47 protein-coding genes and 1 pseudogene (1 of these 48 running past the window's edge) are annotated in these 57671 nt (G+C 38.1%); 33 read left to right on the top strand and 15 right to left on the bottom strand.

Features of this window, described 5'->3' with window-relative positions; all coding sequences use genetic code 11:
- Together pfkB and LPAF129_RS03700 are read left to right on the top strand one after the other, a co-directional pair.
- Positions 1-662 carry the 3' portion of a 1-phosphofructokinase gene (gene pfkB / locus LPAF129_RS03705; RefSeq protein ID WP_244054817.1) on the top strand. 256 nt of this gene lie to the left of the window's left edge, so 662 of the gene's 918 nt are visible here — the last part of the coding sequence; its start codon lies beyond the left edge, outside the window; the stop codon is at positions 660-662.
- A 16-nt stretch (positions 663-678) separates the two neighbouring features.
- Positions 679-2646 carry a PTS fructose transporter subunit IIABC gene (locus tag LPAF129_RS03700; protein WP_244054816.1) on the top strand — a complete coding sequence of 656 codons (1968 nt, stop codon included), beginning with the start codon at positions 679-681 and terminating at the stop codon, positions 2644-2646.
- Between the two features lie 464 nt (positions 2647-3110).
- On the opposite strand, the gene LPAF129_RS03695 is transcribed toward LPAF129_RS03700, so the two are convergent.
- Complete coding sequence (locus LPAF129_RS03695) at positions 3111-3884, bottom strand: sulfite exporter TauE/SafE family protein (protein WP_244054815.1); 774 nt, start codon at positions 3882-3884, stop codon at positions 3111-3113.
- Between the two features lie 170 nt (positions 3885-4054).
- Between LPAF129_RS03695 and LPAF129_RS03690 the strand changes: the two genes are divergently transcribed.
- A complete protein-coding gene (locus LPAF129_RS03690; RefSeq protein WP_244054814.1) occupies positions 4055-4660 on the top strand; it encodes a TetR/AcrR family transcriptional regulator in 606 nt (201 codons plus the stop codon).
- Between the two features lie 51 nt (positions 4661-4711).
- Positions 4712-5851: a glycerate kinase family protein gene (locus tag LPAF129_RS03685; RefSeq protein WP_244054813.1), complete on the top strand. Its 1140-nt coding sequence runs from the start codon at positions 4712-4714 to the stop codon at positions 5849-5851.
- 98 nt (positions 5852-5949) lie between these two features.
- On the opposite strand, the gene LPAF129_RS03680 is transcribed toward LPAF129_RS03685, so the two are convergent.
- Together LPAF129_RS03680 and LPAF129_RS03675 are read right to left on the bottom strand one after the other, a co-directional pair.
- Positions 5950-7146: a hypothetical protein gene (locus LPAF129_RS03680; protein ID WP_244054812.1), complete on the bottom strand. Its 1197-nt coding sequence runs from the start codon at positions 7144-7146 to the stop codon at positions 5950-5952.
- 796 nt (positions 7147-7942) lie between these two features.
- The gene (locus LPAF129_RS03675; protein ID WP_244054811.1) at positions 7943-9412 is read right to left on the bottom strand and encodes a hypothetical protein; all 1470 of its coding nucleotides are present in this window, start codon (positions 9410-9412) and stop codon (positions 7943-7945) included.
- 586 nt (positions 9413-9998) lie between these two features.
- On the opposite strand from LPAF129_RS03675, the gene LPAF129_RS03670 reads away from it, so the two are divergent.
- The 5 genes from LPAF129_RS03670 to LPAF129_RS03650 all read left to right on the top strand — a co-directional run bounded on the left by LPAF129_RS03670 (position 9999) and on the right by LPAF129_RS03650 (position 16843).
- Positions 9999-12626 (top strand): SpaA isopeptide-forming pilin-related protein, encoded by a 2628-nt coding sequence (locus LPAF129_RS03670; protein WP_244054810.1) that lies wholly within the window; start codon positions 9999-10001, stop codon positions 12624-12626.
- A 2-nt stretch (positions 12627-12628) separates the two neighbouring features.
- Positions 12629-13444 carry a pilin N-terminal domain-containing protein gene (locus LPAF129_RS03665; RefSeq protein WP_244054809.1) on the top strand — a complete coding sequence of 272 codons (816 nt, stop codon included), beginning with the start codon at positions 12629-12631 and terminating at the stop codon, positions 13442-13444.
- Positions 13431-14963: a SpaH/EbpB family LPXTG-anchored major pilin gene (locus LPAF129_RS03660; RefSeq protein WP_244054808.1), complete on the top strand. Its 1533-nt coding sequence runs from the start codon at positions 13431-13433 to the stop codon at positions 14961-14963. The genes LPAF129_RS03665 and LPAF129_RS03660 overlap by 14 nt, the downstream gene beginning before the upstream one ends.
- A 110-nt stretch (positions 14964-15073) precedes the next feature.
- Positions 15074-16213 carry a class C sortase gene (locus tag LPAF129_RS03655; protein ID WP_244054807.1) on the top strand — a complete coding sequence of 380 codons (1140 nt, stop codon included), beginning with the start codon at positions 15074-15076 and terminating at the stop codon, positions 16211-16213.
- 75 nt (positions 16214-16288) lie between these two features.
- Positions 16289-16843 carry an SAV1803-related protein gene (locus tag LPAF129_RS03650; RefSeq protein ID WP_244054806.1) on the top strand — a complete coding sequence of 185 codons (555 nt, stop codon included), beginning with the start codon at positions 16289-16291 and terminating at the stop codon, positions 16841-16843.
- 260 nt (positions 16844-17103) lie between these two features.
- Here the strand turns inward: LPAF129_RS03650 and LPAF129_RS03645 are convergent, their stop codons facing one another.
- On the bottom strand, positions 17104-17904 hold the full coding sequence (locus LPAF129_RS03645) for a 2-keto-4-pentenoate hydratase (RefSeq protein ID WP_373875031.1): 801 nt from the start codon (positions 17902-17904) through the stop codon (positions 17104-17106).
- A gap of 1047 nt (positions 17905-18951) precedes the next feature.
- Between LPAF129_RS03645 and LPAF129_RS03640 the strand changes: the two genes are divergently transcribed.
- The 6 genes and pseudogenes from LPAF129_RS03640 to LPAF129_RS03615 all read left to right on the top strand — a co-directional run bounded on the left by LPAF129_RS03640 (position 18952) and on the right by LPAF129_RS03615 (position 24846).
- Entirely contained in the window at positions 18952-20031 is a 1080-nt protein-coding gene (locus tag LPAF129_RS03640; protein ID WP_244054884.1) for a PTS sugar transporter subunit IIC, read from the top strand.
- Positions 20032-20504: 473 nt separating this feature from the next.
- Positions 20505-21347, top strand: coding sequence for a class A sortase (locus LPAF129_RS03635; protein WP_244054804.1), 843 nt, complete (start codon positions 20505-20507; stop codon positions 21345-21347).
- Between the two features lie 37 nt (positions 21348-21384).
- The gene (locus tag LPAF129_RS03630) at positions 21385-22017 is read left to right on the top strand and encodes a L,D-transpeptidase (RefSeq protein ID WP_244054803.1); all 633 of its coding nucleotides are present in this window, start codon (positions 21385-21387) and stop codon (positions 22015-22017) included.
- A gap of 292 nt (positions 22018-22309) precedes the next feature.
- Positions 22310-22765 (top strand): helix-turn-helix domain-containing protein, encoded by a 456-nt coding sequence (locus tag LPAF129_RS03625; RefSeq protein ID WP_244054802.1) that lies wholly within the window; start codon positions 22310-22312, stop codon positions 22763-22765.
- 148 nt (positions 22766-22913) lie between these two features.
- On the top strand, positions 22914-24137 hold the full coding sequence (locus tag LPAF129_RS03620) for a glycosyltransferase (protein WP_244054801.1): 1224 nt from the start codon (positions 22914-22916) through the stop codon (positions 24135-24137).
- A 16-nt stretch (positions 24138-24153) separates the two neighbouring features.
- Positions 24154-24846, top strand: a pseudogene (locus LPAF129_RS03615) (filamentation induced by cAMP protein fic).
- Between the two features lie 57 nt (positions 24847-24903).
- On the opposite strand, the gene LPAF129_RS03610 reads toward LPAF129_RS03615, so the two are convergent.
- From LPAF129_RS03610 to LPAF129_RS03600, 3 genes are all read right to left on the bottom strand, one after another.
- Positions 24904-25023 carry a putative holin-like toxin gene (locus tag LPAF129_RS03610; RefSeq protein WP_244054800.1) on the bottom strand — a complete coding sequence of 40 codons (120 nt, stop codon included), beginning with the start codon at positions 25021-25023 and terminating at the stop codon, positions 24904-24906.
- 223 nt (positions 25024-25246) lie between these two features.
- Complete coding sequence (locus LPAF129_RS03605) at positions 25247-25852, bottom strand: PepSY domain-containing protein (RefSeq protein ID WP_244054799.1); 606 nt, start codon at positions 25850-25852, stop codon at positions 25247-25249.
- 40 nt (positions 25853-25892) lie between these two features.
- Entirely contained in the window at positions 25893-26261 is a 369-nt protein-coding gene (locus LPAF129_RS03600; RefSeq protein ID WP_244054798.1) for a hypothetical protein, read from the bottom strand.
- Positions 26262-26534: 273 nt separating this feature from the next.
- On the opposite strand from LPAF129_RS03600, the gene LPAF129_RS03595 reads away from it, so the two are divergent.
- Positions 26535-27656 carry a glycosyltransferase family 4 protein gene (locus LPAF129_RS03595; protein ID WP_244054797.1) on the top strand — a complete coding sequence of 374 codons (1122 nt, stop codon included), beginning with the start codon at positions 26535-26537 and terminating at the stop codon, positions 27654-27656.
- 46 nt (positions 27657-27702) lie between these two features.
- Here the strand turns inward: LPAF129_RS03595 and LPAF129_RS03590 are convergent, their stop codons facing one another.
- Positions 27703-28113: a GtrA family protein gene (locus tag LPAF129_RS03590; protein WP_244054796.1), complete on the bottom strand. Its 411-nt coding sequence runs from the start codon at positions 28111-28113 to the stop codon at positions 27703-27705.
- A gap of 377 nt (positions 28114-28490) precedes the next feature.
- Between LPAF129_RS03590 and LPAF129_RS03585 the strand changes: the two genes are divergently transcribed.
- The 14 genes from LPAF129_RS03585 (at position 28491) to LPAF129_RS03520 (ending at position 45224) form a co-directional block, all read left to right on the top strand.
- Entirely contained in the window at positions 28491-30173 is a 1683-nt protein-coding gene (locus tag LPAF129_RS03585; protein ID WP_244054795.1) for a putative glycosyltransferase family protein, read from the top strand.
- Positions 30161-31093, top strand: a complete 933-nt coding sequence (locus LPAF129_RS03580; RefSeq protein WP_244054794.1) for a glycosyltransferase family 2 protein — start codon at positions 30161-30163, stop codon at positions 31091-31093. The genes LPAF129_RS03585 and LPAF129_RS03580 overlap by 13 nt, the downstream gene beginning before the upstream one ends.
- A gap of 474 nt (positions 31094-31567) precedes the next feature.
- Positions 31568-32755 carry a glycosyltransferase gene (locus tag LPAF129_RS03575; protein WP_244054793.1) on the top strand — a complete coding sequence of 396 codons (1188 nt, stop codon included), beginning with the start codon at positions 31568-31570 and terminating at the stop codon, positions 32753-32755.
- Positions 32756-32870: 115 nt separating this feature from the next.
- Positions 32871-33518, top strand: coding sequence for a sugar transferase (locus LPAF129_RS03570; protein ID WP_244054792.1), 648 nt, complete (start codon positions 32871-32873; stop codon positions 33516-33518).
- Between the two features lie 20 nt (positions 33519-33538).
- On the top strand, positions 33539-34321 hold the full coding sequence (locus LPAF129_RS03565) for a DUF4422 domain-containing protein (RefSeq protein ID WP_244054791.1): 783 nt from the start codon (positions 33539-33541) through the stop codon (positions 34319-34321).
- A complete protein-coding gene (locus LPAF129_RS03560) occupies positions 34311-35141 on the top strand; it encodes a LicD family protein (protein WP_244054790.1) in 831 nt (276 codons plus the stop codon). Before LPAF129_RS03565 ends, LPAF129_RS03560 begins: the two co-directional genes overlap by 11 nt.
- A gap of 77 nt (positions 35142-35218) precedes the next feature.
- Positions 35219-36259, top strand: coding sequence for a glycosyltransferase (locus LPAF129_RS03555; protein ID WP_244054789.1), 1041 nt, complete (start codon positions 35219-35221; stop codon positions 36257-36259).
- A 238-nt stretch (positions 36260-36497) separates the two neighbouring features.
- A complete protein-coding gene (gene glf, locus LPAF129_RS03550) occupies positions 36498-37613 on the top strand; it encodes a UDP-galactopyranose mutase (protein WP_244054788.1) in 1116 nt (371 codons plus the stop codon).
- A gap of 4 nt (positions 37614-37617) precedes the next feature.
- Complete coding sequence (locus LPAF129_RS03545) at positions 37618-39033, top strand: flippase (RefSeq protein ID WP_244054787.1); 1416 nt, start codon at positions 37618-37620, stop codon at positions 39031-39033.
- 24 nt (positions 39034-39057) lie between these two features.
- Positions 39058-40278, top strand: a complete 1221-nt coding sequence (locus LPAF129_RS03540) for a hypothetical protein (RefSeq protein ID WP_244054786.1) — start codon at positions 39058-39060, stop codon at positions 40276-40278.
- A gap of 23 nt (positions 40279-40301) precedes the next feature.
- Positions 40302-41309 carry a glycosyltransferase family 2 protein gene (locus tag LPAF129_RS03535; RefSeq protein ID WP_244054785.1) on the top strand — a complete coding sequence of 336 codons (1008 nt, stop codon included), beginning with the start codon at positions 40302-40304 and terminating at the stop codon, positions 41307-41309.
- 24 nt (positions 41310-41333) lie between these two features.
- The gene (tagD, locus tag LPAF129_RS03530; protein WP_244054784.1) at positions 41334-41729 is read left to right on the top strand and encodes a glycerol-3-phosphate cytidylyltransferase; all 396 of its coding nucleotides are present in this window, start codon (positions 41334-41336) and stop codon (positions 41727-41729) included.
- 85 nt (positions 41730-41814) lie between these two features.
- Positions 41815-43020: a hypothetical protein gene (locus tag LPAF129_RS03525; protein ID WP_244054783.1), complete on the top strand. Its 1206-nt coding sequence runs from the start codon at positions 41815-41817 to the stop codon at positions 43018-43020.
- Between the two features lie 260 nt (positions 43021-43280).
- On the top strand, positions 43281-45224 hold the full coding sequence (locus LPAF129_RS03520) for an LTA synthase family protein (protein WP_244054782.1): 1944 nt from the start codon (positions 43281-43283) through the stop codon (positions 45222-45224).
- Between the two features lie 232 nt (positions 45225-45456).
- Here LPAF129_RS03520 and LPAF129_RS03515 read toward each other — a convergent pair whose 3' ends face one another.
- Positions 45457-47310 (bottom strand): heavy metal translocating P-type ATPase, encoded by a 1854-nt coding sequence (locus tag LPAF129_RS03515; protein WP_244054781.1) that lies wholly within the window; start codon positions 47308-47310, stop codon positions 45457-45459.
- Positions 47311-47556: 246 nt separating this feature from the next.
- Positions 47557-48423, bottom strand: coding sequence for a DegV family protein (fakB, locus tag LPAF129_RS03510; RefSeq protein ID WP_244054780.1), 867 nt, complete (start codon positions 48421-48423; stop codon positions 47557-47559).
- Positions 48424-48637: 214 nt separating this feature from the next.
- Here fakB and rfbB point away from each other — a divergent pair, with 214 nt between their 5' ends.
- From rfbB to LPAF129_RS03495, 3 genes are all read left to right on the top strand, one after another.
- Positions 48638-49615 carry a dTDP-glucose 4,6-dehydratase gene (gene rfbB / locus LPAF129_RS03505; RefSeq protein ID WP_244054779.1) on the top strand — a complete coding sequence of 326 codons (978 nt, stop codon included), beginning with the start codon at positions 48638-48640 and terminating at the stop codon, positions 49613-49615.
- Between the two features lie 131 nt (positions 49616-49746).
- Positions 49747-50934: an SAP domain-containing protein gene (locus LPAF129_RS03500; protein ID WP_244054778.1), complete on the top strand. Its 1188-nt coding sequence runs from the start codon at positions 49747-49749 to the stop codon at positions 50932-50934.
- 242 nt (positions 50935-51176) lie between these two features.
- Entirely contained in the window at positions 51177-51452 is a 276-nt protein-coding gene (locus LPAF129_RS03495; protein WP_244054777.1) for a hypothetical protein, read from the top strand.
- 413 nt (positions 51453-51865) lie between these two features.
- On the opposite strand, the gene LPAF129_RS03490 is transcribed toward LPAF129_RS03495, so the two are convergent.
- From LPAF129_RS03490 to LPAF129_RS03470, 5 genes are all read right to left on the bottom strand, one after another.
- The gene (locus LPAF129_RS03490) at positions 51866-51973 is read right to left on the bottom strand and encodes a putative holin-like toxin (protein WP_244054776.1); all 108 of its coding nucleotides are present in this window, start codon (positions 51971-51973) and stop codon (positions 51866-51868) included.
- Between the two features lie 319 nt (positions 51974-52292).
- Complete coding sequence (locus tag LPAF129_RS03485; protein ID WP_244054775.1) at positions 52293-53192, bottom strand: ROK family protein; 900 nt, start codon at positions 53190-53192, stop codon at positions 52293-52295.
- 105 nt (positions 53193-53297) lie between these two features.
- A complete protein-coding gene (locus LPAF129_RS03480) occupies positions 53298-54734 on the bottom strand; it encodes a 6-phospho-beta-glucosidase (RefSeq protein WP_244054774.1) in 1437 nt (478 codons plus the stop codon).
- A gap of 574 nt (positions 54735-55308) precedes the next feature.
- Entirely contained in the window at positions 55309-56631 is a 1323-nt protein-coding gene (locus LPAF129_RS03475) for a PTS sugar transporter subunit IIC (RefSeq protein ID WP_244054773.1), read from the bottom strand.
- 172 nt (positions 56632-56803) lie between these two features.
- The gene (locus LPAF129_RS03470; protein WP_244054772.1) at positions 56804-57553 is read right to left on the bottom strand and encodes a MurR/RpiR family transcriptional regulator; all 750 of its coding nucleotides are present in this window, start codon (positions 57551-57553) and stop codon (positions 56804-56806) included.
- Positions 57554-57671 lie beyond the last annotated feature (118 nt).

Raw genomic sequence — 57671 nt, 5'->3', positions numbered from 1 at the left:
AAACCCGGATCAACGTCAAAATTAAGGCGCAGACCGAAACTGAGATCAATGGTCAGGGACCAAAAATTACGGCCGCAGAAGTGGCAGAATTTTCCCAACAATTTGAGCAACTGACACCGGCTGATACGGTCATTTTTGCCGGCAGCCTCGTACCTAGTTTAAGCAATGATTTTTATTTAGATTTGATTAAGATTATTCGTGCCCATGGTGCCCAGTTTGTCATTGATACGACCGGGGAAAGTCTACTAAAGACTTTGCCAGAACAACCGTTAGTTGTTAAGCCTAATAACCATGAGTTAGCTGAATTATTTGGAGTAGAACTCAACAGCATCGCAGATATTGTCAAATACGCACGTAAATTATTAGAGCTTGGTGCTCAGCACGTCTTAGTCTCGATGGCAGCCGATGGTGGTTTGATGGTCACAAAAGACCACGTTTATCGCTCTAAAGCGCCAAAAGGGACAGTCATCAACTCAGTTGGTGCCGGTGATTCAATGATTGCTGGTTTTACTGGAACTTTCGCTGATACTAATGATCCACAGGAAGCCTTTAAATACGGTTTAGCGTGTGGTTCAGCCACGACCTTCTCAGAAGACCTAGCAACACGTACGAAAATCGATGAATTATTACCACAAATTGAAATCACTGAATGGAAAGAATAAAAGGAGGTTTAAATCAATGGATATTCGTGAGTTATTATTAACTGATATTATGATCATGGACCTGAAAGCCGACACTAAAGCCGGTGTTTTAGATGAAATGGTGCATAATTATTTCGTAAAAGGAATCATTGATGACGAAGAACTCTATAAGAAAGATATTTTGGCCCGGGAAGCAGAGAACTCCACTGGGATGGGTGATGGGATCGCTATTCCTCACGCTCATGACGCCGCTGTTAAGAAACCAGCCGTCATGTTTGCTCGCAGTGTCAAAGGGGTCGATTATGACTCGCTCGATGGTCAGCCGGCGCATTTGTTCTTTATGATCGCCGCTCCAGAAGGCGGAGACAACACCCATTTGCAAGCTCTCGCTGCTTTGTCGCAAGTTTTGCTTGATCCAGCCGTAGTCTCAGCTTTGAATGACGCTGATACTCCCGACAAAGTTCAAGCAATTTTTGCCGATGCAGTTGGTAAAAAGCAAGCCGAAAATGAGGCGCAAGAAAAGGCAGAAGCCCAGCAGGACCAAGCTGCCGTTGAGAGTGACAAACCGTATATCGTTGCGGTCACTGCCTGTCCAAACGGAATTGCCCACACTTATATGGCTGAAGATAATTTGAAAAAAGCTGCTGCCAAATTAGGCGTCAACATTAAAGTTGAAACTAACGGTTCTGAAGGGACCAAGCACAAATTAAGTGCCGCTGAAATTGACCGCGCTGCCGGGGTTGTCATTGCCGCCGACAAGAAGGTTTCAATGGGGCGTTTTGATGGCAAAAAGCTGACTAGCAAAGCTGTTACTGCCGCAATCAAGGATCCAGAAGCATTGATCAACTCCATTTTAAACGACGAAGTTGGGACTTACCATGCTTCAAACAGCGATGGTGAAGAAGCTTCCGTTGACACCGGCGATACTGGCTGGAGTGGAATTTACCGCCAGTTGATGAACGGTGTGTCTCACATGTTGCCATTCGTTATCGGTGGTGGGATCTTGATGGCAATTTCCTTTATCGTAGAAAACTACGCTGGTGGGGATAAATCATTAGCCTTTATTTTCTTGAACAATGCCGGAAACATGGCATTTGCCTTTATGGTTCCTGTTTTGGCTGCTTATATTGCCGAAGCTATTGCTGATCAACCAGCGCTGATGCCTGGGTTTGCCGGGGGCTTTATGGCAACTGTTTATACTGGTGCCTATGGTGGTGCTTACACCGCGAACGTCATGACTGATGCTAAATCAGCTGGTGGTTTCTTGGGTGGTTTGGCCGCTGGGTTCATTGCTGGTTACTTCATGAAGTGGCTGGAGAAGAGCTGTGAGAAGTTGCCACAGTCAGTTGCTGGGATGAAGTCAATGTTGATTTACCCAATTGTTGGTTTATTAGTGGTTGCCTTGATCATGTTCTTCGTGGTTAACCCAATCTTCTCAACCATCAATGTTTGGATCACAAAATTCTTGAACAACTTGGGAACTGGTAACTCAGTGATCTTGTGCTTGTTGCTCGCTGGGATGATGTCAATTGATATGGGTGGTCCTTTCAATAAGGCTGCTTATGTCTTTGCCGCTGGTGCATTTGCGAACGACCCTAACTCACATGAAGCCGCAATGTTGATGGCCTCCGTGATGGTTGGTGGGATGGTTCCACCATTTGCCACAGCGATTGCAACACTCGGCTGGAAGAACAAGTTTACGAAGGCTGAACGTCAAGCTGGTGTAACTAACTGGGTCCTTGGATTCTCCTTCATTACCGAAGGGGCAATTCCATTTGCTACATCTGATCCAGGTCATGTGATTCCATCAAGTGTGATTGGTTCCGCAGTTGCCGGAGCAATCGTTGGTGCTCTGAAGGTCGGCGTACCTGCACCGCACGGTGGTTTCTGGGTAGCACCATTAGCAACAAACATCTGGGGTTACTTCTTGGCTGTGATCGTTGGTGCGGTCGTTGCCGGTGTGATCTTGGGTCTCTGGAAAAAGAATCTTGAATCTGCTGAATAACTGAAAAATACCCCCTAACTGTTAAGTTAAATAGTTAGGGGGTATTTTTTAGGTTATTTTTTTAAATGAGGTCAGTGTGTGGATAGCCGGTCCCATTTTGGAAAAGTAGGACCATGAATCAAGATAGCTGGTCCTGTTTTGGGAAAGTAAGACCATGAATCGAGATAGCTGGTCCTGTTTTGGAAAAGTAGGACCATGAATCGAGCTAGCCGGTCTTGTTTTGGGAAAGTAAGGCCATGAATCGAGATAGCTGGTCCTGTTTTGGAAAAATGAGACCATGAATGGCAGATGCTAACGTTGTTTCGCCTAAACAACGTCCGCAACTGGGGATTCAAACGTTCTTTTACCAAAACAACGTTCGCAAACAAAAAATGCTCCCATTGTTTTAGAAAAACAACGGAAGCAAATTAGACACTTATGACTGGAAAAACTGTTTCAAGCAAATTAGGAACTGCTTTTACTAATTACTTGAAGAGTAAGGCGATTCCCATCGCTAAATTACCCAGGATAATCACTGCATCGATCAAGCTGTTATTTCCAGCAGCTGGTTGGCGGGCAACGGATTTTTTGAGTAATAAAGTTCCGATGATTGCACCAACAATCGCACTGCCAGCAAGGACTCCAGCTAACGGCCAGTCAACAGTTCCGACACCTGCTCGCATCAAGAAACCGACTAAAGAAATCCCGGCCAATACGAAAACAGAAGTTCCGACTGTTTGCATCGTTGTACAGCCTAATAAGGTGAGACCCGCGATGATGGCGGTGGTCCCACTCGTCCCGACTAACCCTGAGAGCAGTCCACTGATAATACCAAAGAAACTGGCCTGTAGAAACTTTTTGCTTTTACTTGCGTCTGCTTGGCTGTTTGGATCAGCTGGCTTTCTTTTTTTAATGATCATTAAGACAGTCAGGACAATGATAACTAGGCCAATCAACGTGTTATAATGAGCATCTGGAATGTCTTTAGAAAAATATGAACCGACCAAAGCACCAATCGTTCCCCAACCTAACATGGTCCAACCAATTTTAAAGTTAACGTTGGAAAGACGAGCGTGCAAGTAGGTACTGACCGAGGCAGTTGGAAACATCGTTGCTAGTGAAGTGGCGGTGGCAACTGCGGGTGAAATATTGAAGAAAATCGTTAAGACACTGACGTAGATAGCACCGGCCCCCCCGCCAGTAATGACGGTTGCAATTCCCATGACTAATCCAACCACGGCTAAAATAATAAATTGCATATTTATTGACTCCTTTGTTGAAATATTAGTATAGTTGCTGTCAAAAGTTTGCAGCTCAAGACCGCAAACTGTTCTGGTGATTAAAAATTATACTGATTTTGACGGGAACGACAACCAACAATTCAAGTGCTTTTGTCGGGTAATGATACTAGAGAGGAACTGATGTAAAATTGCCGCAATTCAGAAACAATACTAAAACTAAACAGAAAATGTTGCGTGCTTTTTGGCAGCTGTACCAAGAAAAAGCGTTTAATCAAATTACTGTACGCGAAATCATTGGACTTGCTGATTGTAATCGGAGTACTTTTTATGCTTATTTCGCTGATATGTATGATTTGTTAGACCAATTTGAGGAGTTGTTGTTACCGGACTTAACTCAACCCGCAATCCAAAAAATCATTGCCGAGGAAGATATTTCTTTGTCAGTCCAACACTGTATGGCCTTATATCAAGAATATCAGGATTACTACCGGGTGCTGTTGGGCAAGAACGGTGATCCAGCGTTTAAGGATAAATTAACAAAAATTTTGGATCAAATGATTAAAGCACATCTCGGTCAAAACGAGGGCCAAAGTAGCTTTGAAGTGGATTTCTTGGTGGAAACCACGGCTGCAATCTTGTTGACGACCTTAATTTTTTACTTTAAGCGAACTGATCGTCCGCAGGCCGCAGAGATTATTATTTTACTGACCAAAGTATTGAATCAAGGAGTTGCGCAACAGTTGGGTTGGCATCTTTCATGTAAAGGTGAAACGTGGAATGAATTAACTAATTAAATAGAGAAGAAAAATCAGGATTTTCTCAGTAATTTTGAAAGGAGAAGTTTGATGAAGTTTGTGATCGCTCCAGATTCATTTAAAGGAAGTTTAACCGCTAAGGAAGTTAGTCTTGCTATCAAAAAGGGAATCATGAAAATTTATCCGGCAGCAAAAATGGAGTTAGTACCGATGGCTGATGGCGGAGAAGGAACTGTTCAAGCATTGACTGAGGCAACTAAGGGTAAGTTTGTGCAAGAACAGGTCACTGATCCACTTGGGAAACAAGTCACGGCAAGCTATGGCCTGTTGGGAAATAGTCAGACTGCCGTGATTGAAATGTCCGCTGCGAGTGGGCTGCAATTTGTTGATGAAAACACCCATGACCCGTTGAAAACTACAACTTACGGGATGGGCCAACTAATTTTAAGTGCTCTGAACTATGGCGTTAACAAAATAATTCTTGGACTTGGTGGGTCCGCGACTAACGATGGTGGGGCTGGAATGGCGCAGGCTCTCGGGGCTAAATTATTGGATGTCCAGGGTGCTGAGTTGCCTTTTGGTGGGGGTGCTTTAGACCAATTGGATAAAATCGATGTTCGAGAACTTGATCCGCGCATTAAGGACGTGGAGATTCTAATTGCATCTGATGTTACAAATCCTTTAACTGGGGAAAACGGTGCTAGTGCGATTTTCGGTCCGCAAAAGGGGGCGACCCCAGCAATGATCACGCAGTTAGATCGTAATTTGACCCACTACGCCGAGATTATTGCTAGAGATTTGGGTATCACGATCAAGGATGTGCCTGGTGGTGGTGCGGCTGGTGGTTTGGGTGCTGGTTTATTGGCCTTCACCAACGCTAAAATGGAGCGCGGAATCGATCTCGTGGTCGAATATAGCGAGTTAAAAAAACGAGCTCAGGATGCTGATTTTGTGTTTACAGGTGAAGGTAGTATTGATCATCAAACTAAGTTTGGCAAAACACCATATGGAGTTGCCCTAGCGACTAAGTCCGTTGCTCCAACAGCGCCCGTAATTGTTTTAGCTGGGAATGTTGGCGATCAGATTGAGTCTTTGTATCACGTTGATTCAATCGACGCAGTTTTTTCAACGCCTAGTGGTGCTAAACCTCTCAAACGGGCTATTGCAGATAGTGCACACGATATTGAACAAGTGGCGGAAAATATTGCGCGTTTGATCAAGGTAATTTAAATAATAGTGAGTGGAGATGAAGAGAAAGCTTCATCTCTATTTTTTTGTCGGTAATTAAAAATGGTGCTGATAGCAATCACCGCTATCAGCACCATAATTTAATTTTTTTCGTCAGCACCTTTGTACTTAGCATTTTTGACCTTGACAATTAGTTCACGCAAATCAACCATTTCTTTCGTTAACGGTGGGTGGTCCCAGACGATTTGGTAGTTTTTGAAAGTGGGGTCGAAATTGTTGGTCAAATAAATATCGGTCCGAGGGTTAACAAATTTGTCAATTTGGATATTTAGCAGAGCCATTTCCAACAGCTTTTTCTTGATGTAGTCGGTATACTTGATTCCCTGAGAGAAATCAACGGCGATGCGAACTTGATCGGAAAAGGCTGTGGTGGGAATCTCAGAGAAAATGGTGAATAGGTAAGAATAATAGAGCTGAGTAGCTTCGTTTTCTCCCATTGGTCGGACAGACTTAAAGTTAGCGCGACATTGTAAGAGTTGCTTGGCTAATCGGGCAATCGACAAGTAGGAATCTTCATAAAAATCCCAATTCTTCATGTCGTTATAAGAAGTATCCAGGTAAAACGGGACTAACATTTTTGCGTTAACCTTTAATAATTTATCGGTCAAAGAAAGTAAATTGAGTTGGGCGAAATTTTCACCTAATACTTGTTCAATCAGCGCAATTTGTCGCTGGGTCAGTTCATTGACTAAGTCATAATCTTGTAGGCTTTGCAGCATATTAACGTTTAGTTCTTCAATTGATATCAAAAAAGTTAGGACAGAATTTGAGATCCTAACGGCACCAATTTCAGAATTTGCCCAGAATTTATTTAAGTGATTCAAGCATTTTCTAATAGGTGGTGTCTTTTTAAAAGTAATAAAAAATTTTTCGTCGTTGGCTGACATTTTATGGCCATTTTTGCTACGCCAGTAATTAACGACCACGAAATAAAGGTGTTGTTTCCGTTGTAAATTTGTCGGGCTGAGTTTGAGAGTCATGATGATGTAATTGATACTTGCAGTTAGTTCTTTTTTTTCAAAACTATCACCAACAAAGTCGAGATAAGAAAAATAGTAGATAACATTGTAGATGTAATAGCGAGTGTATGCTTCGCTACGAGTGATATTATCTTTGATTTCCGCACTAATTTCATTTAGTAATAAGCTTTTAATGCGAAAGTAAGTTGCACGGCTGATACCATGCTGTTGTTGAAATTCAGCATCTGAATATTCTTTCGGGTGTAAGGCGATATGAATAAAAATCTTGAAGCGTAAGGAATGATGTGCTTCGTACAAAATAATTTTTTTAAGTTTAAGGGAGTCTAGTCCAGTTAGGGTCAGCTCTTTAGCGGACGTTTGTTCCAGATTGAGGCCGGTAACTTGCTGACAGATATTTTGTGCAGTTGAAATTACCTGTTGGAGTTTATAAGAACTGACTGCCAGTTTATTTTGTAGTTCAGAAAAGGAAACAGTATTTTCTTTCGTGCCTTGATGGAAAAAATCTCAAACACACGTACAGTGAGGTATCGTTCTTTGTCTAAAAAAGGAATAAATGATTTTAACATTCTGCTTACCCCCAAGATATAGTTGCAGTAAACTTGCACGGGTTCATTCTACTAAACTCTGGGTCAATTAAGCAATTCAAAATTCTAGAAGTATCATTTATTTTGTAAGTAATTAAAAAAATAAGACTTCTTTACGGGATTTTTTGGGACTGTAAAAAATCAGTGAATAAAAAATTAAATCTGCGCTAATGCTTGATATCTCAACAGTGAGCACCCTTTAACGGGCTTACTGTTTTTGTTTGAAAATAAATTGTCTCATTTTTTTACATAAAAATAAAAAAATGATATCGTCTCAACTTTGTCTCAGAAAACTTGTGCAAAGTCGAGGTGATATTCATCTTGCGTTCGGAGTTTGAAACAAAGGTCATGAATTTAGCTTCGAGAATAATTGACCTAGTTCACGAAGTAAGCTGCTCCAAACAAAATAAGAAAAGTGCGATCTATACCGCGTATAAAACTTGAAGGTGTAGATGTTGCTTAATGAAGAACTTTCATATTTTACTAAACCTAAAATTAAGCAGCATTAATTAATAGTCGCTTTCTTTTTTCTTAAGTTTATTGTTTTTAACGCGAACAATAAGTTTTCGTAAATGCATTAGTTCGGCAGTTTGTGGCGGGCGTTCCCAGATGACCTGTTCGTTTTTGAAAGTTTGGTCGAAGTTATTTGTAATATAGATATCTGTTTGCGGATTGACAAAATTGTCAATTTGAATGTTTAAAAAAGAAAATTCAATTAGCTTCTTTTTAACATAGTCCGTATATGTTACTCCCGGAGAAAAGTCTACTGCGATATGGATTCTATCTGAAAAAGAAGAGATGGGAATCTCAGCCATTATAGTAAATAAATAAGAATAGTAAAGTTGTGTATATTCGTCAGAGCCTAGTGGACGACTTTTTTTGTAAGCATTACGAACATTCAACAACTTTTTGGTTAGTTGATCAGCATCTAAGTAAGAATTCTCATAGAAAAAACAAGTCTTAGGGTTAGTATATGATGTATTTAAAAAAACAGGGATTAGTATTTTAACATTAGTTTTAAGTAGTTTGTTAGTTAATGAATTAATATTTAGTGTTGAATTGCCAGCAAAATGTTTACGAATAATGGTTAATTGTTGTTGAGTTAAGTCATTTACTAGGTCGTAGCCATGAAGAAATGGAAGTTTCTCGGCACTAATTTCTTCATAAGTTAATAGAAAGGTTGTAAAGAAACGCACACACCGTAATGCGCGAGTTTTCTTCATATTCCATGAATTGATGAAATATTGAGTAAAATTGATTATTTCAGGAGTGTTTTTAACCGCTACAAAAAATCTATTGTCAGCTTTTGTAAGTCTGTGACCGTTCTTACTTCGCCAGTAACTAACGGCACCAAAATAAAGATGTTGTTTACGTTGAGTATTGGTAGGACTTAGCTTAAGCAAAAGAGTTATTTGGTTGATGCTGTCAATTAACTGCTTTTTTGAATCAGTATCATCGAAAAAATCAAGATAAGAAAAGTAGAGTATAACACTGTAGATATAGTAACGGATGCAGCTTTCGTTGGTATGTGACGATTGGATTAACTTGTTGTCAAGGTCACTGATCAGATTACTTTTAAATCTGAAATAAGTTGCTCGACTAATACCATTTTTTTTTTGAAATTTAGAGTCGGAGTAACTTTTGGGCTTTAAGGAAATATGAATGAAAATTTTGAAGCGCAACGAGGCGTGTGCTTCTTGAAGGATTATTTTTTTAAGTTGTAGTGTGCCTAATCCTGTTAGACGGATTCGTTTATCTTTTACTGGAGAGAGATGGAGTTCAGGAATTTTGGCACAGATATCCTGCGCAGTTGTGATTATTTCTCGTAAACGATAAGAACTAACCGCTAATTCGTTTTGAATTTCGATCAAAGAAATAGTGTGATCATCGGAGTTCTTATTTAGGAAAAATTCGAAAAAACGAACTAGAAGATATCGTTCTTTATCTAAAAAAGGAACAAAAGCTTTTAAAATTTTCATCATCCCCTTGAAAAAGCAAAAGAAAGTCTTGCAATAATTATACTAAAACCTCAAATAAAAAAGTGAATTATTATTTCAAAAAATGTATCAATTTTTTATAGAAATGATGAAAAATTAAGACTTTGAAAAACATGCTGATTTGCGTTAAGTACAGAAGTTGCCCTTTTGTATTGTCTTTATATTAAAAAAATGATTTAAAAGCCTTCGCGACTAGGATTTTCTCTCTAATAAAGTTAAGCATTGAGATGACATCAGCATTAATTAAAGGATGAAAAAATGATTGTTAGACGTTGTAATTATTGATTCTTTGAAGAGAAATTCTGTGGGATATTCAAAAAATTGAACTAGGTTGGTTGATTTTGCGGTATCATTTTTTAAAAATGATAATAAAAACATGATACTAATATTTAAATTTTACAAAAAAAAACGAGTTACTAATTGTTATACTTCTTAAGTAAACATTACATCTCTTGGCTAATTTATAAAAGAATTAACTTAATTTGAAAATTTGTTTTATTTCGAAATAAGCATAATTTTAAATGTAAGCCTACAAACAGTTAAAAGTTAAGTAAAGGAGGAAGAAAAATTGATTTCTAGTTTTAATGTCAAACGAATTTTAACTTTATGTACTTTGGTACTGCTCGTTTTTTTAGGCGGAGTTAGTGCTCATGCTGATAATACAAAGAGTGGTCTAACACCTAGCTATACTGATGAAAATGGTACATATCCTAAAAATTATTGGCAACCAAGCAATCAAAAGAATGTCAGGAATCATCAAGGCGGAACGAGTACAGGAGTTGATAACAATAATAACTGGGATGGAGATCCAAGTAATACAAAAGACTCATATTTAAAGTTTGGAACTGATAGTAGTGATCCTGAATATGCAATTAGAAAATATGCTAAGGAAACCAACACGCCTGGTTTGTATGATGTTTATCTAAATGTTAAAGGTAACTCTCAAAAGGATATTAAACCAGTTGACATTGTTTTAGTGGTAGATATGTCTGGTTCAATGGACCCAAATAATAATCCACTTCACGCTGATCGAGCGCAGGCTGTTCGTGATGGTGTGAAGCAGTTCTTACAGTTAATTGAAGATGCAGGAATTGGTGATTATGTTAATGTCGGTTTGGTTGGTTATTCTAGTCCTGGTAGAGGCTATAGAAAGGAACTTGTTGGTTTAGGAAGTGTATCAAATGGACAACACCGAAAAGAAATTAACGACGCTTTAAATGGGGAATTCAATGGAGGAACCTTCACCCAATTAGGAATCCGACAAGGAACTGAGATGTTGACTAATGATTCATCTGATAATAAGAAAATGATGATTCTATTAACTGACGGAGTACCAACCTCCTCATATAAAGTTGTAAATTCCACCAAAGATAGTGATGGAACGATTTATGGTACTAAATTCAACAGTAGGATAGATAATCCTGGCAACACATCAAGGCTTAAGGGACTTTTAGGTCTGCCAGAAGAATATACTGATAGTTCAGGTAATCTTATTAAAGATACATGGGCGGCGACATTAGGTGAAGCAAAAATTTCACAGGAGCGTGTCACAGAACTTCATGCTTTAGGTATTCAGTTAAGTAATGATGCAAACTATTTGGATGAACAACAAGTTCGTGAACGGATGGAAAAAATCGCTTCTCCGGGAATGTATCAAGATGCTGATTCTGCCGCGGCAGTGACTGATTATTTAAATCAGCAGGCCAAGGATGTTGTTTCCGGCTTTAACACCATAGTTAACGGTTCAATCAGTGATCCGCTGGGAGCGCAGTTTAACTATGCTTCAGAAATAAGCCCAACAGTTAAGAGTGTGGGTGCTCAGCAGGTCACTAAGTTGCCAGATGTTCAGTTAAGTAGCAATCAGTTAAACGTTGCTAATTTGAACTTAGGTAAAGATCAGGAAATTCAAGTTCATTATCAGGTTCACATGAATACTGAGGACAAAGGTTTTCAACCTGAGCACTGGTATCAAATGAACGGTACAACGACCTTAACGCCGCGTGCAGATCAGTCTAATACCAAAGTTGAGTTTGGTGTTCCGTCGGCTAAGGCACCTGGAGTCACACTCAATATTAATAAAATTTGGCATAACTTGCCAGGTGTTAAAGAGCCAAATAGTGTTAACTTCACAGTTTCACGGCAGAATGTTGGTGACCCAAATTCCTGGCAAAATGCCAGTGGAAGTTTAACGGCTAATGATGGTTGGAAAAAAGAGTTTAAACAACTGAAGGTAGACTCACAGCAAGTGTACTTGCCAAAATTTAACAATAATGGGCAAGACTTTAAGTATGAACTGACTAAAGAGGATGCCGTTGACGGCTACATTCCGTCATTTAGTAATGATTCTGATAAGTTGACCATCACGAATACTGCTTTAGGCTTCCAAGTACAGAAATATGCAGCTGACAGCAGTCAAAAATTAACGGGTGCAACTTATAAGTTAATTAAGTACACTGATCAGTGGCAAATGCCGGATACAAATACTAAAGAGCAGGAGTTCAAAGCTAACGAAGACTTGTCAGCTATTAAGCCGGGATACTACTCAATTGAAGAAGTTAGTGCACCGCAAGGATATCAGTTAAATAGTACGCAGGTTAAATTTCGCATAACAGATGATGGTAAATTTCTTGACCAAAGTGGTCAGCAGATCAGTCAGAATAGTCTGCCAAGTACAAATGGTTTCTATCTTGATAGTAGTAAGGAAGCTGCAGTGTTGACTTATGCCCAGTATGATAAGTTAAAAGACTTCGAGTTGGTTGTAACTAAAGTTGACCAAGACAATCAGAATAAAAAGTTAGCAAATGCCAGTTTTAATTTAACTGGTAATGGTGTCAATCAAGAACTGGCTACTGATTCAAACGGACTTGTTAAATTTGTGGGGTTAAAACCAGGCAGTTATTCTTTGAAAGAAACTAAAGCGCCCAAGGGCTATTCGCTGTTACAGCAGGAAATTAAATTCACCATCAACAAGGATGGAGCAGTTAAATTACCTGAAGATGTTAGTGGTTCCTCTAATCTGACGATGGGGACAGCTAATAACACAATTAGAGTCACGATTAAAGATCATGCCCAAGGCGTTTTACCGAAGACTGGTGGTCATGGAATAAGTGGGTATCTCTTAGTAGGACTAACGATTATTGTAGTCTCTCTAGGTGGAATAGTTGTCTTTCTTCGGACTAAAAGTCAGGAGGTGTAGAGATGAGTAAAAAAGGTTTTTGGCGCTTGAGTTTACTCACCTTAGTCGCCGTGCTAGGGATTTTCCTGCAGTTTACATCGACTAGTACTAGTCATGCGCAGTCTGTACGAGTACCAACCAAGCTGATTTTACATCATGGAAAGTTAACTCCGACGGGTGAAACCACTGGTATAAATTCGTATTTTTCAGTTTATGACTTAAGTCGACCTTTTGAAGAAGTGGGGCATTCTGCTATGCAGCAGGAGAAACTGCTTGAAAAGTTAGCTGCTAAAGATCCACAAGCAATCCAACAATATATCAGAGATAACAAGTTAACGAAACTCACTGATTTAAAAACAGACAGAAGCGGAAAAACTGGACCCTTTACAGTTAATGCAGAAATTCAAGCTGTATTAATTGTACAAGTTGGTAAGTCGTTCAACACGTCCGGGCAAGAGCTTACCGCACAGCCACTGATCTTGAGTTTCCCAATTACTGATTCAAACGGGAACCTTAAAAATGAAGTAGATGTTTATACTAAGTCGGCTTTGGGTTCGACTCCGGGGTCACCTAAACCTGAGAATCCCGAAAATCCAGGTCAGCCAGTTTCTCCGACTACACCTGGTGAACCAACGCAACCGACACCAAGTCGACCAAATAATGCCAATCCGTCGCGGCCGACACCAAGTCGACCAAATGAGATCAAGCCGACCTTACCTACAACAGGTGTCATCAAGAAACAAGCTTTTTGGCTTGGTCTAACTTTAGTCATAATCAGTCTGGTAACAATTGCTATTTTAAAAAGAAGAAAAGGGGAAGATTTAGATGAAGAAAAGTAGTAGATTTTACCACTTAATTGCTAGCATTTTGCTAGTTGTTCCGTTGTTGTTTCAAGGATTGACTGGAGTTCAAATAGTTAAAGCTGACACGGTTGCAAGCACCGTAAATGTGACTTTACACAAACGTGCTTTTGATAAAATACCGGCTAGTAAGCAAAATACAGAGGACGTTATGAGTGATTTTGGCGGTGAAGGTTTGAACGGAGTTACTTTTGCTGCTTATGATGTTACTGATCATTTTCTGAGTTTACGGAACAACGGTCAATCTGCTGAAGATGCTGTAGCAGCAATTCAAAAGGACGCAGCCGACCAAGCTCCTTCATATGCAACTAAAACTAATGAAGAAAAGACTGCTACTAAAGATGGCGAAGACGGAATTGCAGCCTTTGCTAACTTACCTTTAAAAGATTCAAAGGGTAATTACAAAACATATCTTTTTGTTGAAACTAACTCACCAACAAGTGTTACCCAAAAAGCAGCTCCAATTGTATTGAACATGCCAATTTTTAAGACGGGTTCAACGACAGATATCAATACCAACGTTCAGGTATACCCAAAGAACGAAAAAGTTGATGATAATCAGGTTATCACTAAGGATCTTGATGATGCTTCTAAGAAAAAATTAACGGTTACTGACGGACAGAACACATATAATAACGCACAATATGGTGATAAGTTCGGATACGACATCACTGTTACAGTACCATGGAACATTAAAGATAAAGATACATTTAATGTCGTTGATACACCAACTAATGGTTTGAAGGTCGATGTGGACTCACTCAAAGTTACCGGTTTAACTAAAGGTACTGATTATATGGTCACAGCCGCTGGTAATGGGTACAAGTTAGAATTCAAGCAGACTGCCGCAGTTCAATCATTTGCTGGTAAAGAAATTAAGGTTCATTACGAAGCAACACTGACTAAAGATGCTGTTCCTGATAAAGTGTCAGACAACGAGGCTGAACTTACTATCGGAAATGGCCCGGATACTACAACAACACCTGCTGAGAAGACTCCTAAGATTTACACTGGTGGTGCTAAGTTCGTGAAGGAGGATCAAGACAAAGCAAGTGACAAATTGGCTAACGCAGAATTTAATTTAGTTAAGTTAGATAAAGACGGCAATACTGTTGCTTATGCTCAAATGGATGCCAATGGCAAGCTGTTAGGCTGGTCAGACAAAGCTGCTGATGCAACAACAGTTAAATCTGATGCCACTGGTTTGTTCCAAGTTCAAGGTTTGGAATATTCCGCTAAGTTAAATGCTGGTGAAAGCTATGCGATGGTCGAAACTAAAGCTCCAGAAGGTTATGCTAAGTTAATTTCCCCAGTTAAATTTAGCGTTTCTAATGGTTCATATGCAGATGCACAAAAAGTTACGGTTAAGAATATCCATAAAGGTATTTTGCCATCAACTGGTGGTCACGGAATTTACCTTTACTTGTTAGCTGGGGTTCTGATCGTGAGTGTGGCAGCTGCTGGCTTCTACTTCTCAAGACGTCGTGAAGAAGTTTAATAGAAATAGCGTTAATAAATAAACTGATTAGGAAAGGCTGTCGATCATCATTCGGCGGCCTTTTGTAGCAACACAAATGAATGATTTGAAGGTAACGAAAGGCTAGAAGAATGCAGAAGAAGAAATCAACTGGACGGGCAAATCAGGTGTGGCAGATCTTAATGCTGCTCTTATTTTTAATTGGCTGTGGCATCGCACTGTACCCATTTTATGTCGGCGCAGCTAATAACTTTATTGACCAGTTCCGGATCCAACATTTGGGGCGAATCAATAATCAGACTGCTCAGAAAATGAAAAACGAAAATGAAAATCTATCTAAAGCGGGAATCCATATTGCTTCCGACCCGTTTAAAGGTAGCTCAAAACAGGAACGTATCACTTTACAAAAACATATGATTGGGACTGTTTCGGTACCGAAAATCAAAGTGCACGTGCCTTTGTTTGATAAAACTTCTGATACCCTACTGGAATACGGGGTTACAGTCGTACAAGGAACTTCTTATCCGATTGGTGGGAAAGGCACTCACACTGTGATCGCAGGTCACCGGGGCTTGGCTAGGCGGAAGTTATTTACTGATTTGAACCATGTGAAGAAGGGAAATGTGTTTGTCATTAAGGTTGGTCATAAAAACCGAGCCTATAAAGTTAATAAAATAAAGGTCGTGAAACCTAATAACACTGAAGTTTTGAAAATTGAACCGCATAAAGATCTGGCGACTCTATTGACTTGCACGCCTTACATGATTAATTCACATCGGCTGTTGCTGACTGGTTACCGCGTCCCTTACACTAAGAAAATCGCTCAAGAGGCTAAGAGAGCTACCAATGAGAACAACATGCAGCAGTTGTTAATTTTAATTGGTAGCGTGACTTTATTTATAATATTGATCGTAGGAATCATGCGCTTGATGCACAATTTTATGTTGAGAAAACATGTCTTTGACTTCTGTTTTACGTTGGTTAATGAGAACGGTACAGCAGTTAGCGGTGTTAAGGTTCAGTTATTAGCAAAGAATGGGAAAAAGAAAATTTTTCGTGCAGGGCAGGGGTACTCTGCTATTTCCGATGAAAATGGTCGGGTATCTTTTACAGAGCTACCAGGAGATTTATACGCAATTAAAGTCGGTGAACCGTCGGCTAAGAAACTAGTCTTTGGTTTGAAAAAATTAAAGCAGAAAGAAGCAACGTTCTTTCCTAAACGTCATGAAGAACGAGTTTTCAAAGATGATGGCTGGAAAGTGAGCGTATAAATTTCTTAAATAGATCGGAAGAAAAGGATTCTTAAAATCGATATTTAAAGATCAAGTAAAAAGGAAGTATGGGCTATGGATGCATATGATGAGCGAATTAAATTTTATTATCAACTATTAAATGGGACTTATACAGAAGCGGTTGAATCTCTGAGAAAAAAATATGGAGAGGCAAAAGATGATTTTTTTAGAGAAAACTCTTATAATAAATTTCTAAATCACGAAATTAAAAAGATAACTAAGGGAAAATACTCTAGAACGTCTGATGGTTTATATTGTCATCACGTTGGCGAAATTAATAATTTAAATCTTAACAATGAAGACTACATTTTTACTAATAGATATCATTTTAAGCTACAAACAAAGAAAGAGTTGATTTATTGTGATTTAATCGAACATTTAATTTTGCATACTTTAATTTCAAAAGAAACAAACCGAAAGTTTGGGTACCCTGGATATAGAGTGTTCTTGTACCCTCAGGTTGTTAGCTGGTATGTAGACAAACAAATACCTAAGCCTAAATGGATGCAAAATTGCTATGAAACAAGCTTTTTAGAGAAAAAAGATGCTCAAAAAATTTTGGATAAAACAGAAGAAGTCATTTTTCAGGCTTCTAAAAAAGAGAAATAAATTTATATCCCCTTCGAAAAACAAGATGATTTATGCATGAAAACATAGAACTATGTTTAACATAATTTATTTTAAAGGTAACGATAATGTTACTCTATACTAATTAGTCGTCCCACTATAACTGGTTACAGTGATAGTAGGACGACTTTTTATTTATTCTGGCCACTGTTATTAGAAATAACTAACATTGCTTTTTCAAGATAGCACAAGTAAGTTACTTTGTCCTTTTAGCTATTCTTGAAAATTCCTCAACCTCACAGTTAATCAGTCACGTTCAAACTAACTTCACCCAAGCTACTGTTAAATTCCGCACGCCATTCACCGGCAGTTAGTGGTTCAGGCAACAAAAATGTCCCACTGGAAACACGCTGTCCGACTGCTAAGGATTTTCCTTGACTCGCTAGTTTTTCCACCAGCCAATGGAGTGAAGTGAGCGGGTTACCAAGAACCTCGGTCGCCTGACCGTCTTTCAAATGGGTACCATCATGGAATAATTGACAAGTGACCTGAGCGACTTCGTCTGGCGAAGAGAAGACAACATTCGCCGGTTGTTCGCGGCCATACACGATATAACCGCCCACCGCAGCGTCTGCGAGTACGAGCCGTTTTGCTAGAGCTGGAAACCATGCACTAAAACGGGAGTCGGGGACTTCGATGGCCGGTGCAACTAGTGTTTTCGCTAACAACTCAGCAGGAGAATCGTCTACGCTTAGTTCTTCTTGGACTGTGAATAATAGCTCAACTTCCGCCAACGGTTCCAGCAAGTCGCGCGCTGCAAAAGCGTGTGGCGCAGCTAAAACGTGACTCGCTACTTGGGCACCATACAAAGGACTATCTGCCTGAAATAGTGCCTGCGTTTCAGGACTAGTCAAAGAAATTTTGTAGCCGCCGACAGCTTCTTGTTTGAGAGCTGTCAAAGCGTCTTGAACCCGATAAGCACTCTCATCGTCGGGCAAGAGCTGTGCTTGCTCAAAATCGGCTGCTTGTAAGGGTTCATGGTTAGCAGCTGCTGCAAAAAGAGTTTGAGCTAGTTGTTGTTCATGCGCTGTTTGTTCTGTCATTGTATCCAACCTCCAAAATGTTTTCCGTTTGTAATTTGCTAAAAATTGTCAAAAAAAGCGCCCTAAAACGACTAGTCATTACTAGTCGTTAAGGGCGCTTGTGCGCGGTACCACCTTAGTTTATCTTGATTTGAACGAGACACAAATCAAAGATCTCCAGACACACCAAATTAAGTGGTGTGTTGTCACAATAATGGGTGACTTGCCAGCACAGACTATTGAGTGGTTAATGAAGCAACAACCGTTCATTTGTGCAGCTAGGAGATGATCATTTGCCTTGTAATGGATCGCCTTGCACCAGCCGGCGACTCTCTGACCACGCCCAAAGATAAAATTCTCCTGACAGCCTTTAACTTAAATTTAATGTACTCACAATCTAACACCCGCTCTCTTAACTGTCAACTGTTAATTTTTTCTTGGTGCTAGAATAGGGATAACCGAACATTTATCCAAAATGTATCTACGAATTTTTTTCTCAAAAGAATTAAAAAAGGTATTGACAAGCTCCATTCAATCGGTTAAATTAGTAATCAATTAAATTATGATGAAAACGCAAAGACGAGGATCGTTCGTCCGCAGTTGTCTTCAGAGAGACCCTGGTGGTGCAAAGGGCTGACAAGCGGAATGAACCTCTCACCTCAGACGCGGCCGGAGTGAACCCAAGTAGCCCTGGCTGGTTTGCCACCGTTATTAGGCAACTGTAAAACACAGGGTGGAACAACCCGCTTAGAAGACGAGCATTAACAAATTTTCAGGTATAATGCGTTTTTGGCATTGTGGCTGGAAATAGGTTAAGCGCAATCTTCTGGGTTGAGTAACCCGACTAAAGTGTGTTTTGCAGTTAAGCGCAAGTGCGATTTGGATCCAATCGTAGTTGTGGACCAATAGGTGGTACCGCGGAAACGCCCTATTCAAGCTAACATTAGGCTTGAGTAGGGCGTTTTTTTGTAGTCGAGTTAATTTAATATCAAATCAATCAAAAACAAAAGGAGTTGTGTGAGTATGAAAGAAGCAGTTATGGCCAAACAAGATTCACAGCAGGCAGCAATGCCGAATGCAACCGAAGAACAGATGACAGTCAAAGACTATGTCTATGCAGTTTCAGCCGGGGTGTCTAACGCCGTTTTAGTCATGTTAGGGGTTGGCTTGCTGATTCAGTCGCTCGCAAACTTTATTCACTGGGACGCGCTGTTCCAAGTGGGCGCGATTGCCCAGTGGATGTTGGCGCCGGCCTTTGGAGCCGTGATCGCCACTCAATTAAAAACAAATTCGCTCGTCATGTTTTCAGCAATGATTTCCGCCACCGTGGGGGCTAATGCCGTCTACTTTACCCAAGCAGGGGTCAATGGCGTCACCGCGACTGGTAACACAATGGCTCAAGCAGCCTCAGCCGGAATCTTCACTTCCGGTCAGCCAATTAGTGCCGTGGCAGCGGGCTTGATCGCAGCCTTGGTTGGTAAGTATTTGACCGGCAAAACACCGCTTGATATGATGCTGGTTCCACTGGGAGCTACGTTAGTTGGTGCGATTTCCGGTCTGGGTTTGGCGAGCGTTACGACGCCGGCTTTGAACTGGTTGAGTGAGTTTATCGCCCAGTCAATGAAGCTTAACCCATTGGTGGGATCGATGTGTGTGGCATTGGCCTGGTCGTTGTTCTTGATGACACCTGCGTCTTCTGCAGCGCTGGCAGTAGCGGTCATGTTAGATCCGCTGTCATCAGGAGCGGCTTTGTTGGGAACGACAGCTCAGTTTGTCGGTTTCTTGGTGATTTCTTGGCGCCAAAATAATCTGGGGGCTAACATCGCGCAGGGTTTCTTGACACCAAAGATTCAGTTCCCGAACTTGTTGATCAATCCATATTTGGCAGTGCCATCCTTTGTCTCGGCTCTGATTGCAGCACCAATTGCAGCTGTGTTCTTCAAGTTTAAGGTCAGTTATACGATTGCTGGCTTGGGGTTGAACTCGCTGATTGCGCCGATCAACCTGGCGTCGACGAATCCGCGCTTGTTGATGGTTTACTTATTAATGGGAATTGTGGTCCCAGCAGTGGTTTCACTGGTAGTATATAAACTGATGTTGAAAGTGAAATTAGTCGAGGATGGTCAGTTGCACGTGGAAGTCGTTTAAAGCTCTGAAAAACTGGCAGATAGTGGGAAAATTTTTCTCACTGATCTGCCAGTTTTTGTTGCGTTGGTGGAGCATCTGCACGGGCTTCAGTGTTAAAACCGTAGTTTGTGTACCCGGTTTTGAGATAGTTGGGTACACAAATTGATGTTACGTACTAAAGTCTGTAAAAGTTTAGTACACAAATTGGCTGTAGACATAACTATCGGAAAGTAACGTGTACAGAACAGGCTGTAGACACAACTATCGGAAAGTAACGTGTACAGAACAGGCTGTAGACGTAACTATTGGAAAGTAACGTGTACAGAACTTGTTGTAGACTCAGCTTTACAATAGGATGCTTTAGTTTTGTAAAAAGTGCTTTAATGCTAATTTTTTCTTTCTAAAAGCTTCCTAAAATTCCCTTTTCTAGTCCCCAAAATCACCCGGGCTCTGTTACAATAGAAACTAGATTAAATCAGGAAAGGTGGGCAGCAATGCAGAAGAAAAGAACATGGAAAAATAAGCTATTATTGTTAGTTTGCTTGCTAATCGCACTTCTCGCGGTAGGGGATTTAGCCTATCAACAAAATTGGCTCAATTTTCAGGGCACAGTCTTACGCTACCACCAAAAAGTCGCTTATGAACGAGCAAAACGGACGGCGAAAATGTCTTTGGCTAAGCGCCAGCAAGTTAGAGAGCAGTTAATGCGTCAGACGCAAAAAAGTCAGGGGTTAACTAAGCAAGGATTTGTGAGTGTCCCTAAGGTTGGCATTTTACAACCGGTTTTTAATGATGCTTATTCGAAAAAAGGATTAGCGGCCGGCGCGAATTACGCTAATCGTTCGCAAGCTGATCCAGCTGGTAAACGTGTGCCACGAATGGGTCAAAGTAATTACGGCTTAGCCAGTCATAATTTTTACGACGGGAAAACCGGTTTTAGTCCCCTCCAACAAAATTTGAAGCAAGATGATCCATACATAGTCGATGGTAAACGGCAAACGAATCACTGGCTAGACGGAGATAAAATTTATTTGGCTGACCAGGAAGGAATTTACGCTTACCGGATCACTGGGCAAACTGTAGTGCAAGCAACGGACATTGGTGTGTTAAATCCCACGGCTAACCCACAGGTAACCATTATTACCTGCTTATATCCAAGCACTCAGTACCGGATCATCACTCGAGGCAAATTGGTGCAGCATTATCAGTGGGAAAAAGCTCCAGCACATGTCGTCAGCTATTTTGACTTAACTAAGCAAAAAACTAATGCGCGCGTTAATTGGTATAACCCAGGCACAGAGGAAGGTGCTAATGGGGATGCTGGGGGTACAAAATAGTTTAGAAATTGGTAATAAATAAGAGAGAGGTAATATTTTGACAAAGAAAACAGTGATGAAAGTTCTGGGTGGAGTTGGTCTATGTTTAGTGGTGACTGTCGTATTAGCGATGATTTCAGATCACATCGAAAAACCACACGCACAGAAAACACCTGCCAAAGTGACTCAAACAAAAAAGAAGCCCGCTAAGGCTAAGAAGGCAGCAAAAAAAAATAACATGCGGACACCAATTGACTGGCGGAAATCGTCAGAGACAGTGGCGTATCCAGATTTGGACCAAGCCCAAGATTTTTGGATCCATGTTTCGACCAAAAAGTCGCGGGTTTATTTGATGGATGGCAAGCGCAAATTATACACCATGTATGCGTCGACCGGTGCTGGCGGTGATCAGGCAACACCAAAGGGTACTTGGTACATTGAACCAGAACGGGGCGATTTCTTCTATAATGGTGAGTCTGGCGAAGGTGCGAAGTACTGGATCTCGTTCAAGGATCACGGGGTATATCTCTTCCATTCAGTACCAACTGACCAAAATGGAAACTTTATTGAGGATGAGGCCAAGGACTTGGGTAAGAAGGCTCGTTCTCATGGCTGTGTACGTTTATCGGTTGCGGATGCTAAATGGATGTATGAGAACCTGGAGACGAATACTAAAGTAGTGATCGACTAAAAAACACAGAGCGGAGTGAAACGTTTAGAAAGTGAGCACCATCGGAAGCCAGGAGTTAATGCGTTTTAGACATTGACCCTGAGTTTAGATAGGCGGAACTTTCTGTTTCACAAAACTCGACTAAAAACACAGAGCGGAGCAACTCGGTAGAAGACGAGCACTATCCTGGCCTGACACTAGGGCGCGTTTTTGGCGCCGTAGTGTTGGGACGAGATAGGCGGAATCTTCTGAGTTGAGTAGCTCGACTAACACCACATAATTCGACCAGAACAAGAAACGGGGGGAACCATTTGTGGGAAAACTAGGAATTTTAGGTGACGCCAGCAATGAGAAACGTAACCAGCGGATCATGAAGCTACGCAATGCTTTTAACGATGAACAAGTTAATACGCTCCAAGAAGCAGCTCAGTTAACGGGCTACACGGTTAATACAGTCGCTAAGTGGGCTCGCGATGGCGATATTCCATTAGTGGATGAACAAACGAATCAGCCAGTTGTAACGCTGACAGCGGCCAATCAGAGACGAATCAACGAACAACGACAAATTGAGCATTTAAATTACCTTAGTATGATTTTCAATAAACAAGAAGCTATTACTATTGCAGCCTGTGCCCAAAAGATGGGTTACCCAGAACAAACGATTATTTCCTGGGCCAAGGAAGGCGACGTCCCGTTGTTGCTTGGTGCTGGGTATGGTAATCAGACCGTGGTGCCGTTAAATGATACTAATACCCCGGCATGGGCGTAAGTAATATTAGAAATTAATGATGCTTGAAGAAAAGTGAAAAGAAAACTAGAACAAATGTAGTTTATCTGCTAGAAACATTAGGAGTTTCAATTACTAAAATCAAAAAAGAACTAAAAAACAAGAAAGAAGCAAGGAGACTAGTCGTACGATGGAAAAAAGTATCGCAATTATTGGGTTTAACATTTTTTCTGCAGGTGGGACAACTCGAAGTAATTTGAATAATATTCATGATTTTTTAGCTGCTGGATACCAAGTTCATTACTATAACTTTCGTGAGTTTAAAAAAATAGATGTTGTTAAGCTAATTCGGGAAAATAGTTTTTTAGAAGGTGCATATTTTCATGAAGTTAAGGATATTCAAGATGATTTAGAGGGGGATACGGTTTTCATTACACGTGAGGGCTTCTTTCCACTAGCTAAATATATCCGTTATAATTATCCTGACAAAGTTGTGATTGGTGAAATGCATGCGGCATTGCCGATGGACGATAAAATGGATCTTGAGCCTAATTTCCCGTACTTCCATTATGTTCGTGTGGCTACTAAATCCATCCAAGATTTTATTCGTAATGAGTATCATTTTGATCGCACCTATGTACAAACTGTTAGTTTGAGCCATTTGAGCACTAAAGAAAATCCTAATTTTAAAACCTCTCGACGTGATGCGTATGGAAATGCTAATTTTTTAGTTAATTCTCGTTTTGATCCACAAAAAGACATTCCATATGCAATCAAACTAATGGACTGTTTAGTCAATAAGATGGGCCACCGAGATTTTCGTTTCTTTGTTAATGGTTATGGGCCAAGTCAGACGATGATTAAAAAATTGATTGAACATTATAATTTGACAGACTATGTCTTTATGAATGAAAGCCAACCAGACAATTATATGTATCTATCAACGGCTAAAGTTGAAACCTTGGGTTATTCGATTGCTGAAGAGTTTGCAAAAGGCCATGCGATTGTTGTGTATGCGGGTGATGATGGAGTTGTTCGCGAAAACTACGAAAATTTCCATAATTGTTTATGGATTACTAAGGATATTGCAGACGACTCGCAAAAAGTCTTACAATTTGCTGACCAGGAAAATTCGCTAGAAGGCTATCGTGCAAATCTAAATTATTTAGCACCACTTACTGATAGCTATGTTAAATATTTCGAAGAAAATACTGCGCTGGCTAAGGAGACACAAAAGCCTGATAAAGTAATTAGCTTAGACGAGTTATTAGATAAGATTGAGACAACATCTTTAGCGGATGAGTTAACGAAATATCGAAAAATTTATTATAAGATTAAGAAATGGCCAATTATTGGATCAATTATTTCCAATGAAAAATTAAAGACGGCTGCAAGGAAAGTTCTGTCGCGTTAGTAGAGGGAAGCTAAAGATGACTAAAGAGCAATTATATTCCAATCAATATCAATTTACTCCTGCTGAAAATCGGCGCTTTACCCGGGCTAATTTGACTAAATTAGTGTATACGAATGCACGTTTTGAAGGTGTGAAGCTGACTCTAGCACAAACGCAAACGGTTCTGGATGGAGTCAGTGTAGCAGGAGTGCCTGTCTCTGATATATTAACGCTTGTTAATTTGAAACGAGCCTGGTTGGTTGCTCTGGACCAGAAGGGACCGCTAACGTTGGAGTTGGAAAAGCAACTGAACAAACTGGTCGCGGCGGAAGATACGGCTTTTGCTGGCGAACTGCGTCAACGACAAGGTGGGGTCAGCTTAGGTGGTGGAGAAATTTTTGCACAACCACTGATTGACAAACAACAGGAAGCACTATTTTTACAACAAATCTTAACAAACTAGTATACCACGACAATGGACCAAGCATTGACGATGATGTGTCATAACATCCGCCAACAAATTTTTGGGGACGGTAACAAACGGACAGCGATGATCGGTGCCAATAAAATCATGATCGATGGCGGAGCAGGTTTGCTCAATGTTCCATTGAATCAGTGGGAGCACTGGAATAATTTGATGATTGATTATTACCGGACAAATGATATGACTAGGGTCAAACAGTGGACATATGAATATGCGATTCAAGGTGTGGAAGTACGGCAGGCCTAGTGTTACAATATGAGTGTTACTAAACGATAGCAGTAGTGAAACTTAATCCATCAGCCGCTAAAGCAAAGATGGATTATTTTTTTGCTGATTTTTGATCAGCTCAACAACTAATGTAATCAGACTAATGATCAAAAGACCAAAAGTCAGCATCAGCTGTATGGCGTCTGCAACAGGCACCGCGCTACTCCTTTCATTAGAATTTTGAACGAATCCTTTGATGTGTATTACACCATCGGCATCACTCTCCTTCGAAAAGGCTAGCTACCATCTCAACTTCCCTATTAAGTTTTATTATCCGATTGGAATTTGAAAAATCTTAGCAGACAAATAGATAGAAAAGGGCCCTGCAAGAATGTTAGATTACATTCTTAGCAGGACCTTTTCTTATGAAACAAGCAGGTTAGTCGTCGATCTCACTGGTTTCTTTGGAAAGAAATTTTCCGCTTTGAGCGTCGATGTTAACCTCGACCTTTTTATCAGCCTGTTTAAAGTTAACTTCCCAGTAGGTAATCCCGAGCGACTGGTCAAGAGAAACCTCAGTCACTGTCCCTGATTTGACCTTCTTTTGCGCAGCCTTAACTGCTTGTTTAACGGTTAAGAGTTTCTTGGTCTGGATCTTTTTTTCGGTACGTTTAACACCCTTTTGTTCCACGGGGTCTAAGGTGTCGGTATCAGTGTTGATGATTTTTTTCGAATTAGCATCAATTTTAAGTTCGTGTTCTTTTTTATCGCCGACTCCCTCAACTTCATAATAATATTTATCATGCTTTTTCTCGAGAGAAAGAGACTTCACGTCAGTCTCAGCATATTTATCCGTGAAGACTTTGATTGCCTGGTTAGCCGTGACTTTAACTTTGGTAATGGCTTGAGTTTTGTTGACGGTTTTGGCAGCAACAGTTGGAATGACGTTTAATTGGCTGTCTGCTGGCTGGGTGGAGAAGTTGAAGAATAAAGCGCCACTGCAAGCAGCTAACAAGATTAAATTAGTTGACTTGTAGATTTTCAAAGTTAACATCCTTTCGTATGACAACGTGACAAACTAACAATTACGGTTTAGGCGGTTCTGGAGCATCATCTGGCTCTGGAGCTTCTGGTTTTGGCTCCGGTGCTGGTGGAGTTGGACGGTCAGCTAGTTTGGCTTGAATAGCTGCCAAATTTTCGTTGACTTCCACTAGCAAATCATGTTCATCTTGGGCTTGTTTTTCACGTTGCTCGGCCAAAAAATGAACAGGACCGGCTGGTTCATGATGAGGATGACAATGGCCGCGATGGTGCAAGTTATGCTTCCCCTTGGCGCCTAAACGAAGGGCGATGAGCGGTAAAGCGATGGCGGCATGAATTGCAGTGGCAAAAACAACACCACTGACAAAACCAACAACTTGAGCATGTTCAACTTTAGCTTGCGAATCTTTCATAGCTGATTCCTCCTTGGACATCTTGCATGACTGCCTTACTAACGTTAACTGTCAGTGAATTCTTGTTACATGTCTATCATAACAAGAAATTGGGGCGGTTAAAAGAAAAGGGAATTGGAGAATTTTTGATAGATAAAAGGAGTATGATTGTTAAGATAACATTCTAAATAAAGCTCGAGTGAGAAATATTGACTTTAATATGGTATGATTAACTTCGATATATACTCATAAAAAAGTATTGTATTACACAAAAAAATTAAGGACTGCTATCTTATGTATAAAATTTTTGCGGCACTTTTTGCAACGATGATTATTTCAGCAATCTTGGTTCCTTTTGTTCGAAAATTTGCTATTAAGGTCGGAGCTGTTGATAAGCCAAATGCAAGACGGGTTAACTCAAGACCGATGCCGACTCTAGGTGGATTGGCAATTTTTATTGCTTTTAATTTAACTAATTTTCTTTTTTTAAGAACACAATATCCACAACGACAGTTGTTTGCGTTGTTTTTGGCAGAATGTATTATTATTTTAACCGGTGTTATTGATGATATTTATGAATTAAAGCCGAAGCAAAAATTATTAGGGATTGTTGTTGCAGCGTTGGTAGTTTATTATATTGCTGGGATTAAAATGACCACTTTTTCGATCCCCTTCATAGGACTTTTTCAGCTAAAGTGGCTTAGTATGCCAGTCACGCTGATTTGGATCGTGGCGATTACTAATGCGATTAATCTATTAGATGGCCTAGACGGTTTAGCGACAGGGGTCTCAATTATTGCCTTAACTACCAGTGCGATTACTAGTTTTTTCTTTCTTAATAATGTGGGTGTCTTTGTGTCAATTATGATGTTGACATTAGTCGCGGCAATGGTTGGCTTCTTGCCCTATAATTTTAATCCAGCACGAATTTTCTTAGGCGATACTGGGGCACTTTTTATTGGCTTTATGATTTCTATTTTTTCTTTATATGGCCTAAAAAACGCTACATTCATTAGTTTAATTATCCCAATTATTATTCTGGGCGTTCCCATTACTGATACAGTGTATGCTATTTTGCGTCGGATACTCAATAAGAAGCCAATTTTCGAAGCAGATAAACATCACTTACATCATCGCTTAATGCAAATGGGATTAACACATCGGCAAACTGTGCTAGTTATTTATGGAATTGCATTAATTTTTTCCTTTATCTCGCTACTATTCCCGTTATCTAGTTTCTGGGGTTCAGTAGCGCTGATCATTGCAACCTTATTAGGCTTAGAGCTGTTTGTGGAGGCAATTGGGCTAGTAGGTAGTGGTCGTCAACCGCTATTACATTTAATAAAGAGGATGGTTATCAGTTCTTCAGATACTAAGGAATTATACAAATCTCATCATAAAAATAATAGACGATAAGAAAATGGCGTCATCTTCCATGATACTTAGGAGATGACGTCATAATTTATATCTTTCTTTCCGTAAAAACAAACCAGCGGCTAACGAGATAATTAACAATACCGACAACAGTATTGTCAAAGAGTTTAACTAGAAAAGAATTGTAATTCAGTACTTTAATTCCAAGCCAAATAATAATTAAGTCTAAACCTAGTGCAAGTAATCGAACGACTAAAAAAGACCCTAATTCTTGTAATAATTGAACCATACCATGATATTGAGTTGAAAATACTAGAAATTTATTTGAAAAGTAGGTCACAAGTACTGCTAACAGCCAAGCAATAACATTTCCGGTTTGATAATGCCACCCAATTTTGATGCAAAACATAAAGGTACCAATGTTGACTAGTGTGGCTACTCCACCCCAAAAAAAATAAATTAGAAATGTTTGATGTTTTTTAAAAAATTCACTGAACATGTTGAAAGGTTCCTTTCAATTAGTTATTAATGCTTGAAATAACTTTGTAGACATAGTTATTATAATACTGTATTATACCGTATCTGCAGATTGATGAATGTTAAAGATTGACTAAAATGTTTTAGTATTTAAATTGGGTATCAACCTAATGTTAACTTTAAATATCAAATACTAAGTCGTGATACATAAATTTTAGGGGGATTTTAGGACAAGCAATAAGTAAAGTATTATAATGTAAAAACGATACTAGTACAAGTTTCGGTGTTATTTTGAAAAATAAATTAGGTTAACTAAGGAGTAACGCTAATGTCTCACAGGTTAAAAAAATCCAGTTTAAAAATAATTTTCTGGTAGTCATTTTGTTCTTCGTTGTTGCAATGATGAGTGTATATCCTTTATATCATACAGGATATATTACAGGGGTTGCTTCAGATGCAGCTTTTCATTTTTCTAGGGTTGAACAAATCTTTGATAATTTAAAAAGAGGGAGTTTATCAACATTTATTGCGACGGATACATTTCACCATACTGGTGTGGGTTCGTTTTTATTCTATCCAACTATATTTTTATATCCTTGGGCATTTTTAAGATTCTTTTTAAATCCAGTAGCTGCTTTTTATAGCTGGTATGGTTTGCTTGTATTTGTTTCTTTATTGATCAGCTATTTTTCAATGAAAAGTTTTTCTAAAAATAATTTGCGAAGTTTGATGTTTGCATTTCTGTATACTTTTGCGATGTATAAATTACGTTTGGGAATGCTGTACTTTGTTTTAGGAGAGTTTATAGCAAGTACTTTTTTACCGTTGGCTTTTTTAGGGTTCTACCATGTTTTTTGGGGGGATTCTAGAAAATGGCCTGAACTGGTTATTGGAATTACCTTGGTTGGGTATAGTCATTTTTTGAGTTTGTTTTTAACAGTAATAATTTTTTCAATTCTTTTAATTTGTAAACTAGCTATGGTTCGAAGAATTGAGATAAAAAGATTGTTTGCTCTGCTGAAAAGTGTTGGCTTAACAATTTTAACATTGGGATTTATAGTTTGGCCGTTTTTAACAGATTATATCGGTAAAAACTTAAAGTCACCGCCTCGTGGAGCCTGGTATGTTGCTTCAATTAGTGACTTGGTTAACAGGTCATTAACTAACAATATTTTTACTGCCTATAATATTGGATTCTTTCTTATAGTAGGGGTATTAATTGGATGGTATTTTGTAAAAAAAGATTTGAAAGAGCTATACATTTATTTGGTTGGTTTGGCGCTATTGTTAGTTAGCACTACATTTTTTCCATGGGAGAGTGTAAAAAACGGAATTTTAGGCACTATTCAATTTCCATATCGACTACACATATTTGCGTCACTTATGTTAGCAATATCTGCTTCATTTATGTTAGAAAAAATGTTGACAAGAAAAAATAATAAGGAAAAGTCATTTTTAATCATGTGTTTGTTAGTGTTATTTGCCATAAATTATGTGTCTATTGTTAACACAGTAGTCAATCCAGCACGAGTAGAATCTGCTGAATACTTACAACCCAATAAGTCTGAAATTATCCGTGCTCTAGATCCACATAAACTGATAAAAGTTGATCAAAATAATTTTGCTAATATTTTTCAATATGGGGCCACATTCGGTGAAAGTGATTATTATCCCCAGTCCGCAATAAATAGTGAGGGTGTTCCGGGATATATGGGTAAGCAAGAAAAAATAATGCAGAATATAATGTATATTAATGATAAACCCAAAAAGGTGCATCCAATTGTAGAATCTAATAAGTTAAAATATGTTGTTAAAGTTAAAAATCAAACTATGCTAAACTTGCCAGTAGTTGCTTATTCAGACACTACTGTAACAATAAATGGAGTGCAGTCTAAGTTTGTGACTAGCAAGCGTGGAACAGTTGCTGTAAAAATTAACTCTGGGGTTAACAAAATTACAGTTGGATATCGGCCTCAAACATTTTTTTATGTGTTATTGACCATTGCAATAATTATTTGGATCTTTCTAATATATTCGGTTAGTTTGATTCACATCAAAGGAGAAGAAGAATGTCTAAATTAATTTCTTTAGTTGTACCTTGTTTTAATGAAGAAGAAACTATTCCGTTATTTTTTAAAACTGTTGAAGAGGTCAAACCAAGTTTAAGAGGTTATAAAATAGAGTATTTATTTGTAAATGATGGGTCAAAAGATCAAACGTTAACCGTTTTACGTCAGTTGCATGCAAAATATGAACAGTCAGTACACTATGTTTCTTTTTCACGTAATTTTGGTAAGGAGGCTGCCTTATATGCCGGGCTTCAGGCAGCAAAAGGCGATTATGTGGCAGTAATGGACGCTGACTTACAGGATCCACCAGAACAGTTAGTGGAAATGTTAGCGGGAATTGAAGACGAGGGTTATGATATTGTTGGAACAAGACGTGTTGACCGTAAAGGTGAGCCGGTTATTCGCTCCTTTTTTTCAAACATGTTTTATAACGTCATTAACAAAATGTCTGATACTCAATTTTTAAATGGTGTTAGAGATTTTCGGTTAATGACAAGACAAGTTGTTGATGCAATTTTACAAATGTCTGAATATAATCGTTTTTCAAAGGGACTTTTTAGTTGGGTTGGTTTTAACACTAAATATTTGGAATATTCTAATGTTGATCGGGTAGCGGGTGAAACATCTTGGTCTTTTTGGGGGTTATTCAAATATTCTCTAGAAGGAATTATCAATTTTTCGGAGACACCGTTAGCGTTGGCTTCATATACGGGATTGTTTTCATGCCTAGGTTCAATCATTGCAATTATTTTTATTGTATTTAGAAAATTGATTTATGGTGGTAGTGTAAATGGTTGGGCATCGTTAATTTCTATTGTATTGTTTATCGGAGGACTACAGTTATTTTGTTTAGGAATTGTAGGGAGATATATTGGTAATATATATTTGGAAGTTAAGAACCGTCCATTATATATTATTCAAGAGAAAAAATAATTTTAAGGAAATACTGGGCCTGGAAGAGATTTATATGGTGAAAATGGAATCATTTTATTAAAAAAAGAAGATTGCATAATATTAAAATTACTGGAATTAATGTTAGTGAAATGTATTAGTTGAGCCTGTTTAAAGACATTGAAAACAAAAAATCATTGGGAGCTTTGTCAGAAATTTATTTGTCTACAGGGAAACATCGAATTGCTTTGAGTTTAATTTTATTAATGCATAACCAGTTAGAGATTTAGAAAAGTTAGGAACATATTATGAAGTTACTTAATTTGGAAAATGTAATCAATTATGTCGTTATACCGTTGATCTAAGGAAGGTATATCAAACTGTACTTCCAAATAGTGATATAATGCATATATACCTAGATTCATTGCATAAACTCTTTCCAATTGATAAAGAAGAAGGATTTAGTTGGGATATTCGTAATGCAATGATACAAAAAAGTTTTAGTCTAGAAAAAAATTGTCAAAAAATTATGGAAAATTTATCGGATTAAAGGGAGTTCATATGAAAAATATACTTGTAATAGTTCCTCATTTAAAAGAGGGAGGAGGCTTAACAGAATTTGTTAGACATTTGTACACTGGGTTAGTAAACAACAAAAGTTATCATGTTGTCATTATTACTGAGGCTACATTGCCAGAAACAAGAATACCTAAGTTTTCTGATAAAATAAAAATAATAAAAGCCCCTGCTGTAACTAAGATTAAAGACTATGTTAATTTTTGGAATAGAGTAGCACATAATTCGAATAAATATGACTATGTACATTTTCATACAGATAGTCTAACGAAGTTTTATCCATACTTTGTAATGAGAAATAAAGAAAATGTTATAGTTCATTCACATAGCTCAACAAATGAAAGAATTACAAAAAATGTAATAAAAAGAATGTTACACAAGATTGGGAAAAGAATAGTTCATAAGGGTAAATTTAAAAAATTTGCTTGCTCAAATTTTGCGGCAAAGTGGCTGTTTAATGATGATAGTTATATACAAGTTAATAATGCAATTGATCTAGAAAAATTTAAATTTGATAAAAATCAGAGAAAAAAAATTGAAGAAGAATTCAATTTAAAAGGAAAGACAGTTTACGGACATGTAGGGCGGTTCTTACCAGTTAAAAATCAATCTCGGGTTGTAGAAATATTTGCAAAAATTTATTCATTGGATCGTGATTCAGTGTTATTTTTTTTTGGTGAAGGTGGAGAAAGAACGCAAGTTGAATATCTAGTAAAAAGCCTTGGACTAGAAGATGTAGTCTATTTTATGGGGTTTAGACAGGATGTTAATCGATTTTTAAATGTTCTCGATTGGATCATCTTTCCATCACTATATGAGGGACTACCAATTACTCTAATTGAGGCTCAAGCAAACGGAGTTAACGTTTTATTCTCAGATACTATTACAACGCAAGTTAAACTATTAGAAACATCAAAATCATTTTCACTGAGCGAGGATAATAGTGTAGTAGCAGACAGAATGCTACATGTTAAATTAGAAACTAACAAACGAATACTAGCATGTTCATTTTTAAAAGAAAAGGGTTATGATTTAAATGATCTAGTTCAAGATATGCACGAATTTTATTCAACTTATGATCATGCTGGATGGAATAGAAAAACCATCTATGAAGTAAAAGAAAATTAGACGTGATTTGCTAAATAAATTACCTCGTATTATAATAACTTCTGTTTAAAAAGACTGAAGTAAAATAAGGTTAGGCGTCGCATTTTGAAGCCTAAATGAATTAAGGAGAATCTTAATGGAACAAGAAAACGCCCCAGCCCACTTAAGTGGCGGATATTTATTTGTAAAACGCGTTTTTGACATCTTAATAGCATTGGTTGCGCTAATCTGTTTAATTCCTGTTTTTTTAATTTTATGGTTTTTCTATCAGAGCGGTGACAATAAAGGGCCAATGTTTTTTAAACAAGAAAGAATTGGTAAGAATGGCAAAGTCTTTTTCATTTACAAGTTACGTTCAATGGTTGTTAATGCTGATCAAAAATTGAAAAATAATACCGAATTGTATAATTTGTATGTCAAAAGCAGTTATAAGCTGCCACCAGAGAAGGATCCCAGAATTACTAGGTTTGGTAGATTCTTACGAAAGACCTCCTTTGATGAATTACCACAATTTCTGAACATTTTAAAAGGTGAGATGTCATTAATTGGACCTCGTCCGGTAGTGAAAGAAGAGCTAAAAGAATACGGTTCTAGACAACAGAAGTTTTTATCTGTAACACCAGGCGCAATGGGATATTGGCAGGCATCTGGGAGAAGTAATATTACTTACCCTAAAAGATGTGAAATTGAGTTGTACTATGTGGATCATGCGTCTTTGATGTTTGATTGTAAGATTTTATTCAAAAATATCGTTAGCATTTTTAAAGCAGATGGTGCATATTAGCTAATTAGGAGAAATTTTAGATGAAAACTGAATTGTATGTAGTAAGTCATAAGAGAGCACGAATGCCCCAGGAAAAAATTTATTTGCCGTTGCAAGTTGGTCCGGCAAGTGAAAATTTTCCTGGCTTTTTGAGAGACAACACGGAAATCAATATTGCTAGTAAAAATGGTAGTTATTGTGAATTAACCGCACAGTATTGGGCTGCTAAGAATCGAAAGGCTGATATAAAGGGGCTTGTTCATTATCGGCGTTTCTTTTCGAATGGAAGTTCACATTTTTTTTCGACTGTTAATCAAAAATTTTCCAATGTTTTATCTGGTCATAAGCTAGATAAAATTATGAGTGAATATGATATGATTTTACCAAAGAAAAGAAACTATTATATTGAAACTTCATGGTCTCATTATGAACATGTTCACCATATTGAAGATTTGCAAATAACTCGCGATGTTTTAGTGGAACTCTATCCAGAGTATGTGCCTTTTTTTGATCAAACCGTTAATCGTAAATCTGCGCACATGTTTAATATGTTGATTGCTAAAGCTAATATTTTTAATGAATATACAGATTGGTTGATTAAAGTTTTGTCTGAAGTTGAGAAACGGACTAACATTACTGACTATACCCCCTACGAGAAAAGATTGTATGGTTTTTTGGGCGAGTTACTGCTTGATGTGTGGGTAGAAAAGAATCAAATAAAATATACGGAATTACCAGTAATGTTTATGGGTAAGCAACATTGGATCAAAAAAATTGCTAGTTTTTTGTGGCGTAAATTTCGGGGGAATCCAAATGACCGTTAACTTAGATGATCGTAAAATCTTACAACATGCAGAAAAAGAGTTAGTGATTGTTTTTGCTGATTTTTGTCAACAGCATGATTTACAATATTTTATTATGGGTGGAACTTTATTAGGTGCAGTTCGGCACCAAGGTTTTATTCCTTGGGATGATGACATTGATGTTGGGATGCCACGTCCTGATTATGAAAAATTTCAAGAGTTACTTGCGAAACGTGAAAATAAGTTAGCAGATTTCCCGTTTAGAACATTTAAGAACTCCGATACAACCGAATATGTTGCACGCCTGGAGAATCCTCATACTAAGATTGTTGATCGCTCTGCGGTTGTAGCAGAGCAAAGAAATTCATGGATGGATATTTTCCCCTTAGATGGAATGCCTAAAAGTAAGTTGTTACGTAAAATTCACGGGCTAAATTTACTGCGGTTGCGTTTGTTGTTAAAGTATTCTGAATTTGATCGAGTTAGTGTTAATATGACGGAACGGCCGTTAATTGAAAAAGTATTTATTAAATTAGGACAATTTATTCAGCCAGAAAAAAGACTAGACACAAAGCAATGTTTAGTTAATTTAGACCATGCTTTACAACGTTTTCCGTACGGGAGGGCAACTTATGTCGTTAATTTTATGGGTGCGTATAAACTTAACGAGATGTTTCCTAAACAGTTTTATTTGAAAGGTCAAGTGTACGCCTTTGACGATCTCCAATTATACGGAACAAGTTATTCAGATGAAATTCTATCGCAAATGTATGGTTCAAATTATATGGAACCACCATCTGAACAAGTTAAAAATAAACATTTTACAGAAATAGTGAAATAAAATTATAAGGGAGCGAAACTAAACCATGCTTTTTAAAATCATTGTCTAGTTTCGCTTTAGTGTACATTTAGAATTAATTGACAGAAAGTGATGATATTATGACAAAAGTGATTTTATCTTCGATTATCTCAAAAGATAATAAAGATGCTGGTCCAAAAGCAAAAAATGATATTGAAGAATTTTTGACAGAAAAAGGCTATGAAAAAATTAATTTAGAAATTTCTCGTAACAAGCTAGCCAAACTAATGTTTTCTTTCTATGGAATTAACAAGTTATTTAAGGGAAAAGACTATGAGGAGATTGTATTTCAGTATCCAATTTATTCTATTTTCTTAACCCAAAGATTTATTAAAGCAATTAGAAAGTATACAAAGGCCAAGTTAATCTTTGTAATTCATGATGTTGAGGCAATTAGAGGATACCTTGATGATCAGAAGTTTTATAAAAATGAACTGGATATTTTTAATAGTACAGATGGGTTAATTGTACATAATGAAAAAATGCAAAAGTGGTTACTGGATAATGGTGTTAAAGTGCCCATGGTACAATTAGGAATCTTTGACTATATTAATCCTAACCCAATTGTAAAAAGTACTAAATTTGATAGATCACTATGCTTTGCGGGAAATTTAATTCACGAAAAAGCTGGTTTTATGGATAAACTAACTTGGAAGCATACTAAGTTAGATGCGTTCGGGCCTAACCCATCGGAGAAATATCCGCAATGTGTTAATTATCAGGGGGTTTATCCTTCAGAAGAATTACCTGCTCATATGAATGAAAATTTTGGCCTAATTTGGGATGGACAATCGGTTGATGCCTGTACCGGAACTTATGGCGAGTATTCGAAGTATAATGCACCACACAAAACTTCTTTATATTTAAGTTCTGGTATGCCAGTCATAGTTTGGGAGCAAGCGGCTGTTGCTGGCTTTGTCGAAAAATTTCAGGTTGGAATCACGGTTAACAGCTTAACAGAGCTTGATAATATTTTGGCAGATATGACAGATGATGATTATGCTAAGCTTAAAAGCAACGCTGAAAAGATTTCAAAAAAAGTTCGTTCTGGTAATTTTATCTATCAGGCAATGCAAGAAATGGAAAGTATTTTGGGTTAACAGTCACTTAGATTAAATTTTAAAAAAATTTAATCTAGGTGATTGTTTAAAAAATATAGTGCAATAAAACACGAAATAGCTAACTTTTTTGTTTTTTCCACAGAAAAGTACCAGAAGGTAAATAAGCTTATAAATAGCGTTAAAGACTGAACTCGACTATTTATAGCTTATTTTATGCTATAATCTAACAAGTATAGACAGCTTTTTCGCTGTTTTAATAGTAGGAGGAATAGTTTAGATGACAAAATATTTAGTAGTAGGTGCCGGTTTGTTTGGTGCCACATTTGCCTATGAAGCAGCAAAAAGAGGTAATGAAGTTAAAGTAATTGAAAAAAGAGACCATGTAGCGGGAAATATCTACACTGAAGAAATTGATGGGATTCAAGTTCATAAGTTTGGTGCGCACATTTTCCATACTAATAAAAAAGAAATCTGGGACTATGTTCACCAATTTGCAGATTTTAACCGCTATACTAATAGTCCAGTTGCGAACTATCATGGTGAAATTTATAACATGCCGTTTAACATGAATACCTTTAATAAGATGTGGGGTGTAATCACGCCTGCCGAAGCCCAAGCTAAAATTGAAGAACAGCGTGCAGTTTTAAAGGGTAAAAAGCCTGAAAATTTAGAGGAACAAGGTATTTCTTTAGTGGGAACTGATTTATATCAGAAATTGGTTAAAGGTTATACTGAAAAGCAATGGGGTAAGAAGGCAGAAGATTTACCTGCTTTTATTATTCGTCGAATTCCAGTTCGTTTTACGTATGATAACAACTACTTTAATGATCCTTATCAAGGAATTCCAATTGGTGGGTATACGCAAATTGTTGAAAAAATGCTTGCTAGTGATTTAATTACCGTTGAAACAGGCACTGATTTCTTTGATCACAAAGATGAGTATTTACAAAATTATGATCGAGTTTTGTTCACTGGGATGATTGATGAGTTCTTTGATTATAAGCTAGGAGAGCTAGAATATCGCTCTTTGAAGTTTGAAACTCAAGAATTAGATGTTAATAATTATCAAGGAAATGCAGTCGTCAACTACACTGACGCTGAAACACCCTATACTAGAATCATTGAGCACAAACACTTTGAATTTGGTAAAGGAGATAAAAATAAAACGATTATTACTCGTGAATATCCGAAGACATGGAAACGCGGTGACGAACCTTATTATCCAGTTAACGATCGTAAGAATGATTCTTTGTATAAGAAGTATAGGGAACTAGCTGAAAATGAGGGTGGAAATGTAATTTTTGGTGGTCGCTTAGGAATGTATCGCTATTACAACATGGATCAGGTAATTATGGCCTCCTTAGTGGCTGTTAGAAAAGAATTCGAGGGATAAGACCGTGAAGGTTATTCGAAACTATTTGTATAATGCGGGTTATCAGATTTTAGCGATGATTTTGCCACTAATTACCGCACCGTATGTTAGTCGGGTTTTAACTCCGCATGGTTATGGGTTGAATTCATTTACCAACTCAATTGTTTTTTATTTTGTATTATTTGGTAGTTTAGGTACACAGTTATATGGAAATCGTGAAATTGCTTATCAACGGAATGACCGTGAGAAAATGGCACGTTCCTTTTGGGAAATCCAAATTATAAAAACAGTTGGTATCCTTGTTGCATTAGGATTATATTTTGTTTTTCTAGGGTTTTATCGAGATAATCGTGTATTAATGATTTTTCAATCGATTAATATTATTGCTGCTGCATTTGACATATCTTGGTTTTTTATGGGAATTGAGGATTTTAAGCGGACAGTCGTTCGAAACACGCTAGTCAAAGTTGTTTCGTTGATTCTAATTTTCGTATTTATCAAAAATCCGTCAGATTTACCATTATATATCTTAATATTAGGCCTTTCAGTCTTAGTTGGAAATTTTACGTTGTGGGCCCCTCTAAAAAGGATTTTGGTTAAAGTTAGTTATAAAGACCTGCACCCATTACGACATGTTCGTCCAACAATTGCATTGTTCATCCCAACAGTGGCAATACAAATATATGTTGTTTTGAACAAAACGATGTTAGGTTTTTTGGCTGGAACGGATGCATCAGGGTTTTATATGTCGGCGGATAACTTAGTAAAAGTAGTCTTAGCAATTGTGACGGCAACTGGAACTGTGATGTTACCACATGTGGCAAATGCATTTGCTAGTGGAAAAGACAAAGAGGTTAATAACTATTTATACTCCTCGTTTGATTTTGTATCATTTATTGCAGTTCCGATGGCCTTTGGGTTAGCTGGGATTGGTCGCCATTTTGGACCATATTTTTATGGCCGTGGATATGCTCCTGTAGGCTTGGCTATTATGATTGAAGCAATTGTAATTGTTTTGATTGGTTGGAGTAATGCCGTTGGACAGCAGTTCTTGCTACCAACGAAGCAAGTTAAGCCGTATACCCGTTCTGTTCTACTTGGGGCAATTGTTAACATTGTTATTAACATCCCATTAGTTTCTACCTGGGGACTATATGGTGCAATGTTGGCAACAGTGCTTTCTGAGGCAACCGTAACAGGTTATCAGTTATGGTATATTAAAGACACTGTTGAGTTAAAAAAATTATTCGTTAATTTTCCAAAATATTTGATTGCTGGAATATTGATGTTTATTCCGGTTTATCTGCTAAATGTTAAGTTGTGGACTAGTGTTTCTTCCTTGATCTTAGAAGTATTACTTGGTATTGTGATATATTTTGTTGTGATTTGGGTATTGAAGCCAACAATTTTACAAACTGCAAAAAAATTCTTGAAAAAATGAAAAAGTACGGGGGAAGGCTAGTTTATGGATTACCAAATAGTAAACGAAAAGCTTTTATTTATACGAAAAAAATGGCAGTTTATCGGTGAAAATTTTTATTTATTAGCCTTAATCGTATATATATTATCGCAATTTCTACCAGGAACTATGTTCCCTAGTTTATTACCAAGTGACTTATTGTATAGAATTACCCAAGTATCTGGATTTTTGGTGATTCTAAAAATGGGACTCTTTGATTTTGAGATCAAAGATGGTAAATGGAAAAACTGGTTAATTTATATCTTATTAGGATTAATTTTGTGGAAAAGCTGTGCAGATGCTTATCAATACAATCTATACTATTATTACCTGTTTGTTCTGGGTGCACAAAATATTGACTATAAGAAACTTCTAAAAATTTTTTTAATTACCATGTCATTATTAGTTGTCGTGACTATTATTGCTGCTAAGTTGCATATTATTCCGGGTTTAACCATGGGGAGATTTGGAACACCGACAATTCGATATGCTTTGGGAATGATTTACCCTTCAGATTTAGCGGCACGCGCATTTTATCTAATGTTAGCGTACTGTGTTTTTAAACGTTTTAGTTTTAATGTTGCAGAATATGTAGGTTGTTTTGCTTGGACACTATTTATCTACTTTATAACTGATACTAAACTGGACTTGATCCTGATGTTGTTAGTGATTTTGGCAGTAATGATTTATCCTTATTTAATAACCGTATTTGAGTTTCTTGGAGCGAAAATAGTTGTTGCAGGTACCCTATTTGTTACAGGTGTGTCTGTCTTAATGGCTTATTTCTATAATTCTGCAAATCCTATTTTTAATCTCCTAGATCGAATTTTGTCAGGTAGATTAAAGTATGGTCATGCGGCTTTTGAAAAATATAATGTTACTGTTTATGGTCAGTTTATTCGTCAAAATGGTAATGGTGGGATCCATAGCCCAATTTTAGACTATTTTTTTATTGACTCATCGTATGTTAAACATTTAATGATGAATGGTTTAATTGCCTTTACGGTGATAATGGTAATAATTTGTGTTTTGATTTTGAGAAACATGCAAGTGAAAGCGTATAGTTTGGTTTTATACACTCTATTCATGGTGATTAGTTCAATCATTGATCAACATATGTTGGAAATTTCATTTAATTTTGTTTTTATTGCTCTTTTAGCAGACACAAGTTATTTTGTTAACAATTTACCAAGAAAATCTAAGTTAAATGGTGAAGAAATAAAATAGATATTTAGAGAGGAAATTAAAAATTGAATCCTTTATTATCAATAGTTCTGCCTCTTTTTAACAGTGAGGAATATATTGAACGGACGATTAATAGTGTCGCTAGTTCAATTGAAAATCAGGAAGACACTGTAGAGGTTTTGTTAGTGGACGACGGATCAACTGATAGTACCGTTGAAATCGTCAAAAACGTTATAGCACTTAAACCTTGCTTTCGGTTATTATTAACAGAACATAGTGGTGTTAGTGGTACGCGGAATCGTGGATTATCTGAGGCAAAAGGAGAATATATAACTTTCTTTGACAGTGATGATCTGTTCAAGAATGGATATGTTAAATTGTTAAAGCAGGTACTTGATTCTAACGATAAACCAGATTTGATCATCACGGATATTAATCAAGATAAACTTGAAAAAGTATTACTTGAGAGTGATTCTGATAGGATGCCATTGTTAGAGTCATTAGTAGATATTGGCAAAGTGCGGTGTTCGTCAGGTATTCACAGTAAATTTTACAAAAAACAATTTCTTGTTGATCATAAGATTCAGTTTAATGATAATCTAGTTATGGCGGAAGACCTTCTTTTTAACTTTGATGTTGTTAAAAAAGCAAAGAATGTTTTGCTAACTCAATTTGATTTTTATTACCAACTTGAAAATCATACAATGCACAAATTTAGGGAATACAATCTCCAAAATGAAAAACTTTTTAATCAATTATTGGAGGAGTATTTTAAAGACTATCAGATTTCTGGAAAATTGAAGCCGTTAATTAAATTACGGCTAACAGGTTATATGTTCTTGTTAAATTGGTATTTTGCTGATTTACTGGCGACTAATAAGCTTAGCCTGAATGATTGTAGCGAGCAAATCAAACAAATTGCAGAGTCTGGTCATTATATTGAAGCTTTTAAAGATGATGAATTTGATGGTATTATTGGTCGGAAGCATGCAATTTTTAGAAAACTTTTGTTGCGTGGACATTATAAGCTGGTTTTAGTATTAAATTCGTGGCTTTGGAAAGTAAAACATTAGAAAATGATATAGGAGGAATTTATTATGAAAAGAGTAATTACTTACGGAACTTTTGATTTATTGCATTATGGTCATATTAATTTGTTAAAACGGGCTAAGGCGTTGGGCGATTATTTAGTAGTTGCAATCTCAACTGATGAATTTAATTGGGAAAAAAAACAGAAGAAAACTTATTTTACATATGAGCAGCGGAAACAGCTAGTTGAAGCGATTCGTTATGTTGACTTAGTTATTCCTGAAGAGAATTGGGAACAAAAACGTAGTGATGTTCATAAATATGATATTGATACTTTTGCTATTGGCGACGACTGGAAAGGAAAATTCGACTTTCTGAAAGAAGAAGGGGTCGACGTTGAGTATTTAGCACGGACACCAGAAATAAGTACTACACAAATCAAGAAGGATTTGAATAAAAAATAATTAAATGTAGGTGATGAGAAAGTATTATGTTCATCACCTTTTGTTGTAATTAATGCCTTTTTATTGAGTAAGGGCGGTGGAATGTATGGTAAATTTTCAGCCAAACAATGATACTTTGTATCGTTCACGTAGGTTAAAAGAATGGTCAAAAAAATTTTATTTTTTTGCATTAGTCTTGTTTTTGAGCGCACTTTTTTTTAAATCGACGTTATTTATTCCGGAATGGTTTAGTTATAGTATAGTGTATAAGGTAATTCAGTTTGCGACAGTCTTAGTATTGTTTAGAATTTTTGTTTTAGAACAATCTACGATTTATGTTAAAGGATTGATTTTTGCTTTTGCAGGTGCGTTATTTGCTTTAGGATATGCATCTAAAAACTATGATATTTTTTATTATAGTTTGTTTATCATTGGTGCGAATAATATCAACTATCAAAAGATCTTAAAAGTCTTTTTGCAAACTAATGGTGTCCTTATTTTAATGACAATTCTTGCAGCAGGTTTTAGAGTAATTCCTAATCAACTTCAAGGAAGAATTGGACACCCGGAAATTATTCGCTATTCAATGGGCTTTTTGACCCCAACGGATTTTGGTGCGCGGATTTTTTATTTCATCTTGGCATATTTTGTATATAAAGAGTTTAAGTTGCGTTGGCAAACATATTGTTGTGTACTGGCTTGTACTGCTCTTTTGTTCTATATAACCAATGCCAGGTTAGACACCTTACTGATAATTTTTCTAACTTTAGTTGCATATTTCTATCCAACAATAAAAAAAGTGTGCTTACACGTCGATTATTTAGGATACTTTGGATTGGGGATTTTGTATATTGGAATTAATCTTGCAATAGCATATTTCTATTCACCTAGTAATCGTGTTTTAACAGCGATAGATCGGTTACTCTCTGGTCGGTTGCGTTACGGATATCAAGCTTTACATGAACATGGGATTAGTATTTTTGGACAATTTATACAGGAACATGGTAATGGTAGTCTGGGTCAGGAGGCAAAAACTTTTAAGTATTTTTACGTAGATTCCTCCTTTATACGACTAATAGTGATGCAAGGAATAGTTGTTTTTATTATGTATTTACTGGTATTGATGATCTTGTTTCGTAAGTTTACTGAACAAGAATTATTTTTTATGGTTGTTTACATTTTGTTAGTTTTATTGAGTTCAGCAATTGATCAACATTTATTAGATGCTTCGTATAATGTTGTTTTGCTCGCGTTGTTTGCGGATTTTAAACGGAAAAATTTAGGGCTTCAGGGGGGAGTAAAAAGTACTTAAACTTTAAACTATTTGATGCATAGCTGCTACGTATTGTTGGTTGTTGCATACTTTTCTAGATGTGTAACAGAGACTTAAAGGGAGATTTAAAAATCAAGTAAGTTCTCCTAAAATACACTGAATACTTCAAAAATAAATTCTTCACGATCAATAATTTTTTTGTTAAGAAGATTATAAAGTATTAAAAATGTCCTTGAGGTTTGGTATGTTATTTGGTTTACTGGATTCTAAGGTGAAATTTTTACGAAGGAATGAATTAATTGGAAAAGAAACAGCATGCAGAATTTTTAAAAAAAATTAATTGGCGGCTTAAAGGAAAAAATACACTAATTATCCTAAGAACAATTGGTTTAATGTTATTTGAATCTATGGTTATTGTTGCAGTTACTCAAGCATTACAATTAAATAATGTTGACGCCGGATTAATTTGGGCAATCGGACATAAACGAATTTTTGTCATTGTATCGCTCGGGTTAACTCTGCTTGGAATCGCATTGTGCGCTTTTATTGGTCGATTTTGGACCGCAAACACAATATTAGTTATTTTTGGAACTGCATTCGCTTTTATAAATCAACAGAAACATGTTGCTCGTAGTGAACCATTACTTCCAAGTGATTTGATTTTTATCAAAGAGCCGCGTGAAATGTTGAAAATGGCTAACCAGAACATATTGTTAAAAATTATAGCTGGTATTGTAGTTTTAATTTTACTAACAATTTTATTCGAAAGGTTTTTTCCGGTTAAATGGCAAAATTCAAGACTTTTTTTGGCAATAAGGGTTCTCATTGTTGGTATAACTGTGATTGGCTTCTCAGGTCTTAATAAGATTAATATTGAAAACTCTGCCATGAATAATCTTAGTAATTGGATGGGAAATGACATTTATTTCTGGGATTCAAACTCTGCTGCTAATAAAAATGGGCCATGGTTGAATTTTATAAACTTTCTAGGTAGTAAGACGATGGAGAAGCCCTCTAACTATTCTAAGCAGACTATGCGAAAGATTGCTAATAAGTATACAAGCGAGGCTAAACAAATTAATCAAACCCGTAAAAACAAGGATATAAATCAACAGACCTTGATTTATGTTTTAAGTGAAAGCTATTCAGACCCTAAGCGAGTACCTAATATGAAAGTTAATCAAAATCCAGTACCTGAAATCGATGAAATCAAGAAGAATAATACCTCTGGTTTAATGCTAAGTTCTGGGTATGGTGGTGGAACAGCTAATATTGAATATGGGGTTGAAACAAGTTGGAATCTTCAAATGTTTGATTCAAGTATGACTACTCCTTTTACTCAGATTGTAATGAAATCCGACTATAATCCTAGTGTTGTTGATCTTTTCAAGAGAAAAAATGCAATTCATCCATTCTTGGGTACTTTTTATCAAAGAAGAGAAGCTTACCAGAGATTTGGTTTTCAAACTTTTAGAACATTAGATGGTAAAAGTGTCGATGAGAAGTTAAGGTACCGGAAAAATATTCAAAACAGTGACCTAGTTGGAGATGATGAGGCATATAAAGATGTTTTATGGCAACTAAAACGAGAACGAAGAGGCCAATTTATTAGCTTAGCAACCATGCAGAATCATCTTCCATTTACTGACAAGTATGATGAGTACCCATTTGAAGCTAGTGGGCAGGCTGTGGCTAACCCTGAACGTAAAGAACAAGTTAAGCATTATATGCAAGGAATCGCCTTAACTTCTAAATTTACTAAAGAATTTATTGAACAATTAGATCATTATCAGCGACCGATTACGGTTGTTTGGTATGGTGATCATTTACCAGGAATTTATGATGGTAATAATATGAATGAGTACTATGTTCCTCTACATGAGACGGATTATTTTATCTACAGTAATAAATATGCTCGTGAACATGGTGATAGTATTGGAAAACAGACCAGTCATGTTCAAGTAATCAGTCCAAACTTTTTCACTGCTTTGGCATTAAAGCAAATGAATCAAAAAGTTAATCCTTTTTATGCCATGATGACAAAAGTGGTGGAAGATTTACCTGCGCAGTCACGAGGAAATAATGATACTTCGGATGGATTATTGGTCGATGATAAGAACCGACTTGTTCAAGAAAAGGATTTAACTCAGAAACAAAAGATTTTGATGCGTGATTATCGTTTAGTTCAGTACGATAATACAGCAGGAAAAAAATATCTAAAGAAAATGAACTTCATGAAATAATAAGAGAGAGTTCTTTATGATTAATAATGATCATAGAGAACTTTTTTTGCACAAAAAAACTCCGCACCTCATAGGCACGGAGCTAAAAAGGAATGGTACGAACTATATGTCGTAGGGGACAATATATAGTTACAAACTTTACTTACATATAGGGGGAGTAAGTTAATTAGTTTATAGTGTTTACTATACAGCTAAGTTCTAAAGATTTGCTTAACAAATTCACACAATTTTATTAAGATTCCATGGAGAATTCATGATGAGACGACTTCTTCTGATGTTGGTGGTTTTGACTATGCCGTGCACGTAAGGCCCACAGGATCGAAACGGTGTCGACGACTTCTTGTAAGAGCGCGCCAACTAGGGTCGGCAAGACACCAACACTGGCAATGAGCATTAGAGCGGTACAAATGGCAATACCCAGCCAAACTGATTGTTTAGCGACTTTCATAGTGTCTTTGGAGATCTCCACTGCCTGAGCGACGCGGGATAGGTCGTCTTTTAAGATCACCGCAGAGGCTGTTTCACTGGCGGCCGTTGCCCCATGGGCTCCCATAGCGATACCGACATCTGCTTCTGCCAAAGCAGGGGCATCGTTGACCCCGTCACCAATCATAACGACTGGTCGTTGTTCTTGGTCACAGTTTTGCAGCAACTTGATTTTTTCCTCTGGTAATAGTTCAGCGTGGATCTGCGTGATTCCTGCGGCTTTGGCAATTGTAGCGGCCGTTTCTTGTTGATCACCAGTCAACATCATGACTTGAGCCTGATCGCGCTGAGTCAAGGTTTGAATGGTCTTTTTAGCTTCGGATCGAATTTGGTCGGTAAAAGTGATCGACCCGGCATATTGGCCTGCAATACTGATGAAAACTGCCGTTTGGTCAGCATCCTGCACTGTGTCTTGTTCAGTTACAAAGTTACTTTTACCGACTTTAATAAGCTGTCCGTTAACTTCGGCTTGAATCCCTTGAGCAGTGATTTCCTTCACAGCGGTCGTGTTTTCAAGTGATAGACCTTGTTCTTTAGCGTAATTGACCAGTGAACGGCCAAGAATATGGTTAGAGTTATTTTCAACACTGGCGGCTAAGCTGATCAAACGCCCAGTCTCGACTCCTTTTTCAGGATGAACGTGCTCCACACTGAGTGTCCCTTTAGTCAGTGTCCCAGTTTTGTCAAAGGCAAAGGTCCGAGCTGTGGACAGCTTTTCCAGAACATCTCCGGTTTTAACCACGATCCCAGAGCGAGAGGCGCGACTCATTCCGGCCACTAAAGCCACGGGTGCTGCTAAAATCAGCGGACAAGGAGAAGCCACGACAAGCACTTGTGCAAAGCGTACTGGATCCTTAGACAATGCCCAAGCCACCCCTGCGATAACATAAGCGATTAAGGTGAATGGTACGGCATAACGGTCAGCCAAACGGACGAAATGAGCTGGTTTGGCTTCAGACTCGCGTACTAGGGCAATTAAGCGTTGGTACTGACTGTCAGCACTCTTTTTATCCGCTTGGAGCACAACGGCTGTATCACCGTTTAATGAGCCAGACATTACATCGTCGCCAGGGGTCTTTTCAATCGGACGTGATTCACCAGTTAGTGAGGATTCATCAAATAAACCAGTCCCCTGTAATAAATGCCCGTCAGCTGGTACGATTTCATGAGACTTAACTAGCAACCGATCACCGACTTGTAAGTCCTCAACCTTGATATCTGTCGTTTGGTCGGTGTCTTGTTCCAAACGGTGAGCAATCTGCGGTGAATTTTCAAGCAGCGCCTTTAATTCCGAGTTGGCTTTATGCCCGGCATAGTCTTCTAAGGTGTCGCCACCGACTAACATCAATAAAATGATCATGGCAGCCCAGTACTGGCTGACGGCCAAAGTGGCGATGATGGCAGTGATCGCCAACAAGTCAACGCCGTATTTGCCTGAACGCAAAGTTTTGATCATTTCTACTAACATTGACAGGGCTAAGTAAGCACCAGCTAATGTGACTACGCCTTGGGCCCAGAGTGGCTGATGGAAACCAAACTCTAAAACTAAAGCAGTCAACGCTACGACAAAAATTGCGATTAATTTTTGAAAATGCTTCATGATAAATTCCTCCCTTGTCTTTCCACTTATAGACTAACACAATTCCACTAAATGTAAACTAGAAAAATTCTAAATGAGAAACATTTTCAATTATGAAAATAAAAAGCTGATTTAACAACGATTTTAATTGAAAAAATTTTTGAAAAAGATATTTTATTTGAGAAAGCTTTTCAATTAGAAAAAAGGCGACTAAATTTTTGGGCAAAGAAAAACACCCTTTCGTGAAAGTAAAAGAGTGTTAGTCGATTAGAAATTTGGTAATGGCTTTTCTGAAAGTGTAATGACACCGATGGCCTTTAAACCAGTGTGGGTCATGATGATTGGGCTAGTTAATTCAGCAATGTAAGGTACGTTATCCTGGTCGCCAATCAAGAGTTCCTTGACCTTGGTCAACATGGACTCGTCTGCCGCAACATTGGAAAGGGACAGTGCTTGGATCCGATTGTGATTGTCGTCATGAGCTTGTTTCTTTTTGGTGACAAATTTAAGCAAACTCTTGGAACTCCGGCCTTTGGACACAACATCTAATGATGAGTCATGGAGTTCAACGACAACCTTGATATTAGCTAGTTTAGTTAAAAGACCAGTCATCTTGCTGACACGGCCCCCAGCTACTAAGCAGTCAAGGCTATCGATCAAGACATCGATCGAAGTTCTAGAATAAATATCTCGACAATGGTCCACGATTTCTGTCACAGATTTGCCAGCTTGGGCATCTTGTGCAGCTGCGAGGACTTGGAAGGCTTCACCACGATCAGTCGACTTACTGTTAATGACAGTTACGTTTGCTGTAGACATTTCTGCTGCTTTAGTCGCAGAAGCATAAGCACCGCTTAAAACGTCGGATAAGATGATGGCAATGACACTGCTGCCATCTGCACCTAACCGGTCAAAGGCTTCAATGAAGTTTCCCAGAGCTGGTTGGCTAGTTTTAGGGATGAAGCCTTGTTTTAAGGCCTCAACTAATTGAGGACGAGTGATATCGACCTCATCAACATAATTTTTACCGTTAACTTCGACGGATAAGGGAATGACGGTAATGTCATTATCTTTAATTTCATCTGCAGTTAAAAGAACCGACGAATCGGTCACAATTTTAATTGAGTCTGACATATAAAAATCTCCTCGAATAAGAGTTTGAGTAGTAATACTGGATATTGGAATACCTCCTTTAGTATAGCTTAAAAACCGCCAGTCGTAAATTGGAAAACGTTGTCTTTTGGACAAAATGGAGTTTAAATGTAGACGATCAACCCGAGACTACTATTTTTACAAATATCCGCTACAATAGGGGTTAAGAGAATTTAACTGAGGAGGCAGCCTAGAAATGGAATCGTATTTGATCACAGGCGGCGCTGGTTTTATTGGCAGTAATTTTATTCACTACTTATTGGCACAACGGCCCAATTGTCGAATCGTGAACTTAGACCTACTGACCTACGCGGGAAACTTGGCCAATTTGGCAGACATTGCCCAAGATCCGCGTTATCAGTTTGTGCAAGGAAACATCAATAACCAGAACTTGGTGCAACAGCTGCTTCGTCACTATCGAGTTGACTACCTGGTTAATTTTGCCGCGGAAAGCCATGTTGACCGGTCGCTAAAAAACCCAGGAGTCTTTTTACAAACGAATACTCAGGGGACACTAGCTTTATTGGAAAGTGCCCGCCAGGTTGGCATTCAAAAATTTGTACAAATTTCAACGGACGAGGTCTATGGTTCGTTAGAATTAGATAGTTCGGCGAAGTTTACTGAACAAGCAGTTTTAGCGCCTAGTTCACCGTATTCAGCCAGCAAAGCAGCCGCTGAAATGTTTGTGCATTCCTATTATCAGACCTATGGCATGGATGTTAATATTACCCGCAGTTCCAATAATTATGGTCCCTATCAGTATCCAGAAAAGCTGATTCCGCTTTTGCTGACGCATGGTTTGCAAGGACAAGAGCTACCCATCTATGGAACTGGGGAAAATATCCGCGATTGGTTATACGTTGAGGATAATTGCCGGGCAATCGATTTGGTCCTTCATCACGGACAGGCAGGAGAAATTTATAATATTGGCGGACACGCTGAACGTTCTAACAATGAAATTGCCAATTTACTGGTGGATCAATTGAACTTATCCGGCAATCAAATTAGCTATGTTGCTGACCGCTTGGGGCATGATCAACGTTATGCTTTAGATACAAGTAAAATTGAACGTGAACTAGGCTGGCAGCCGCAGTGGAGCTTTGAAGAGGGCTTGAAGCACACAGTTAATTGGTATCTGAAGCATAAAGACTGGTTTTACAGCTTGAGAAAGTAAGATAGAATGTATGGTTAAATCTTCCGCAGGCTTGACAGATGAATTAACTAGGTGATGTTGTTTAATAATATAAACCTTTGTGATATGAAGTAGATTTGTTATAAAAATTTGTTTTAATTGTAATAGTTGAGGTGACTAATAATATGCGAAAATTCATGCCCCCCGAATTAAAATCAAAAGATGGATATACTGTACAAGATATTATTGTATTGAATTTTTTAAGAGATTTTCCAACACAAGTTAAAAACCCTATGAGAAAAATTACTGGAGGATCGCACGAATATGAAATTTCAGTTAACTTTATTTCTTATGAAGAGGTATTGTCAAAACTTCTTGCAAAGGATTTGATACGTGTTAGCAATCCTGATGAAATGATGGAACATCTTACAAATACTGAATTACGTGAAGTTTTAAAAAAGCTAAGTCAAAAAAGTAGTGGTGCTAAGAGTGCTTTAATAGAAAGAATTAAGAATGTTTCTTATGACAAGGAAATTTTAAAATTTGACAACAAAAAATTTTTCGTAGTAACGGAAAAAGGAATGGATATCTTAAAAAAGTATAGAAATGTTGTTTGGATACATAAACACAAAAAATATATTTTTGTACTCTTAATTGACTTTGAGAGTAGTCCACATCTTAAATTTGATGAATATTACTTTATGAATCATTTGAACGAAAATCCTTCCAAAACTATTATTGATTACTATGAATCAAGGGATAGTGGAATCGTAGCGCGTACTTATATGGTTAATAATGATTCAAAAAATGCGTTTTATTATGGGTTAAGGGAACTTGGAAATAATTTTGATGAATATATAAATTCCTTTAAAACTTCGTATTCTTATAATTTTCAGAATTTTCTCAATCACCTTACAATTTACGATGAATGTCTAATTAATCTGTGTAGATCATTGAATTTACAGAAAGATAATTTAGAAAAGATTATTGATTATATATATGAATTTTCAATAAAAAATAAATCATTAGTTTCTAAAAATGATTTTCGCAGGATAATCATATTATTCTTCGAAGATAAAAAGAATAATTATGAAACCCTAAAAGAAGTTTATGATACAGTTTTCGAAAAAATTAGAATAAATTTTCCTCAACCGAAAGATTCAGAGATAATGAATATCGTCCCCACTATAACTGATTCAGAAAAAGAGAAAGAAGTAGAAATAGAAAGTTGCGTTGAATTTTTTAATTTTTATTTAGAATCATATGATTATGACTTTTTTACACAAGTAGTTGATAGATTATCAGAAGATAGTATCGAGATGTTAGAGGAAATTTTTAATCAACACATTTCTAATTTATAGAACAACTTTTTAGTTATCTAGGTCTTTTTTCGGCGTGGAACAGATGCCATTCAAATTTTGCTACTAATTAAATAAAGCAGCAATGGTAACTCAGACAAAAACACTATCAGAGATCATAATTTATCTTGCAAACCCCGAGAAAAGTATATTGCAGAATTTTTTAAACGAAAGGCTTGTTGTGGAACCCGTCCCATAAGTTATAGTAAAGAAAAGCAAGTGATACTGATGAAGGGGTGGGAAAAATGAATGTTTATGTTGAAATAATTTACCAAACACACAAGTTTCATCAACTCGCAAAGGTTAAAATCGATGAGGATAGTTTACACTTGATATTTCCGCGCGCTGCTAAGATTCAGCGACATATAGAAATTCCTTTGGCACAAATCAGCGGTTTTTCTAAAGTGGAATACTTTGGTACGACTCAACTCTGCTTTTACCAGGGGGACCAGGAGTATATTTTATTTGAAACCGGTCGAGGTGCCGTTGAATATTTAGAGGATAAATTAGCAGTTAGGTAGTTAGTGGATCGAGCCTGCCTGATTATTGCGGCAAAATGACTTCCACATCAGGAAATAGCATACTAATGGAAAAAATAACCATCAGCTTCCTAGAGCAGAGATGGTTATTTTTTTGGTATGCTACAACTATTTTGTCAAAACAGAGGAAGTTTTTAATTTGCTGGTCGTACTTTACTAATCTTGGGGGAGCTTTTCAATTTTTGTACCCAACTGTGACGGATTTAGGTACAGAACACTAAAGAGCAAGGGAAATTTGAAAAATATGAGTAGCTGAAGCTTTTATCCATTAGTTAGCCATGTTATAATGTGGGTAGAAAAAAGGAAGCCATGCGCGAACATGACTTCCTTGTAGAGCCGCGTAAGGCGGTAGCAGTTAGTGGAAAATAACCATCAGCTTGCCACAGCTAAGACGGTTATTTTTTTTTGCTAATTAATTTAATTAGCTCAACAACTAACCCGAGCAAAACAACGATCAAGGTCTCAGTCGCTAACATTAGTTGTAAGGTCTCAAAAACTGACACCTTGTTGGCTACTCCTTTCGTATGGAATGTGCGTGTTGCTGTTATAGTTGTTACACCATAAGCAACCACCTCCTACTAAAAGAACTAGCTACCGCCCTAACTTCTCTACCTAAAATATTATACGCTTAAAGCGCTTACTTGTCTTGGACATTTTATCTAAATTAACTGAAGAAATTAACATTGAGTATTACTGGGAGTTAGGCAGTCAAGCATCAAATGATTTGCCCAATATTCTTAACTATCAAGAAACTCCGTTAGAATCAAAGAATCTCTCTAACTGTGAATGTAGTATTCACAGTTAGAGAGATTCTTTTGCATCTTATTCTTCTTGCATTCGCCGATAAACGGCACCAATCATCCCGGCATCATTGCCAAGTTGGGCAGGGACGATGTCAGGTAAGGTTAAATCACGGACGCTGCTGTGTTCAGCTTGCAGTTCGGTGTAGGCCTGTTGCAAACCAGTCCGGAAAGCGGGATTGACGCTGATTCCGCCACCCACAATGACTTGAGCTGGGTCAAAACAAACCACTAAGTTTAAAATTCCTTGTGCCAAACGGCGGAAGTAGGTTGCTAGAACGTGTTGAGCAATCAGCTCGCCATCAGCGGCTCTGGTAAAGATTTCCCGGGCATCAGTTAGATTAGTCTGGGCTTTCAAGTTGTAGACCCGTAAGAGTCCAATCACGGTTGCACCCTGGAAGTTTAGACTGCCGTCTTCCAGTTCGTCGTGCTGTTCGTCCAGCAGCATCCAGCCAAATTCACCTGAGCGGGCATGAGCACCACGGTAAATCTGGTCGTTGATAACTAGAGCACCACCCACGCCAGTCCCTAAAACGAGACTTAAATAATTATGGACACCTTGGGCTGCTCCTAACCACTGTTCAGCGATGGCCGCAGCGTTGGCGTCGTTTTCGATAGTAGTTGCCACGCCGGTTCGTTCCTCTAACTCATTCTGCAAATTGACTCCGGTCAGACATTTAACCGCGCCAGCAGTGGTCAACATACCGTTCGCTTCAACTACGCCCGGCATTGAGACACCCACACCCGCCAATTCATGACCGCTATCTTGGAAGTCAGTGACAATTTGTGCCAAATTAGTTAAGACTTCCTCTTGTTTTGTTGCAGTTGGCAAACTAGCCTGACTTAAAATTTCACCAGTGGCACTCACCAGACCATACTTGATCGAAGTCCCGCCAATATCAATCCCAACATAATTTTTCAAGTTAACTCCACTCCTTTATCATAGCTAGCAAAACGGCAGATTGCTGCTTTAAAAGTGCACGCGAGCCAGTCTGCCGTAAATTTATTATTAGGCGCACACTACTGGCTAAAGTTCAGCTCCGTTAGTGGCAATTACATTTTTGAACCAGTAAAACGAATCCTTACGGTAGCGGTTAAGCGAGCCATTTCCATGGTCATCTTCATCGACATAGATCATGCCATAACGTTTGGACATTTCACCTGTTCCGGCTGACACGAGGTCAATACAGCCCCACGGCGTATAACCCATCAAATCAACACCATCATCCAAGACAGCTTTCTTCATTTGCGTAATGTGGTCGTGCATGTATTTAATCCGGTAATCGTCATGGACTTTATGGTCTTCAGTTAATTGATCGACCGCACCTAGACCATTTTCAACGACAAACAATGGCAAATGATAGCGGTCAGTGAACCAATTTAACGCATAGCGTAAACCAACAGGGTCAATTTGCCAGCCCCATTCACTGGCTTTGACGTATGGGTTTTCCACGAGGTCGTATTCTTCGTTAAAGTCTTCGTGTCCAGCATACTTAGTTGTGAAGGACATATAGTAACTAAAGCCGATATAATCGACTGTGCCCACCTGGAGCGCTGCCAAATCAGCCGTGGTGATGTCCATGTCAAAGTGCTTTTTCTCAAAGAACTTCAACAGCCATTCTGGATAAAAACCGTTCGCGTGCACGTCTGAGAACCAGTAGCGTGTTTGCATCGCACGTTGGGTAAATAAAATATCCTCAGGCTTGGAAGTCAGTGGGTAAATTGGGCACATCGCAATCATACTACCGATTTGTAAGTCAGGGTCAATATCATGACCAAGTGTGACTGCTTGGGCTGACGCAACCAATTCGTAATGAGCAGCTTGGTACATTAATTTTTCACGGTTTTCACCTGCAGTCGGGATAATGCCCGAGTTGGTGTAAAGATGACCCGCAGTTTCAAAGTTAGTCTGGTTGTTGATTTCATTGAAAGTCATCCAGTACTTTACTTTGTGATGGTAGCGTTTGAAGCAGACTTCAGCTAGCCGTAAGAAAAATTCAATCATCCGTCGGTCACGCCAGCCACCATATTCTTGCACCAGGTGGAGCGGAATTTCGAAGTGAGAAAGAGTGACAACGGGTTCGATGCCATATTTCAAACATTCGTCAAATAAGTCATCGTAAAACTTTAAACCAGCTTCATTGGGTTCAGTTTCATCGCCATTTGGGAAGATTCGAGACCAAGCAATCGAAGTCCGGAAACACTTAAAGCCCATTTCCGCCAAAAGCTTGATGTCTTCTGGATAATGATGATAAAAGTCGATCGCCTGATGGTTCGGGTAATAGTACTTGTCATCTTCAATCGTGCTGGTAATTTTCCGTGGTTGGTCTTTACTACCAAGGGTAAAGAGGTCGGCGATACTTAAACCTTTACCACCTTCCTGGTAAGCACCTTCTAATTGGTGTGCTGCGACTGCTCCGCCCCATAAAAAATTGGGGGGGAATTCTCTAATATCTTCTGCCATTTTTGTTTCCTCCTGGTGTTAGTGTTTTTTTGCGGGTGATGTCAAATGTGTCAGTGGGGGGAGTAGTTAGAAATTCTAACTGCTGGATGCCACCGTGATTAATTTGTAAGTTCTTAGTAATTTATTTCTTCCTGTTTATCCAAACTTAACCTCTAATGCCGGTTGCATTAAAGGCTAGGGTTTGGAAGTGTTAGGCTAGATCAATTGTTACTAGTCCAGTTCCACAAGCCAGAAGATTTCGCTTAACCTACTTCCCGCCAAAATGCTTAAACCGCATTATGGCAGAAAGCTTGTTAATGCTCGTCTTCTAACCGGCTTGTTTCACCTTGTGTTATTAGTCCGGTTCCGTGAAACAGAAAGTTCCGCTTATCTAAACCCAGGAACTAATGCCAAAAACGCATTAGTTCCTAGGTTCTGATAGTGCTCGCTTTCTAAGCGTTTCACTCCACCCTGTTATTAGTCGAGCTCCACAAAACAGGACTTTCCGCTTATCCAAGACTAACCTTCAATGCCAAGAACGCATTGAAGGTTAGTCTCCGATAGTGCTCGAGTCCTCCCGCTTTGCTCCACTCTGTTATTCTTCTAGTTGTCCTTCTCTTTCTGCGACCTTATTAGCTGCTAAGACAAATGGCATGTATGTGAAGACCGAAATTGTTAAGCAGACAAAGCCAATAATTAATGCGAGCCAGTTACCACCGGTTCCCAAGAATGGCATCAGTGGCCCAGGGGTCGTCCACGTCATTCCTAGCGCTGGCGTTGGAATCCACTTCAAAATATTGGTGACCAAGTAGCCAACCCAGATATTGATGACTGGTGTCAGGACAAATGGAATTGCCAAAATTGGGTTCAAGACGATGGGGAGACCAAACATCAAAGGTTCGTTAATGTTAAATAAACCTGGAACGATCGCTAATTTGGCCACCGCACGGTAGTCTTTTCGTTTTGATACGATGAAAATCGCAATGATCAAACCAAGTGTCATCCCACTACCGCCCATGTTAGCGAAGGTATCATTCATATTACCCCAAGTTGCAGGATATGGAATGTCCCAGATACTGCCATGGTTGTTGATAAATTGTTGGTTACCGAGGTCAGCTTCAGTAAAGATCACTGAGCGTAGGGCGTTTAAAGTATTCGGCCCATGGATCCCGACTAACCAGAGTAGGTTTTGGACGATGGCCAAGAGAGTCACACTCCAAATGTTGACCCCAATGTTACGGAGTGGAGTTTGAATCGTGTCGTAAATGATTTGGTTAATACCTTGTGGAGCTATCAGAGAGATCAAGTGATTTATAATCGCAGTTACCATGATCACGATGATAATTGGAATCAAACCATTAAATGATCGTGAAACTGCAGGCGGCACCATTTCTGGCATCTTGATCTGGATTTTTTTGATGGCGAACAGTTTGGGCAAGAATTCCCCAACTAACATCCCGATAAACATAGCCACGAATAAACCCTGAGCTCCTAAGAAAGTTTTTGGCAAATAGTTGATACCGTCTTTGACGATGGCTGGGGTGTACATGATCATGAAGACCGCGATCGAGGTCATCCCGGTTAACATCTGGTCCGCTTTGAAATGGCGGGCTAATTCTGCGGCAACCATATAGGCGATGAAAATCGACAAAATATCCATGGTCCCGTTAGTGACAGAGTTTAACCAGCCCTGCATATCTTCCAAATGAGGGAAAATCTTGTTTAAGAATAAGATTTTCGCTAAAAAACCATCCTTAGAAAATAGCAAACTGTTGATCAAAATTACTAGTGACGCTGACATTGTGATGGGGAAAGAATACATGAAAGCATCCCGAACTGCGGCAATATGACGTTGTTCATTCAATTTAGCGGCGGCGGGCACAATGTGTTTTTCCATAAAGGCATTGTACGAATCCATTTTGGACATGTAAAATCACTCCTAAAAATTTAAAATAATTTCTAATACACCTCCATCATAATAAAGCGCTTTCTAAGAAACAAGGGCTAGCCCACCGGTTGAAGTAGTGTTCCTAAACTTAGTTGAATTTTCCCGACTTGGAACACTATGTACCAAATGAGCGTAAAAAAGTTTAAATCAAGTGGTCACCAGCTTGGACAGCTAAGCGACGAGCCGTCGAAATCAGCTGTTCGGTTAAATAGAGCGCTGGAACTTGGGTCGTTAAATCATAGTACTTAGCGATCCGCTGTTGTGGCACGGAATAACCCAGAACGTAGCGAGACATCAACGCGACTTGACTGCTAGGTTCAGCGGTGATCGCCACGAGAGTCACATCTTCATTGTTAATGAAGTTATTGAGTAATTCGAGTAACTCGATTGTTTTCCCAGAGACTGAGAGTGCAATTAGGAGATTATCACTAGTGTTTTTAAGCTGGTTGACGAGTGGGTAAAAGGGATCCTTCACGCAAATGGCGTTGAACCCCACTGCGGCAGCTTGGCGTGCGGCGTATTCTGCCAGCGCACCAGACGAGCCCATTGCACAAAAAATCACTTGATCTGCTTGTTGCATTCGGTCCGCCACAAGTTCGATCTTTTCATAAATGTCAGTCGGAAAGTTTTGGTCGGTGACGAAGTTGATCTGGTGGTTAGTTGGGTGGGCTTGTTGTTGTTCAGCCCGAAAAGAAACTTTAAATTCTGGAAAACTATCGTAACCTAACTTATGAATGAAGCGCATGACAGATGAATTGGAGACATGTGCTTCACGGGCAATGTCACGCACGCGTAAATAGGGAACTTTGTCAACGTTCGCGGTAAAAAAACGGTAAATATTCAGGTCGACTTCTGACAAGCGGTCGAAGTCTTTGAAGCCAAAAAAAGCCATGAAAGAACCTCCTCGTATTATTAAAATTAAACATTATCTTTTAAATCAAGTTTTAGTGATTATTATTACTTTCTTTGTTGGACACTACATGATAACCTCTAATTGTCATTGGCTTTGG

It is taken from the genome of Ligilactobacillus pabuli (genome assembly GCF_022836475.1).
Taxonomy (GTDB): domain Bacteria; phylum Bacillota; class Bacilli; order Lactobacillales; family Lactobacillaceae; genus Ligilactobacillus; species Ligilactobacillus pabuli.
Note: the sequence above shows the minus strand (reverse complement) of the source record. Positions and strands in the feature narration are given on the sequence as shown.

Excerpts from the sequence above, each read along its gene's own strand:
- LPAF129_RS03570 (WP_244054792.1), top strand. The coding sequence starts at position 32,871 with ATGGAACAAGAAAACGCCCCAGCCCACTTAAGTGGCGGATATTTATTT.
- LPAF129_RS03640 (WP_244054884.1), top strand. The coding sequence starts at position 18,952 with ATGCCGAATGCAACCGAAGAACAGATGACAGTCAAAGACTATGTCTAT.
- LPAF129_RS03475 (WP_244054773.1), bottom strand. The coding sequence starts at position 56,631 with ATGGATTCGTACAATGCCTTTATGGAAAAACACATTGTGCCCGCCGCC.
- LPAF129_RS03565 (WP_244054791.1), top strand. The coding sequence starts at position 33,539 with ATGAAAACTGAATTGTATGTAGTAAGTCATAAGAGAGCACGAATGCCC.
- fakB (WP_244054780.1), bottom strand. The coding sequence starts at position 48,423 with ATGTCAGACTCAATTAAAATTGTGACCGATTCGTCGGTTCTTTTAACT.
- LPAF129_RS03685 (WP_244054813.1), top strand. The coding sequence starts at position 4,712 with ATGAAGTTTGTGATCGCTCCAGATTCATTTAAAGGAAGTTTAACCGCT.
- LPAF129_RS03660 (WP_244054808.1), top strand. The coding sequence starts at position 13,431 with ATGAAGAAAAGTAGTAGATTTTACCACTTAATTGCTAGCATTTTGCTA.
- LPAF129_RS03590 (WP_244054796.1), bottom strand. The coding sequence starts at position 28,113 with ATGTTCAGTGAATTTTTTAAAAAACATCAAACATTTCTAATTTATTTT.
- LPAF129_RS03620 (WP_244054801.1), top strand. The coding sequence starts at position 22,914 with ATGGAAAAAAGTATCGCAATTATTGGGTTTAACATTTTTTCTGCAGGT.
- LPAF129_RS03515 (WP_244054781.1), bottom strand. The coding sequence starts at position 47,310 with ATGAAGCATTTTCAAAAATTAATCGCAATTTTTGTCGTAGCGTTGACT.
- LPAF129_RS03540 (WP_244054786.1), top strand. The coding sequence starts at position 39,058 with ATGGATTACCAAATAGTAAACGAAAAGCTTTTATTTATACGAAAAAAA.
- LPAF129_RS03595 (WP_244054797.1), top strand. The coding sequence starts at position 26,535 with ATGTATAAAATTTTTGCGGCACTTTTTGCAACGATGATTATTTCAGCA.
- LPAF129_RS03600 (WP_244054798.1), bottom strand. The coding sequence starts at position 26,261 with ATGAAAGATTCGCAAGCTAAAGTTGAACATGCTCAAGTTGTTGGTTTT.
- LPAF129_RS03480 (WP_244054774.1), bottom strand. The coding sequence starts at position 54,734 with ATGGCAGAAGATATTAGAGAATTCCCCCCCAATTTTTTATGGGGCGGA.
- glf (WP_244054788.1), top strand. The coding sequence starts at position 36,498 with ATGACAAAATATTTAGTAGTAGGTGCCGGTTTGTTTGGTGCCACATTT.
- LPAF129_RS03585 (WP_244054795.1), top strand. The coding sequence starts at position 28,491 with ATGATGAGTGTATATCCTTTATATCATACAGGATATATTACAGGGGTT.
- LPAF129_RS03655 (WP_244054807.1), top strand. The coding sequence starts at position 15,074 with ATGCAGAAGAAGAAATCAACTGGACGGGCAAATCAGGTGTGGCAGATC.
- rfbB (WP_244054779.1), top strand. The coding sequence starts at position 48,638 with ATGGAATCGTATTTGATCACAGGCGGCGCTGGTTTTATTGGCAGTAAT.
- LPAF129_RS03560 (WP_244054790.1), top strand. The coding sequence starts at position 34,311 with ATGACCGTTAACTTAGATGATCGTAAAATCTTACAACATGCAGAAAAA.
- LPAF129_RS03675 (WP_244054811.1), bottom strand. The coding sequence starts at position 9,412 with ATGAAAATTTTAAAAGCTTTTGTTCCTTTTTTAGATAAAGAACGATAT.
- LPAF129_RS03645 (WP_373875031.1), bottom strand. The coding sequence starts at position 17,904 with ATGACAGAACAAACAGCGCATGAACAACAACTAGCTCAAACTCTTTTT.
- LPAF129_RS03495 (WP_244054777.1), top strand. The coding sequence starts at position 51,177 with ATGAATGTTTATGTTGAAATAATTTACCAAACACACAAGTTTCATCAA.
- tagD (WP_244054784.1), top strand. The coding sequence starts at position 41,334 with ATGAAAAGAGTAATTACTTACGGAACTTTTGATTTATTGCATTATGGT.
- LPAF129_RS03470 (WP_244054772.1), bottom strand. The coding sequence starts at position 57,553 with ATGGCTTTTTTTGGCTTCAAAGACTTCGACCGCTTGTCAGAAGTCGAC.
- LPAF129_RS03635 (WP_244054804.1), top strand. The coding sequence starts at position 20,505 with ATGCAGAAGAAAAGAACATGGAAAAATAAGCTATTATTGTTAGTTTGC.
- LPAF129_RS03525 (WP_244054783.1), top strand. The coding sequence starts at position 41,815 with ATGGTAAATTTTCAGCCAAACAATGATACTTTGTATCGTTCACGTAGG.
- LPAF129_RS03650 (WP_244054806.1), top strand. The coding sequence starts at position 16,289 with ATGGATGCATATGATGAGCGAATTAAATTTTATTATCAACTATTAAAT.
- LPAF129_RS03665 (WP_244054809.1), top strand. The coding sequence starts at position 12,629 with ATGAGTAAAAAAGGTTTTTGGCGCTTGAGTTTACTCACCTTAGTCGCC.
- LPAF129_RS03580 (WP_244054794.1), top strand. The coding sequence starts at position 30,161 with ATGTCTAAATTAATTTCTTTAGTTGTACCTTGTTTTAATGAAGAAGAA.
- LPAF129_RS03700 (WP_244054816.1), top strand. The coding sequence starts at position 679 with ATGGATATTCGTGAGTTATTATTAACTGATATTATGATCATGGACCTG.
- LPAF129_RS03695 (WP_244054815.1), bottom strand. The coding sequence starts at position 3,884 with ATGCAATTTATTATTTTAGCCGTGGTTGGATTAGTCATGGGAATTGCA.